This window comes from Paenisporosarcina sp. NPDC076907, assembly GCF_050269735.1.
Taxonomy (GTDB): Bacteria; Bacillota; Bacilli; order Bacillales_A; family Planococcaceae; genus Paenisporosarcina.
This window is the reverse complement of sequence record NZ_JBNNIX010000001.1, coordinates 1139794-1197464: the sequence shown is the minus strand read 5'-3', so window position 1 is coordinate 1197464 and position 57671 is coordinate 1139794. Positions and strand designations below refer to the sequence as shown.

Genomic DNA, 57671 nt, shown 5'->3' with positions numbered 1-57671 from the left:
CACAATCGCAGTAATAAAAAGACTAAAACTTAATGCGGTTTGCGTAACTCGAAATAAATGTTCGCTTATCAATCTTCTATGGACTTTTTTTACAAAGGCTAGTAATTGATCCCGGCTATTCATGGTGTGCATCTCCTCATTTTTGTTTCTTCATATTGACACGTAATTTCTTGATTGAAACGGTAATTGCCGATGCAGCTAGTAATACATAAAAAATGGTATATCCTGCCCATACTGGGAAATCGATTTTCGTTGCTTCATTGACAAAGTCCTCAGTCATTGGATTTAACAATGAGAAAATTAATATACCTGGATTGATACTCGCCCAGAAATGAGCAAAAGGTGATGGACTTTGAGTTACGCCAGACCCCAACATATTTACTTGTATCGTAATCATGAAGAAAAAGGCTGTAACACCCGCCAGGAAAATCATCGTTCCATAAGTGGCTATCATGGAAACAATCGTTTTTCTGGTGATGGTTGAAAACATAACACCAATGCTACCTACAGTAAGCATGGTCAAAAAGAAGAATAGGAAAATCAAGCCTAATTGACCTGGTGATATTCCACCGAATAAGAACACCAAACTGTAAATTGGCAATCCTGCAATTAGCATCAATACTAAAAATGCAATTGATGAAGACAATTTTCCAAGTATGATTTGCATCGAACTTTGTGAAGTCGTCAGTAAAATATTCAGTGTTTGTTTTTCACGTTCCGTACTAATTGTCCCTGCTGTCAAACCAGGAGTAATAAACAAGATTAACCCTAACTGGATGAACGTCAGTAAGCCAAACAGGAAGAAACTCTCTTCTGGTCTAAAGAATCCGGTACCAGTAAAAGCCGTTGTGAGAAAAATAAATCCAAATACGAAAATGCTCATAGCAATTAAGTAGAACAAAATACCAGTAAAACTTTTTAGAGACCGGAAGCGGAGCTTCACTTCTTTAACGAGAACAGGATTATTTATATTCATACTCATACCGTCTCCACTCCTTTCGTTATTTCCATAAAGACATCCTCCAAATTAGTTTCCTGCTCAGCAAATGACAAGATGGCCAAATTCTGTTCTATTGCGTGCTTTAATAATCGCATTTGATCATCTTCTGATCCTCGATATTTAAAGGTAATCGTGTGTTCCTCAGGCTGTTGATCAATTCCTGTAACAAAGGGATCTTCTTCAAAAAACCTTGCTGCACGATCTGGTAAACCTTTAAGTTTTACCGTAATGAGACGTTCTCCTTTTAATTGAGCTTGAATATCGGAAACTGACCCATGAGCAATGAGCTTGCCCCCGTCGATTACACCGATTTCATCACACATTTCTGCAAGCTCAGGTAAGATATGGGATGAGATAAGAATAGTCTTACCCATGCCTTTGAGTTGTCTTAAAATATCACGCATTTCTACACGAGCCCTTGGATCCAAACCCGAAGCAGGTTCATCCAGAATTAATACTTTAGGATCATGAATCAATGCCCTTGCCAGACATAAACGTTGTTTCATACCACGTGATAGTAAATCGACATATTCATAGCGTTTATGTGACAAATTCACAAGTTCCAATAACTGTGGAATAAGTTGAGCTCTCTCGACTTCAGGTATGCCGTAACTTGCACCATAAAAATCAAGATACTCATCTGCTTTTAATTGATCATATACACCGAAAAAGTCCGGCATATAACCGATTTGTTTACGTACTTCATGTGGCTCCGTTTTAACACTTTTCCCATTTATAAAAGCATCTCCAGCGGTTGGTTGCAGAAGAGTGGCTAATATAGAAAAGGTTGTGGATTTCCCTGCACCGTTGGCTCCTACAAAACCAAATACTGTACCCTCATTTAGAGTTAAATGTAAGTCATTCAATGCGTAGAATGAGCCGTATTTCTTGGTTAGCCCTTTAATTTCAATCATTTTTGGACCTCCCCTTTTAAACGTAATTCTGGCAAACGTGTATAGTCGTCACCATTTGTGGCTTGTTTATTCACTTTAAATTGGACTTTCCCATCTGCTGAAATATATTGATCAATATTTTCTTTGATTGAAAAACGCCCACTTGTTACTTCCTCAAAAGTCTTCGATGTGACATTATAAATTTCCACTGAAATAGATGAAGTATCCGTATTTGCCAATTGAAGTTCTGTCCACTTGACTTGTTGGATCGGAATGTTTTTTGGAATCGTCCAATCATACGTATAAGAACCATTCGCCATAAACCATTCAAATTTACTTTCATTCATTTGATTATAATATCCGGACGTTTCTTCCGTGTTCACTGCAATATCAAAAGCAGAAGATGGTAAAGTAAACTCACCTGAAAAGATGGTTTCTGGCGTAAAAGTCTGATAAATCATATTGATTGCTGACATTTCTGCACGTGTATCCATCAACGAAATAGGGACAATTGCATCTTCAGTATGCGCAACAATGGCTGGTTGTGTCTTTTGAACACCTGTCATTTGCGACATACGAATTAAGCTATTCTTGCGTTCTTTTGGTAGGTCAGTTGCTTTCATTGCTGTACCGAAACCCATATATTGTGATCCGTTGCTCATTGCAATTGGGACCAAAAGCGCTGATCCTACCGGTTCATTTACTTCGACCGACTCATTTGAGTCTAAATTTCCAAGTTTTATCATTTTTGTTCCTGACCAGATTGCAACATCTTTAAGAGCAAACGGAAATTCATTTTTGACGGTTCCTCTGACAATTCCAGCCTCAACTTTTAAATTGATGGCAAATTGACCAACTTCTTTTATATTGGATTCTCCAATTACAGAAGACACAGACCAGTAACCAACATCACGGACCGTCAGTTGATCGTTATCTGCCTGTTCATTTAAAATCGATGATGCTTGAACATTCCCAGAGTTATTTGAGAATGCACTCATTCTTTTAGAAGCAACCATGGTCGTTCCATTCTCAGATTCAAATGTGAAATTTCCACTGCGATTTGTAAGCAGGGACTCTACATAATAACCGGAAAGACTTCCATCTGGCTGTACTTCATAAAAACTGGATTGTTGAATTTGCGGACGTACAAGGCGATCTTTTGCGCCATAAGCGAAAATAGCTAATGAAGCTAAAATGGATATGGCCGGAATTATCCACCAAGCGTGCTCCCGCTTATCTTTTCTTTTGAGTAAGAAATACAGTAATGGACCGACCAAAATAATGTAAATAATAACAATGGTAATCATTAATGGTGTTGAAACTTGGAATGATGGAAACAGCTCATTCATCTGAGCTACTTCGTACGTCATTTGTTCTTTTATGTTTTGACCACCATAATTATTGACCTGTTGATTGACATTAGCTTTTTTGATTATGTCTGTTAAAAGAAATGAATAATTGGCTTGTTTAGAGAGTGGTTCATCTCCTAATGAAAAAGCTGTTTGAATAATTGCACCTTTGCCAATTGGATTGCTCGCTGCGATTGGTTGATTATCAGATTGCAAAAGTACCCGAGAACCTTCATTGACTTTTGCCCCAAAGAATGCGATGTCTTCGGTAAATTCCTTGTTGCTAGAAAGAATCGTTAATTTTTCAGCTTGAAGTGTTTTTCTCTCATCAGATAAATTTAACGGCAATTTCCCAGCTAATAAACCGAGTTCAGCATTAGTATTATCTGAAGCACCTACCAGAACAACACCACCAGTTTGAACCCAGTCAAGAATCGCTTGCTGTTGTTCCTCATTTAAATCACTTAGCACATATTCATCAATCACTAAATAATTGGCGAGATCATAAGCTGCATGATCTTCAGGAAACTGGAAGTCTTTAATTTGACCCAAGTGAATGATTTGTGAACCACCCATCCCCCCCATTTTCACTGTTGATAGTGCACGCAGACGATCAGCACTCTCAGTTAAAGTAAGGAAAAAGGTTGTATCTTGCCCAAAAGAGTTAGGCCGAATGCTTTTATTACCTTTATACGAAATTTCTTTTCCGTCTTCCCAATTGCCTTCATAAAAATAAAACATTTGATAGTCTGTGTTATAGGACATTTCTTCTGATAATCCTGGTAAAGCCAGGTTTATAGTTTTAGTTTCACCTTTGCCAATCGTAAATGGAATGGCTTTAGCCGATCCGATTGCATAGGTCTCAGAGTAGTCGATTACCAAATCACCCGAAAATTCATCACCAGAATTTACGACGGTCACTGTCATCGGTAACCCTTCTCCATATTTAATTTTATTTTGAAAACCCGCTGTAGCTTTCACTTCCAAATTTGGTGCTGCCGATACTTCAGATATCGTCACAAAGCTAAGCAAAAATAATATGCTTAATGCAAAACACCACCGAATAAATTGCTTCATTGCCTTTCCCCCTTATCTCTATATCAATTAGTACGAATTGTCTATCTATAAGTTCCTTAAAAAAATGAAAAATACAACTTTTTACGACAATTGTTCCAAAAGATTCCTTTTAATATATTTCTGTTTCTCTCATAAGAAAAACCGGCCAAAGTGCGCCCGGTCCTTAAGAAATGTAACCATAGAAATCTATTGATTTCCGCTACGGTGGACGCTTTTCGCGGGCATGGCTTCAGTCTCCTCGTCACTGCGTTCCTGCGGCGACTCCAGCGGGATTAGCGGGACAGGTGAGACCCCGCAGATTGCGAAGCGACCGAGGAGGCTCACCGCCCGCCCCGCGGAAAGCGTCCGCTTGAAACGGAAATCAACAATATTAATGAATCCATCTTTTGGTGGAAAATACCTGAACCACTGGATTTAGGGAATTGAAAATTATATACTTTCTTATCTTTCCAAAAAAAATCATGATAACTAAGCGTTATCATGATTCTATAGCGAACGTATATAAGAATCTATAAATGGAACGAGGTAATCAAGCACTTTTTCATGCGGATTCAGTTTCGCATTATGCAATCCATAGGAAGAATCCACTCCTGCCCAAAATAAAAAGCCTGGTATTTCTTGCAGAAAATATCCAAAGTCTTCTCCGGTCATAGCCGCATCGCAATATATGGCATTCGTCGTTTCATCCAGATCGGCAAATGATAGAAAGTTCTGGGTAATTTCTTCTGAATTATAAACTTGATAATAGGAAGAACCATAATCGATTTTCACCTGACATTCAAAAGCAATTTCAGTGGACTTACATAGTGCTTCAATCCGGTTCTTTACCGTCTGCATTGTTGTAGCATCCATCGTTCGGATTGTTCCTTCTAAGCGAGCATGTCCTGAAATGATATTCTGCACCGTTCCGGATGTCATTTTCCCTACGGTCACCACAGCTGATTCGAGCGGGTTAATCGCACGGCTAACGATGGTCTGTAGCTGCATCAATAAACTGGCTGCAGCTATCGTCATATCTTTCGTACGGTGGGGATAGGCTGCATGTCCTTCCAAACCAACTAAATCTATGAACAATTCTGAAGTATTCGCAAAAAGTAATCCTGGACGGGTTGCAATCGTACCAACCGGATATTCTGGCGCAATGTGAAATGCCATTATTACATCGGGTAGCAGTTCCGGATGTTGATTTTTTAGCCATTCCCGCATTGGCAGTGCTCCACCTGGACCTTCTTCTGCAGGTTGAAATAAAAATACCATGTGGTCATTAATAGGCGTTTGATTCACCAATCTTAAGAGGCCCAATGCAACCGTCATATGAATATCATGACCACAAGCATGCATAAATCCTGAATGGATGGATTCATATGAGAAGCCCGTCTGTTCATTAATTGGAAGACCATCAATATCAGATCTCCACCCGATGGTTTTTTGGGGATTGTTACCTTTCACATGAACAACAATTCCCGTTTCCCATTTCACGACAGTTAACCGTTCTTGATCCATCGAATAAATTTCATTCAATAAATAGGCTTGTGTCTTAAATTCATGAAAACCAATTTCGGGAATTTGATGTAAGTCACGTCGTATTTGTTGAAGAGTTTTCATCTTTGCTTCCTACAATTGACGAAGTTCGTGCATGATTTCAGTTTTTGATTTTGTTTTATCATCAATTTCTTTAATTACTTTTGCTGGCGTTCCTGCCACCACTGTATAAGGAGGAACATCTTTAGTGACAATTGCTCCAGCTGCAACAACAGCACCTTTTCCGATTTTAACGCCTTCTAAAACAACCGCATTTGCTCCGACAAGTACATCGTCTTCCACAATTACAGGCATAGCTGAAGGTGGTTCAATTACACCTGCTAAAACTGCACCAGCACCAATATGACAATTCTTTCCGACAGTCGCACGTCCTCCAAGGATTGCGCCCATATCAATCATCGAGCCATCGCCAATTACTGCGCCAATATTGATGACAGCACCCATCATAATGATACAGTTATTGCCGATTTCCACTTGATCGCGTATAAAAGCACCTGGTTCAATGCGGGAATTGATTCCTTTTAGATCCACTAAAGGGATTGCAGAATTTCGGCGGTCATTTTCTACGACCACATCTGAAATCTGTTCTTTATGTAGTGTTAAAGCAGCTTCAATTTCAGACCACTCACCAAAAAGCACAAGTGAATTACCTTCACCAAAAATTTTAGTATTTTCACCGAAAGAAAGTTTTTGTAAGTTCTCACCATTTACATAAACCTTTACGGGTGTTGATTTTTTAGCGTGTTGAATATAAGAAATGATTTCGTATGCATCCATTTGTTTCATTGTCATTGAACTCCTTTCAAACTTGCAAAATATGGACTAATTGTACAGGAAATCTTTAAAGATTACATCAATTTAGTTTGAATAATCATGCAATCTCTTTGCATGTTCTTCCACAACATTCACAAAAGCTTCAACTTGTCTTAGTTCAAAAGCTGACTCATATCCAATTAACCAAGTATCACGAGTCAATTCAAATTCTTCCGCTTGATTGGTTAATGGGATTTTATTTACTTTCTCCAGCCCACTTAATGTAATAGAGGGAAGGATGGCATAGCCAATACCGTTTAGTGCCATTTGTTTACAAGTTTCTATTTGATCTACCGTAATCTGGCGCCTTGGACTTGAAGAGAAGTGACGCTGCCACCACGCTTGAATTTCTTGATAGTAATTGGAATCACTTTTGAACTGTATAAACGGTCGGTCGGTAGACAATACATCCTCTACTTCTTTCAGTTCCTGATCAACCAAATACAACGTGTCTCGGAAAAGATGAATTTTCGTTCCTTTCCATTCCGTTTGTCCCCTAACAATACCTATGTGTGCTTCTCCATCGTAAAGGGATTTAACTATTTCTGAGCTCCATCCCGTAATCAGTGAAATTTTTGCTTCTGGATATTTCGTGACAAAATCCTTTAATACCATAGGAAGCCAGTTCTGTCCGACTATCGACGCGCAAGCAATTTTCAACGTGCCGTGTACTTTGGAAGTCATCGATTGTAAGATTTCAAAAATTTCTTCTTGTTTGGCAATCGTATCAATCGCGAATTGAATCACGATTTCGCCTGCTGGGGTAGCCGTAAGTCCTTTTTGGGAACGAAGAAACAGTTGAGCTCCCCATTCCTTTTCAATGGATTGAAGGCGTTGAGATAATGCTGGTTGAGATAGAAAGAGGCGTTCAGCAGCTTTTCTCATATTGCGTTCTTCCGATAGAATTTTTATAATTTGCGATTCATTGGTCGTCACGCACTTCACTCCTTTATATCCATCAATTAACTAAGTTAAGACGAAAAAAGAAGACCTCCAATGGAGATCTTCTTTTATTTTTGCATATTACTGATTATTTTGATAGATATGTTTTTTTAATTGCTTCAAGACAACTCGTCGCGTTAAAATCCCAATAAATGTTTCTTCGTCATCTACTACACATAAGAATGGATGATTGATTAAAAGGTCTAGGCCTTTTTTGAATTTTTCATTAATATGAATGGTTGGAACAGGTGCTTGCATAACATCATCCACTTTTATATCCGGTAGACGTTCGTATTCAATATGGTCAAGGCCCAAAATGGCATCCGTGATCATTTGCGTACTCACTAATCCTTTTAATCGATATTTGAAATCTAAAACCGGAACGGATGAATACCCTGTTTTTGTCAATACTAATAAGGCATGTTCTGCACTATTCCCCACTTGCACATGTGCTACTTTTTCTGATGAGATGATGAATTCTTCGATTTGCATATCTAAAAAATCTTTGCTTGTAACCGAAATCATACACTTCTACTCCTTTATCTGTTCTAATTGCGAACAGCATACTGCTCCTTTATCATATCATATTCTGAAGATGAACATAGATGTAAACGTTTCGGTCAAAATAAAACTTCTTCCTCTAATTAGAGGAAGAAGCATACTGTAGTCAAACAAAAAAATGAGTGATTATAACTGCTTACTATTGGAAAAGAGCCGATTTAATCCTAATCTTTGCGACGAGTAATCGCAGGAGCAGCATATTTTTGCCGTCTCCAATCCAATCAGAAAGCGGTTCTGTCAGCGTTTCACTTCATAATATTTAAGAAGGAAAGGGGTCGGCTATTTCTGAAGACTCCTGCGGAAAAACGGAACAAGCGAGACCCCACAGTCAACGAATTGTGCACAATTCGTTTGCGACGAGTAACCGCAGGAGCATCGGGTTTTAAGAGACGAGGAGGCTTGCGTTTCGTCCGCGGAAAGCGAAAGAAATCGCCGACCACCTTCTTTTTTTATCAAAAGAAAAAAACGTTTTTCAAAAGTCTAACTTCTTCCTCTAATAAGAGGAAGAAGTCATGACGTAATACATAATAATACTGAAGACTAATATACCTGCAGCGACATAAACCAAGACAATTGGATTAATAGAAGTTGGATGATCTTTAACAGTTTGAGCGATCGGGGTGTCATTCACTTGCTGTCGTCTATTCTCAAGTTTCATGACTTTCCAAGTTCCATACAATCCAATCATTGCGATGATAACGATAACGAAAATTAAAGGCAAAGTCCAAATATCCATACGTATCCTACCCTTTCAATGAAGTAGCATTAGTATGGTTTAAATTAAGAATTTTAAGCTTAAAATGGAAATTTATTTAACCATTGTCCACCATCAAGCGTAATGATCTCACCATTCATATAGGCCGCTTTATCAGATAGCATAAATGATGCAAGATCTGCGATTTCTTCCGGACGTCCAAGTCGACCAAGTGGGACAGATTTAAGCGTCCGTGCAGCAGCTTCTTCGGATTCCCATAGTTTTTCAGCTCCGCCTGTGCGTTCAATTGGACCCGGTGCAATGCCGTTGACTCTTATTCCATATTGAGTTCCCCATTCAACAGCAAGAGTACGAGTTAATGACATCACACCTGCTTTCGCAGCTGCATTGTGTGCCACACCAGCTCCAGCATTCCATGCATACGTAGCCAACATATTAAGAATCGAACCTTTTCGCTCTTTTTCAATCCAGTAGTTGCCAACGGCTTGTGAACAATAAAATGTCCCGTTCAAAACGATATCGATGACCGACTTCCATCCGTTTGGTGATAGCTTTTCCGCATGAACGATAAAATTACCAGCTGCATTGTTAACCAGACCATCGATTCGACCAAACGTCTCATCTGCATATTGAACCATAGCCTTCACATGTTCTGGTTCACGTACGTCCATCTGAAAAATTCCAACGCGGCTGAAATCATGTGAAATTGCCTTCTGAGCTGTTTCAAGTCGCTCCATATTACGTCCTGTAATTACAACATTGGCACCTTCTTCAACAAAACGTTTTGCCATATAGAATCCCATTCCACTAGAACCACCTGTAATAATAATGGTCTGATCTTTTAACAACATAACCGACACCCCTTTTTATTCTGAATATTCTTTCTTCCAATTCATTATGCCATTACTATTGTAAAAAAGTATATAGCTTATATAAAAAACCTTATTCTCCATCAATTGATACGCGGTAAGCCAATTTTAATAGTTCTTCCTGACTGTTCCATACGGACTCCTTATTAAATGGCAAACGATGATGGTATTCTCCATACTGATCTTGTTCCCTTGCTTTAGCTGTATCTTCCATTTGAAATAAGATTAGATTCATGATTCGTTTTTTTATCGACTTTTCAAAAATCGGAAAAAGTATTTCCACTCGTTTGATCATGTTTCTTGTCATCATATCCGCAGATGATAGATAAACACGATTTTCGCCATTGTGGTGGAACCAGTAAATTCTCGAATGCTCCAAAAACCTTCCCACTATACTGATAACGCGAATGTTTTCGCTGATTCCTTTAATCTGTGGTCGTAAACAACAAATCCCTCGAACAATCAAGTCAATTTTTACACCTGCTATTGAAGCCTCGTACATTTTCATAATCAGTTCTTTATCTGTCAATGAATTCATTTTTGCTCGGATATAGCCAGTTCCATTCTTTTTTTGAAACTCAATTTCTTGTTCAATTAGCTTGATAAACTCGTTTCGAATATCATATGGAGCGACTACCAAATGATGAAATTTCGGTTTTTCTGTATAACCACTTAAGAAATTAAAAAAATTAGTTGCATCAATCCCAAATTTCTTTTCTGTCGTAATAATGCCCATATCAGTATAAATTTTAGCCGTTTGATCATTGTAGTTGCCTGTCCCAAGATGGACAAAGCGTTCGATCCGTCCGTTCCGACTCCGTACTATTAATGTGATTTTGGAATGGGTCTTTAAATTATGCATGCCATAAATGACGAGACAACCTGCCTGCTCAAGCTCTTTTGCCCAATGTACGTTGTTTTCTTCATCGAATCTGGCTTTCAATTCAACTAGAACCGTCACTTGTTTGCCATTCTCTGCAGCTCTTTTCAGTGCATGTATCATAGGGGAATTACCACTTACTCGATAAAGAGTCTGTTTTATGGCAAGAACATTTGGATCCTCTGCAGCTTCAGAAACAAAGTCCAAAATTGGCGCAAAAGATTCATAAGGATGATGGAAAAATAAATCCTGTTGAAACGCTTTTTCAAATAAATCCTCATCAGATTCTAAATCGTACGGTGGTTGGGGAATAAAATTCTCAAATTCCAGATGCTCACGACCCACCCTAATTTCTTTAATGAATGAAAATAAAAACGTCAAATCGATTGGACAATCAATTTCATAGACGTCATCTTTATGTATTTCAAGCTCATTCAACAAATAGGATAATACATCTGTGTTAATTTCTTTTGCCCGGACCTCAAGACGGCTTGCGGCCCCCCATTTCCGTTTCTTTAATTCCTTTTCAATTTCGACTAAAAGATCCCTGGCACCTTCTTCATGAATGGTTAAATCGGCGTTTCGTGTCATGCGAAATGTGTTAACAGCTTTCACTTTATAACCATAAAACAAGGTATTGATTTGATTGATAATCAAATCTTCCAAGTAAATATATGCATCAATATTTTCTTTAGATGGAACCTTAATCATCCGGGCAAGAACAGAAGGAACCTGAACGATTGCCACTTTTTCCTGGAGTTCTTCCTCGTTTTCCTGTTCCAACATAACAATGATATTCATGGTTTTACTCAATAAGGTCGGAAAGGGACGATAGGCATCTACTGCAACAGGAGTAAGTACAGGGAAAACATGTTCTTCAAAAAAATGTTGAGCGAAAACACTTTGGGTTTTAGATAACTCTGCCATCGATAATACAACCACATCTTCTTTCTTTATGTGGTTATTCATTAGTTGCTGGTACAATTCAGATTGTCTTTTTACGAGGGCATGCGTTTTCTTAGCTATTTTTTTTAATTGCTCTTTAGGCGTCAGACCCGCTTTGTTTTCAGGTTTTTGAAATCCCGCCCGAACCTGGTCTTGAAGACCTGCGATTCGCACCATAAAAAATTCATCCAAATTCGAACTAAAAATCGCTAAAAATTTCAGACGTTCTGCTAAAGGATTCCGGTCGTCCTCCGCTTCTTCCAAAACCCGTTCATTGAAAGCGAGCCAGCTAAGTTCGCGGTTGTTGTAGTAATCCGGTTGATCAATGTCTATCATCGGGTGTTGTTCAGCCATGAGCTAGTCCATCCTTTTCTATAAATTCTAGATTCACTTCGCACTTACATAACCGTTCAAGATGTTTCTTTTGTTTTCCTGCTTGATATTCTTCTGCCATCGCATTTCCTTTAACATAGATGTTCATTTTCAATCCTGCTCCATAAGACTCCATCACTATTTTGTTGACAACCGATCGTTTGGAGCCATTTAAACCATATGAAAATTTTAATATGGCACCAAGATCCCTTAAATGTTTCAGATCATCTTTTGAAAGCCATTTTTCAAATGGTGCTGCATAACGCTTTAACGTATCTTTATTTTTGTAGGAGGCAACGAGAGCCAATTTAATTCGATCCATATGTTCCAGGCCATCAATTGAGCGATTGGAAAGTATATAGAATGTATGCTGACTTGCGGAGTCTGCGTCAATGTATTCTCCTAAATAAAATAAGGTCGCCGCTCTTCTAAGCAACTTCAAACTGTCCTCCGATAAATGAATTTTGTGGTGACTTACACAAGCTTCATAAACCTGCTCTGCCAAAAATTGCAAGTGCTCAGCCTCATGTTCGTTCATTTCAAATTCTGCAGCTAGTGCCTTGCTGCTATGTGTAAAGACATCATGCTTATTTAAAGCGTTTGGATGAATTTGCAGGACCCGGTTCAACATGATTCCTTCCCGCAACCCTTTGCGACTGAAAATGAATTCCTGAGATTGGACAACTTTCATTAAGGCCCTGAACACTTCCAGTGCAGGTAAAATAATATCGGCCCTATCACTCGATAAGCCATCAATTTTTGTTAATTCATTAATGGATAAGTCGCCCAAAGTATCACTTAGCGTGTATAAATCAATTACGTTCATATTATATTGATGAACATTGGAAATCGGATATTCCTTCCGTTGTTGATCGATTTGTGCAATGTTGCGTGCACTCCCTCCGATTCCAATTACGGGTAATCTCACACCATTAAGCCAAGGAAGTGAACGGAATTGAGCTTCAGCAAATAAAGATAAATGATCTCTCTCAACGCTGGTCATTTTTTCACCTTTCATGAATTGTTGTTGCAGTGAAACAACACCAAAAGGAAAACTATGTGTCTTTTGCAGTTTCTTATTAACAAAATACGTAATCTCCGTGCTACCACCACCGATATCGATTGTTACAGCTGACTCAGTCGATACAGAATGAGCAACAGCTAAAAAACCAAAATAAGCTTCTTCTTCTTCACTTAAAATATCTAGTTCAAACCCGGTTTCTTTCTTCATACGATCAACAATTTGTTGTTGATTGGTTGCCTGTCGAATTGCCGCGGTAGCAGTAGCAAGAACGTCATCGACATCATAGTCTTTAAGCATTCGTTGAAAGGATTGCAATATTTCCTGAAGAAGCTCAATGCCCTCTTCAGACATTGATCCGTCCTGTTGAATAAATGTGCGCAATCGCGCCACAGTTTTTATATTTTCAAATTCCCGAAGTCCCCGAATTTGATCATAGGAATATATGACTAAGCGGATTGTATTTGACCCAATATCCAAAATCGCGGTTTTCTTTGTTTTCATATTTTTATCACCTTTTCCATAATTTTTTGTTTTCAACTATACAGATTGGTAATGAATTGGTATGATAGTAGTTAATTGAATGCTCTGAATTTTTCTTGATTCTGGCTAATATTCTCAATTTTTCAAGATGCGAAGGGTGGGGTTTCATGAAACAAGATAGGACAGATGAACAACTGGCTTCTGCTATTTATTCAGTTAATCGTCATGCAAAAACAGCTACTGATAATAAATACCTGTATGAATTAAAAAGATTGACCATTGAAAAGATGATTGAAACCGGTCGTGCTAAAAAATTGGGACTGCATTTTGTGAAAAACCCTCGTTTTAGTCAACAACAATCTTCTGTCTTAGTTCAGTGTGCTGATTACTACTTTCATTTATTACCCAAAAAAGAAGATTTTCAAAGCCTTCCACATTTGGGACATTTAGATGAAAATTACCGTAATCCACAAAGACGAATGAGTTTGAATCTAGCCAAACAACTTTTAAGTGAGTACACAGGCTTGCATCAAACGATAATAAATAAAAAACCCACACATGCATCCACCCCACAGTCTAGAAAACAACCAGTAAAGAAACGCACTTATACTTTTGGGAGCTCCTATTTAGATTAAATTTAATTAAGATAAGCTAAAGCGTGTCGATGACGTTATAGTTGCTTATCTTGTCAAAAAGCCGGAACCACTCACATGGTTACCGGCTTTTTTATTTAATAGAGTGTTTAATTTACTTGAATAGTTGAGTCATGCTTTAGTTTTAGATGAATAATCAATCCAATAATGGTCATGACAATTAATGTGGATAAGGCAATTCGACTTGCTAGAGTTCCGTAATCCTGTAATTGATACGTAATCGTCCCGTACAGTGCCGGACCAATAATGGAAGACACTTTTCCGGAGAATGCAAACAATCCAAAGAATTGCCCTCTTTTTTCTTCAGGTGTCAATTCAATGATTAGGGTACGTGAAGTTACCCACATCGATCCAAGAGAAACGCCAAACATACTACCAGCAATCCAAAACATCCATTGCTCAACTGCAAATACGGCTACAATCAGTGAAACAATCATGAGAACGGCTACAATCGTTACTGCATGTTTTGCACCGATTCTTTTTGTTATATATCCAAAAACAAAAGATCCGATTACGGTCGAAATAGTGGACACAAGATAAAGAATGATAAATTGTCCCGATGAAAAACCGACGATTACAGTTGCATAAATGGCCATCATGGCGATTGTTGTTGCGATCGCATCGTTTATGAAGAAATATGCAATCATAAATGTGAAAACAGATTTATGGGATTTCATATCTCTAAACGTATTGATAATTTCTTTGTATCCATCAAAGAAAGAACCTCTGACTCTCTGATTCTTAGGAATAGGTACGTCTTTATTGATAAAAAATAATGGCAGGCTGAATAGTAAATATAAAATAGCAGTAGGAATAAATGCTTTGTGAAACTCACCGTCACTTACGAGCAGATAAACGAGTAATCCGACAATTGTCCCAATGTAGCCGACAGCTACCCCAAATCCAGAAATCAATGGCATTTCTTGTTTTGTTCCGAGATCACTCATCATCGAATCATAAAAGACAAGACTGGAATTAAAAAAGAATTTGGCAATGACGAAACTTATGACTACCAAGGCATAGGACATGGGGACTCCCCATATGAAAGAATTCGTTTCCAATCCGCCAAAAACACCCATCATAAAAGTTGCGAGGATGGAAATGGAAGCGAACCAAACGATAAAACGTTTCTTGTATCCTGTCCGGTCAATCCATACGCCAAATAACGGCGCAAACATAACCAAGAAAAAACTGGCGACTGCATTTGCGTACGAAACAAACGTACTGGCCACTTGTTGCCTGGCAACACTTGTGCCAATTACATCATCTGTGTAAAACGGAAAAAATACCGTATTAATATTAGATGAGAAAATGGTATTGGCAAAATCGTAAAAAGCCCAGGATAAGATCGGTAATGATAAATAAAGAGCTATCGGACTCCTTGGAGTCGTCGTCTGTTGTTGATTCACTCTCAGCACCCCGCTATATTCTATTCTATTTTTTATAAGCCTTGATTAAACTCTGGGTTCCTTCATTTTCAAATCCTTGATTGGCCAATGATTGATACATTTCATACGCCATTTCCAAACCAGGCAATGTCAGATTCATTTTTTTTGATTCATCCAATGCAATTCCCATATCTTTAATAAAGTGTTTCATATAAAAGCCTGCTTCAAAATCATCTTTCAACATCCGTGGTGCGAGGTTAGTCAATGACCATGAACCTGCTGCCCCCTTTGTGATGGACTTCAAAACCATTTCCGGATTTAGCTTTGCTTCCTTCGCATAAGTGATTGCTTCACAAGCTGCTATCATCGTAGAGGCAATCGCGATCTGGTTGGCCATTTTAGTATGCTGACCTGCACCAGCATCCCCTTGATAGATGATATGCTCGCCAAACAGTTCAAATATCGGATATAGTTTATCAAAAACTTCTTTATCGCCTCCGACCATAATTGATAATTTCCCTGATTTTGCCCCTACATCCCCACCCGATACCGGAGCATCCAGTGAATTCATGCTTAGTGTCTGCGATTTTTTATAAAGATCAATGGCCAGCGTCGGTGTTGAAGTTGTCAAATCGACCACAATTAATCCTTCTTTTCCATTTTCAAATATTCCGTTTGCGCTATTATAAACTTCCGCTACGTCGGATGGATATCCGACCATTGTGAAAATAACCTCTACTTGAGAAGCTACTTCACCAGGAGTCTCGGCCCACTTTGCACCCAGTTCCAGTAAGTCTTGCGCTTTTTCTTTTGTGCGTGTAAATATGGAAACTTCGTGCCCGCCGTTCAATAGATGTTTGACGATGCTTTTCCCCATTACTCCTGTTCCTACAAAACCGATATGTGCTTTATTACTCATTATGTAACCTCCAAGTTGGAAAATTTCTGTAATTGATTATTAGTTTAACAAAGTTCCTAGATTTAAGCATCGAAACATTCCGAAAATAGTGAACTATTTTTTGATTATTAAACGGATGACGAGAATTCATATTTGAGGAACCGAAATTTAAAAGAATGTAACGCTGAAGTATACGCCTACCGGATATATTGCATAAGAAAACGAAATGTGAGGACAAAAAAAGTAGGACACATTCCTTTCGGAAATGTGTCCTATAAAAAGGGGGAAATGAGAATGTTGCTGTGTTCAAATATACTTTCCCCCATATTCACATGAATTAAACCTCTTTAATCAAATATTTTTTTGAAAGTTTTTGCATTTCATCAATAAACCATTTACCATCTTGTTCATTCATTAACCCTTCACTATATCGGACGACATCGTAAACGTCATAGAAGTGTTCTGAGACGTTCCATCCTTCTCGTAAAAACCATTCTCTTACCGTTTCGTTTTGGTGCCTCGTAAAACCTTTAGAGCTTGCATCCTTTTCAAAATCTCGGTACGCTTCTCTCACTACATTGGTCTCCATCGAATAGTTCCATGCCACATCTTTCTGTTCGTTCACGTGCTTTGACTTGCTTTGAGTTCTTTCGTATTCCATATGATTTTCGTCAAATTCTACAACTTGAGCTTTATTTTTTGCTAATCTCCATACAAAAATAATCACTATGATTAATAAAATACTACTTAATATAGCCACCCAAGGAATATCCAAAACAAAATCATGTCCCTTAAATTTGTCTGCTTCATTTTGTTGAAATTGTCCTGTTGGCTTGTACACTGATTCACGAGCGGCCGGAGGACTTATAAATTTACTGAAAAGACCACGTATCCCTTCCATGAATAAACCAACTGGATATAAGATTAATACAAACAAATCACCTAGTAATAAGACAATGGATTCTCGTGCTTTCCCTGCAAGACCAGCAATCATCCCAAATGCAAATGCTGCAATGCCTATGATTCCTAAATAAAATAAAACTAGTTTATAAAACGGCACTCGATTTTCCTCTTTTGAGCGCTTCCATTGAACTATCATTCGATCCAACATAAATAAGAGCAAACCGACAATCGCTAATAGTATGGTCTCTCTTATCGCGTCAGGTCTTCTTAATATGGTTGCTAAAAAATATGATAAGGAGAAAATCACAAGAAGAAGAGTCATAAAATAACCATCATGTGTGGCATCCTCTTGAATTTTAGAATATCGTTCCTGTATTCTCCACAATGAAAATGCAAGTATAGCAACAAAAAACCACAATGGAGCCCCGAATACGAAAGCTAAAAAACAGAAGACTACTGAAGCAAGCAATGATATGGCTATTTGATAGCCCGTCTTATAGAAAAATAAATTGATCACGATTGCTATCAACAATAAAATACCAATCCATAAGAATGGAAAAGAAATTGTCGTATCCACTCTAATAAATATGAAAAGAAAAGACATTAACCATACATCTTGCAGAAACTTTCCAAATGATTCGAATTGTACTAACGGTTTTGAAGAGACTGCTGGTGCCATTTCACTTCACCTCCAAGACTCGATAGTCGAATATCCACTTGAGTTTGTTTGACCCACTTCTTCACATATTTAACCAACTCTTGCGAGTCATGTGTAAATATAATGACTGTCATTGGTAGGTTTCCATGCATATCCAGATGCATCAGCATTCGGTTAAATGGGATAGTCAGTTCATTATTAGACAGAACTGATAACAATTCCATTGCATATTGACGGTGCTTTTGACCAGCTCCTACAGGAAGATACAAATATGGAGTGGTTCCAAATGATCTGACGTTGACAGTCAAAGAAAATGGGATTCCTTCTCTATAGAAATAATCCACAAAGGAGGCTACTTCCTCAATTCTTTCTTCAAGATTAGAAATAATGGAGTAGTGATGGACGACATTTAACACCAACAATACAGATTCGTTTGCAACTTGAGTAAAAACTTTTGTTTGAAGTTGTTGCAATCTTGCACTGGCTTTCCAGTGGATATGATGAAACTGATCGCCCGCCTGGTAATCTCTAGTACCTAACGGTGAAAACAAATCTTGATACAATGAATGTTTAAACTCATAATCCCCCGGTTTAAGTGGAGAGGGTTTTCTTCTGTCTTTTAATGCATATATATTGGGGTAAACCATTTGCTCCATTCGTAAAAGGGGTTTATGTAGTAAAAAGACAGAGCCTTCACCGAAAACATGCGGGATCGTCAATTCCAAATTTGTTAGTTTGGACAATCCTCTCTTCTGCCCTTCGATTGGAACTTTCACAGTAACTATTTCTTTATAACCAATCGTCAAAGGAACGACAATTTCGATTACCTTACTATGACTTATATCTTTATTATTTAGTGGCTGAACTGCATCATGAAAATGTAATCTGAGTTGTCCATTCCAAATGGGAAGCCCCTTATTTTCAAATGTCAGTTCCCATTCAGATTTTTCTCCTTTAAACATGCGACTTCTTTTTTTATCATTTAGTAACGTCAATTTTTTCCCAACATTTTTCAAATAATAAAGTTGCATGGCTGTTACTACACCAAAGAAACCAAAAACGCCTGCTGCCACGTATTGCGCAACAATGACTGACATTGTAAAACAAAGAGCAATAATGGTCAGAACCCAATTGGTCTTCATTGCACCGAAATATTCCCGTTGCCAGATCATCTTGCCATGGCCTCTACAGGAGTTTGTACGGAATCAATAATATCGTGGAGAATTTGTGCGGGTTCACGTACTAATAACCCTTCAGCAGATAACATGAGTCGATGGGTTGCAAGCGGCGCAACCATTTTTTTCACATCATCCGGGGTTACGTAAGTTCGTCCATTTATGAATGCATAGCCTTGTGCTGCATGCAGAAGTGCCAAGGAAGCTCGAGAACTTAAACCTAATTCAACGTGCGGATGTTGCCTTGTCGCTTGAATGATTTGTAAAATATATGTTTCTATATCTTCATGGACCGTCACGTTTCGGACCTCTTTACGCCATTGTTGTACATCTTCAATGCCAATAATCGATGAAGTTTTTACTTCCCCCGGATTTTGACTAAACTCTTTTAAGATTCTTCTTTCTTCCTCAAAACTTGGGTAACTTATCTCAATTCGGAATAAGAAACGATCCAGTTGGGCTGCTGGCAATGAAAAAGTGCCTTGTTGAGATTCCACAGGATTTTGAGTAGCAATCACCATAAACGGATTTGGAAGAACGATTGTCTCACCATCAATTGTCACTTGCTTTTCCTCCATCGCTTCTAGCAAGCTCGATTGAGTTCGAGGAGTAGCACGGTTAATTTCATCTGCTAGCAAAATGTTGGTAGCTACTGGACCAGGACGCAAAACAAATTCCTGTGTTTTCGGATCAAAATAACTAATACCTGTTACATCAGACGGCAATACATCAGGTGTAAACTGTAAGCGTTTGAAATTCCCTTTAAATGTATGTGCAAAAGATTTGGCCATCATCGTCTTCCCTGAACCCGGGACACTTTCAAGTAGCACGTGACCACCTTGAATTAAAGCAATTAACATAAAATCTATTTCTTTCTCACGCCCCACGATTGACTCATTTAAATTTTCTCTCAGTAAATTCAATTTTGACATTCATAATCCCCCTTATTAACTATATGAGTATATCAAATATACCTATTATTCTGATAAAATATGATAATAAAAAAACTAAGCAGAAATGCTTAGTTTTTAATTAATTCATTATCGATGATAGACGCTTTATTTGGGAAGTCTTTCAATTGATATATGTTTAATAAACGATCTAACTTTTTACTAAGTCGGATAGTATTAACGTCTCCAAAACCATTTTCAAGCGCTGACTTAATCATTTTTTCTCTTGTAAGTTCCACTTGCTCAAGAATTGATTCCGGCACGTGATACCTCCTTTACCAAACCCATATTATCCATTATTATACACGAAAAACTTCTCGCAAACACAAGTTTATTCCGACAAAATACGACATTCTTGTTAACTTCGTGCATCCAAATCATATGTATAGATGACAATTCCGCCTTGTTTAGCTGTACCTCTTATATGTTTAAAATCTTCTCTTACAACCAGCACTTCACGAAATGACAAAAAGTCATCTTTTTCGATGGTAATAGATGATAGCTTTCCAGCTTTTAAATCATCTAATTGTTGTTCAAATATATTCATGGGTAGTCTCCCTTTATAGAAAAATTTCAAATGATTTAAATATGTTTTCAGAAAATACTTTACGGCAGAAAAATTATCATGCACACTATTGAGTATGACCGCATTAAGGAGCTGAATGTCTGTGGAAATAGCAACTGTAGGATCAATAATTGAATTTAAAGATGGCTTGCAGGGAATAGTAGAAAAAGTCAACGAAAACTCCGTCATTGTGAATCTTTCCATAATGGAAAATTTCGATGAACTCGAAATTGAAGAAAAAACAGTCGTCAATCATAAACGGTATAAAATAGTATACCTCAAAGAGTCAGAGTCTACACCCATTGCTGAAGTTGAAGAAGAGTGATCCCTAAATAATTTAAAGGACTAAAAAGTATTGGAGGTGTGTAAGTTGAATATTATGACTTCTCATCTAAGATGGACTGTCTTGTTGGTTATTGTCTATTTATTACTTTTTTTCACTTTTTCATTCGAAGAAATCTTTTGGTATATGTATACATTCACTATGCTATTATTTATGGCCTTATCATTTGTTCTAGGTAAAATGGAAGATGATGTTCGGACTTGGGAGTACTTAATTTTCGGAATTGGTTATGGTACACTCACTTATGGGCTTATTGCAATTGCTTATCGTTTCTTTTCCATATTTACGGATCAGGCAGCAGTTTCAGTCGAACGATTTTTGAGTGACTATGGGCCAACAACGGTTTGGCACTACTTGTTATTGATGCTAATTATAGCCCCAGGAGAAGAGTTATTTTGGCGCGGCTTTATTCAGCAAAAATTAAAAATGTATATGAGCCCTTTCTATGCTGTATTGGTGGCTTCTATCCTATTCGGATTATCTATGGCTTTCAGCGGATTTTGGCTAGGAGTTCTTGCAGCAATCACATCAGGCTTACTGTGGGGACTTTTATATGAGTGGAAAAAAAGTATGCCACTCATTATCATTGCTCACATTACAATGACCATTCTCCTGTATCTGGTTTTACCGCTTAACTCTTGAAACATATGACAATCACATCACGTCTACTACATAAGGAGGAATATTTATATGAAAAAATCTTGGCTATTATTTGCATCCTTGTCTCTAGCAATTTCTATGCTTTCTGCATGTAACTCCACTGATGAAACAAATGGCTCTGAAAGTGATAAAACCACTGTTGATGAAACAGCTGATGAAAATAAATCAAAAGAGGAAACAGAAACTGCAATTGATCCTGAAACAAGAGGACCTGAAAAAGCACTTTCCTATTCAATCGAGGACGAAAAGAAAGAGGAAACAGCTAAGTTGACGGATAGTGACCAACAGAACTATTCGCTTTACAAATTGGATGGCTATTCATTAACGGGAGAAGAGCCGAATAGAGATTCACTTTACTATGACGAAAATTCTGCCGTGTTCATGCGCGTTGAAACGATTTCCAAAGATGAAGCTGACTACGAAATCATTAGAGATACGATGATTGAAAGTATTGCAGCTGTAAGTATTGGCAAAGAGCCTGTAAAAATTGATAAACAAGAAAAATTACCACAAGGCGAAGGCATTTCGAATCAAATTGGATACGAATCGACATTTGAATTAGGAACTGTTTCCGGTATGGTATTTGAACAGGGTAATTTGATCGTGCGATTGACTATCTTCGATCAGAACAGTGTGAACTTAACGGATGCATTCTTGAAAATGGGCGAAACAATCGCTGCAAAACAATAAAAAATTCTGGCTCATCAATTGAGCCAGAATTTTTTTAATAAGACAAATCTTTAATTGATAGTCCTAATTTCTTTAATAAAGCAATTGCTTGTTCTTTTTCTTCAATATCCAAGGCACCCATCATTTCATGTAGCTGTTTCTCATGTTCTGGGAACAATTGTGCCATAAAAGCCTCACCCTCGGGAGTGATTTCAGCGAAAGTCACTCTTCGGTCAGATGGGCACGATATGCGGTGAATATAACCTCTTTTTTCCAATTTATCAATTACATATGTAATCGATCCACTAGCAAGTAAAATCTTATTACCTATTTTTTGTAATGGTTGTCGACCTTTATGGAACAACAGCTCCAATACTGCAAATTCAGTAGGGTTTAATCCATTCGCTTGAAAAAATTGATTTGTACACTCATGCAACGATTTATATGCCCTTGAAAGCACTATGAATAATTTTAACGACTGTGTCAGTTCTTCGGATTTCATCTCAATCACCTGTATTCCCAATATCTCTAATTAAAACTAGTATATAGGGAATAGAAGAACTTTGTCAAAATGCTTTGGAATCGATATGTTGCAGTTCAAGATCAATCAGTATTTTTTTATAAGGTGTAAGAGAGCCTGCATACCCTTTCAATGAGTGATCTTTACCGATGACACGATGACATGGAACAACTATGGGTAATGGATTTTTTCTATTAGCTTGTCCGACTGCCCGACAAGCTTTTGCATTTCCGATTCGATTTGCCAGTTCTTGATAACTGATGGTTTGTCCATATTCAATACCTTTCAACTCATTCCAAACACTCTGCTGAAAAGCAGTTCCGCTTACATTCAGTGGCAAATCAAACTGTATTCTCTGTCCGCTGAAATATTCGATTAATTGCTGCTTGGCATTTTCAAACACCCATTCATTCTGATTGGTGCTTGCCTCATCGGCAACGTTTGGATCATGAAAGTGAATAGCTGTTAATTTTGCGTCATCAATTTGAAGATATAACTTCCCTAAAGGGCTTTGTATGTCTTTGATCATGTGTTGTTTTCTCCTTACTTGATTCCAATTGATAAATTGGAAGGATAATATGAAAAGTAGTACCCTTGCTTATCTCACTTTCCACTTCTATACTTCCTCCGTGATTTTCGATTGTTTGCATTGCATGTGCTAGCCCTAATCCAGTACCGTGTTCCTTTGATGTATAAAATGGTAAAAAAATATGTTGAAGCTGCTCAGGTGTCATGCCCACCCCCTGATCTTTTACTGAAATCCATAATTGGTTATCTTCACGCAGAGTTTGCGTTATTATCACTTTCCCCCCATGAGGCATTACTTCCATAGAATTCTTCAAGATGTTCATAAAAACTTTTTTCAGTTCGTCAGCATCACCCAAAACAATATCGGAATCTTTTTCCCACGTAATGAATTCCAGTTCAATATTTTGTGAAATCCCCTGTGGTTGCATAAGATAGACAATTTGCTTAATGATAGAGGATACTGAAATCATTTTGAGAGACCGTGTAGTCGGTTTAGATAACGTTAAAAATTCATTGAGAATGGATTCCATACGAGTGAGTTCACTATCAACGATGTCAAGATATTGATGACCTTGTTCTGTAACTTGATTTGTGAGTAATTGGATAAATCCTTCTAAGGATGTCAGTGGATTTCTAACTTCATGAGCGATACTTGCTGCCATCTGACCGAGAGTGGATAAGGATTGAGAATGTTCAATTTGTCTTTTTAATGCATAGTTTTCAGTGTCATCATGAATTAGTGTGATATACATTTCCAAAATTTCATCGAACACAGATGTAACATGATAATATCTTGGTTCACCATTCGCATCGATTTTTGATAAAACCATTTTCGCATTTCCTCTTAAAAAAAGTGTTTCTAAAAACTTATTGAATTCAATATTTGAATGAGGAATTCGATCAAAGATAATCGTCGAATTTCTACCTATTAAGTTATCTAGCGATACATCAAACAGCTTCTCTACTTTCAGATTGGCATCGATAATAATTCCCTCATAATTTGTCAAAATTATTCCATCTGGAGCGTTTTCAAAAAGAGACTTGTAATTGACAGATCCAGCCCAATAATTTTGGTTTACGAATTTCTCAGGGGTTTGCTTGAAATGAATAATATATTGGTCAGCTGATTGATTGTAACATCCTTCAAGTTCGAAATACATTTCCCGATTTTCTAAATCAGATAAACAAATTCGACTTTTTGCGTGATTAGAGATGGTTGCATTCTTTAAAAAGTGCCTCCATGTTTCGAAAGAGGCCTTGTCCATTTGCTTAGCAAACACTTCAGTATGATGATTGGAAAAGAATTCTCGCGCTTTGTAATTCATCTTGATAATCCCTTTTTCATTTTCAAAAAGGATTACGGGATTTTTCTCATCTTTAAATAAAAAATCGAACATCTCTGTAATTTTACTCCAAAACAAATTCTTTCACCGACCTCTCTCACTCTTTTCAAACATAATATGCCTTGAAGTTCCAAGATATTCTGTAAAGGTCGAAAACCAAAAATACTTTTAATTCAGTTTGTTCCATACTAAAAGATCAAATCGGATGGGTATGAATGCTTTTATTGTTTGAAACTCTTTTCCTTGGTAAAATAGGATGGTGTAAAAAAGGAGAATGCTTAATGAACGTCGTCTTAGCTACGCTAAACGCTAAATATATTCATACTAACTTGGCTCTACGGTGCCTGAAAGCAAGTGCCCAACCTGAGTTTAATCCGACAATTGCTGAATATACAATCAAAGATCCATCTTTTAATATTGTTTCAGACATTTATTTAAAGAAACCAAAAGTGGTTGGTTTCAGCTGTTACATCTGGAATATCGAAGAGACATTAAAAGTAGTGCGTCTTTTAAAAAGAGTGAGCCCAGAAACTATTATTGTACTCGGTGGACCAGAAGTATCTTACGACTCAAATTATTGGTTGAGACGTATGGAAGAAATCGATTTTATTGTTATGGGTGAGGGTGAAGTATCATTCAAACAACTGCTTCATTATGTCGAAGGGACTGTCTCTTTGCAGGAGGTACCCGGAATTTGTTACATGCAGGATGGCAAGTTTATGATTCATCCACAGGGTCCTAAAATTGATTTGCGAGAGATGCCATCACCTTTTCGTTTTGAAGAAGACATCCCACACTTATCTAAACGAATTACTTACATCGAAACAAGTAGAGGCTGTCCTTTCTCATGTCAATTCTGCTTATCTTCCATAGAAGTCGGTGTGCGCTATTTTAATCGGGAAAAAGTAAAAGAAGATATTCGATATTTAATGGATCATAATGCGAAAATTATTAAATTTGTTGACCGGACCTTTAACATCAGCCGAAGCTATGCAATGGAAATGTTTCAATTTTTAATTGACGAACATCGACCGGGTGTTGTTTTTCAATTCGAAATTACAGCTGATATCATGAGACCTGAAGTCATTCAGTTCTTAAATGATAATGCACCTGCTGGATTATTCCGATTTGAAATTGGTGTTCAATCAACAAATGAATTGACGAATGAATTGGTAAAGAGAAAACAAAACTTTGCCAAATTAACTCGAACAGTAACAATGGTAAAAGAAGGCGGTAAAATTGCACAGCATTTAGATTTAATTGCTGGATTACCCGAAGAAGACTACGCGTCCTTCAAACAGACATTCAATGATGTCTTTGCAATGGGACCTGAAGAATTACAATTAGGTTTCTTGAAGCTGTTACGAGGCACTGGGTTACGTGTGCAAGCAGAAGAATATGGCTATGTGTATGTCGATCAAGCTCCATACGAAATCTTCGCAAATAATGTACTGACTTTCGACGATATGTTGAGAATCAAACAAGCTGAAGATGTACTTGAGAAGTATTGGAATGCTCATCGACTAGACCGGACGGTAGGTTACCTCGTAACTGAAACTTTTGATACACCATTTGATTTCTTCCAGGATTTCGGGAGTTATTGGGAGGAAAAAGGCTGGTCAAGAATTGGTCACCAGCTTGAAGATTTATTTAAACGTCTTGAAGAATTTTTAATGCAAGACGGACGTGCCAATATGGATGTTGTCAGAAGTTTGATGAAAATTGACTACTTAGCCCATCACCAATTCCAACCACGTAAACCTTGGTGGGAAAAAGAAATGCAAAAAGAAGCTCAGTCAGCTATTTATCGAAAAATCATAGAAAATCCACAGCTTGCAGGATCCACTTTCGCCGGTCTTAACTTACATGAACGTGAAGTGTATAAACAAACACTGCTAGTTCCTTTCACTCTAGATTTACATCAACTTGAACAAGAACAAGTGGTGTCAAAGGATGGATACTTACTGACATTCTTCAAATCTGGACAAGCACCACAATTTTCATTTATAGCAAAAGAGCAGGTATCCTGATTTTCAGGACCTGCTCTTTTTTTATCATCCTATAATTACGCGTTCTTTTGGATAATGGAATTTTGTTTTTGTTGTACGGCCACCGATCGTAAATAGGAAAGAAATTAATCCGACTCGTCCTACAAACATCAGAACCATAATCAATATTTTACCAAACGTCGATAATTCATCTGTGATGCCTAAAGACATTCCGCAAGTTCCGAATGCAGAGGTAATTTCAAAAACAATGGCTGTAATCGGTAATGTTGGTTCAGATATGGATAACGCAATCGTAGCAAACAGTACCATGAAAAGCGCTAAAATAATTACTGCATATGAACGGAACACATCAATTAGCTGAATCTCTCGATTAAAAATTTGAATTTCGTTTTTTCCACGTGCAAAGTTAATGAGAAATAGAATGGCAATGGCAAACGTTGTCGTGCGAATTCCTCCACCAACTGAACTTGGAGAAGCCCCTATAAACATCAATGCACTAATGAATATATTGGTCCCCTGCGCAAACTCAGTAATATCCATCGTAACAAGGCCACCAGAACGAGAGGAAACCGAATGGAACATTGCAGCAAATAAGGCTTCGTGCCAAGACATGTCGCGAAATGATTTGAACATTTCAAGTACAAGTATCACGACAGTGCCAACCAACAGCAAAAGACCAAATGTAGCGGTGGTTATTTTAGTGAAAAGTGAAAAACGGAAATTTTTATTTTTGCCCGACAAAAACGCTTTAATTTCGATTAAAACTGGGAATCCAATTGCGCCTAATATAATTAAAATCATGTTGATAATCTGTACAAAATAATCATTATGGTAGGGAATCATGGATTGACCAGTTATATCAAAGCCACCGTTTGTTGTCGCTGAAACAGAGGCAAACAAGCCGTGTATGAACGCTTGTGAAAATGTTTCATAAAATTGAGTGAAATAGAATGTAAGGATAAGAGCTCCTAATAACTCGATTAGCAATAAAATCTTGATAATTTCAATAATAAGATTTACTACTCCTGATAATGAATGCTGGTTATGATCCATCATAATTAATTGACGCTCACGTAAGCCAATTTTCTTCCCTACAAGTAACCACACGAAAGTGCCAAGGGACATAATTCCAATGCCGCCGAGTTGAAGTATCACCATTAACATGAATATTCCAAAAGTGGTGTAGGTTTCTGAAATATTGAATACACTAAGACCAGTTACGCTGACAGCACTAACGGCTGTAAACATACTATCAATAAATTCTACTTTTACTCCTTCTTGATGTACACCAGGTAAGTTTAGTAACCCTACTGATATACCGATCGCTAGGAAATAGTAGGAAACAATCGCCTGGGCGGGAGTTAAATTCCGTATGCGACTAATAATTGGATTCATAAAACGGTCAAGTCCTTTCAAATGACACGAATAGGTCATCTTCCTATTCTAAAAAACATTTCGGGAAAAAGAAAGCGCTAGTCTTTTTCCTGAATAAAAAAGTGCTTCTCATTTGAGAAGCACAACTTGTTAATCATCTTTATTATTATGTTTATTGTTATTGTCGTGCTTATCTTCATTTTTGGTATTCACTTTCGTTTCACTCTTTTTGTCATCTTTTTCATCACTTTCTCTTTCATTTCTTTCTTCTCTGTCATCTCTGTCAGTTGCGTTATCTCTGTTGTCTCTGTCATTTCGATCATCTCGGACATTTTCTTTGGAGTTATTTTTGTCCCTGCCAGCTTTATATTCATCTTTGTTCCTTTGACCAGAGTTATTCTCATGATTTTGATTTGGTTTGTGTTTATGAGAGTTTTGATTTTGATTGGGTTGTTGTTTCACTTCATTCTTTTTTTTATTGGATTGTTGTTTCACTTCGTTCTTCATTTGATTGGATTGTTGTTTCACTTCATTCTTTAAAGGAATTTCGATTTTATTTTTTGGCTTTTCATCTTTTTGTGAATTTCCTGTTGGAGGAGTTTGTTGTTTGGCTTTATCATTTTTTGGCAGTTCGACAGGATTACGTTTTATCTTTTCACTTTTTTGTTGTAAAGGAATGGGCTTCTCTTTTTTCTGGCGCTTTTCCTCTTGTTGCTCTTCAATTTCGGTATTGTATTCTTGAACAGAAATCCCTTGTTTATTAGCAGCATCACGAGCTGACACTGTCGCTTCACTTATGTTTATATTTTGTTTTTGAGAAAGTACTTCGCTGGTAGAAGAACTTACTGCTGCGATAATTACTCTTTCCAGTTGGTCATGGTCATGATCATCATCATTTTCATAAATCGCAGTTATTTCAATTTCATCAGTTTTTTTGATAATAGTTTCTGTGCGATCCACAATTTGATCCAAGACCCAGGATAATGGCTTACCTTTCCAAAATGCAATATCTCGTTTTATGGCTACTCCATCTTCATTAAGTCCTTTAAATGAATACACAGTTCCTTCATTATCTATACCAAGTTCTACACTTGGGTTGATATCAATCTGTACGTATGCTGACACTGTTGTTTGTCCAGGCAACAATACTGAAAAAAGCAAGACAAGCGTAGCTACAATCGATAGTACCGGTGCTGTCCATGCCGAATTAAATATTGCTTTATGTCTTCTATTGTTTAAAAAAGGTTTATAAAATGCTTCATCACCTACTTCAACAGAAGCCGGGAGTGGAATGCCTTTTTCAAATAATCCATCTTTCGTGAAGAAAATGGTATATGAAGATGTTGTCTCAAACACGATCCGTCTTCGCGTGTTCATCATGACATCCGTCCTTTTAAATAATCTTTTATGTAGTGCAGATCACTTTTTAGAAGAATAGCAATTGCTATTATAAACTTTCGTTGTCTCTCCAAGGTTTTACGTGAGACTTCAACTAATTCTTCCAATTCTTTTATTGGTAATTTCTTTTTTGTTTGAAGGACTTCGTAAAACTCGTCCGTTTCCACAATTAGTTGCGCTATTTGGATAGCGGTTTTTCTTGAATCTTCATGAGAAGGTGAAATTTTTACAAGTTCCTGAAAGTTTAATCCAAATGGTTTTAGCAAAGATTCGTATACAGCAATTTGATGTTTTCTTTCATCTGCCTGCTGCGTCGCTGTAAATTGTTCAAATGAATGAGAAGATTCCAGGATTGAAAAAGAACTTGATTCAATCTCGGAATCAGAAGTCATTTGACCTAGACTAATTTCTTTTCTTCTAGCTTCTTTTCGAATATAGTCAATCAGTTTACGCCGAATCAGCAAATGAGCAAATGTTAGGAATGATGCATTTTTATCCTGATCAAAATGAACGATGGCATCATGGAACGCGGACATTGCTATACTGTATTCATCATCTTGTTCCCCAATATAACGTTTACATATAAATGAAGCAGTTTTTTTCATAAAAGGAGTGTAGGACGAAAGAAGTTCATTAAGAACTTCTTCATTCCCCTTTTTAGCTTGGATTACTAGCAGTTCTAGTTCGCTTTTTGTCTGTTTCTTAGAAAATATCCCTTGAATCGTTGCTAGTATCACAAGCTCACCCCATTTCCGCACAATTGTTAAGTCTTATCGATTGTAACGGGTTATGGATAAAATGAAAAGACGTTTTGCATGTCAATTTCTTAACAATTCATCTACTTGTCACTTGTGGTTACGATCATTATTCTATTTTCTATCTCCATGACCGTGATCTTTTTTATGACCGTCTTTTTTATCATGGTGTCTATCTTTTCGATTTTCTTTTTGGTCATGATGTCCATCTTTGCGCTCTTGTTTTTTAGCATGATGCTCATCTTTACGTTGTTGTTTTGTTGCTTTACGTTCTTCTTTTTTGGCCTCTTTTTCAGCTTTTTCAGCTTCACTTGCTGCTTTTTTAGCTTCTTCGGCCGCTTTTTGTTCTGCTAACTTAGCTTCATATGCCGCTTTTTCGGCTGCAATTTTAGCTTCATGTTCTGCCTCTTTTTTTGCTTTTGCAGCGTCAATTGCTGCTTGTTCTTCAGCTTTTTGCGCTTCTTCTTTTGCTGCTTTCTCGGCTTTTTCTAATGCTTCTTTTTCTTCAGCAGTCGGTTCTTCGGTAGTTGGATTCTCTTCTTTGTTTTTCTCTTCCCATTTAGCAATCGCTTTTTCAATATTTCTCTGGATAGCCGCTTTTGCAGTAGGGTTATTGATTTTTTCAATGTTTAAGGATAAAGCGAAAATATTATTTGCAAGATAACCTAAAGGAATATTTGTTGAAATGGTTTGTAAATCTTCAACTGATGTCGATTGATCTTTCAGATTGTTCAAGGCGTCTTGTAAATTTACCGTTTCAAAATTAGAAGAATCTACTTTTTCAGTATCATTTGCAAAAGCATGCAAAGAAGTTGATGCGACTAAGCCTGTTGCTAAAACAGCTGCAGTAATTTTTTGGATTTTTTTCAATGCTTTCCACCCCTTAGAATTTTTACAATTTCATGTCATCAAACTATTCGACATAGCAAATCATTTTTAAGGGGGTACAAAAAAAGCTGTGTAAAATCTTTTCGATTTTACACAGCTTTTCTTAAATTCTTCATGTCTTATTTTTGGTGATTTTTTTCTTTCATTTCTCTTGCATCATCAACTTCATCAGCCAAGACGATTAGCTTACGATTTTTGTATCGACCTGCCAATACTACCCCAACTGTCACTAATGCAATCATAATCCAACCTACATACGGATAGGCATCAAAGAAATCATGTAAAAATGGTTCATGTGTAATCATTCGTGCTGCAGTGAATGCCAAAACCGCAGAACCGATGTAAATAATAATTGGGTATTTATCAATCAGCTTCACGAAGAGTGTACTTCCCCATACCATAATTGGAATACTAATAATTAATCCAATGACAACCAATAAAAAACTGTGGTCTGAAGAAGCGTTCGCTGCACCAGCAACGGCTAATACATTGTCTAGACCCATAATGGTATCTGCAATAATGATGGTAGTAATCGCTGACATCATCGTAGTCGAGGCTTTGTGATCCCCCGCGTCTCCGTCTTCAATTAATAATTTATAAGCAATCCAAATTAGAATTAGTCCTCCAACAAGTTGTAGACCAGGAATTTTTAAAATCCATACAATCGCAAGAGTCGCAAGAACCCGAACCACTACAGCTCCAGCTGTACCCCAAATGATTGCCTTTTTTCTATGTTGTTCAGGTAAGTTTTTTGCTGACATTCCAATAACAATGGCATTGTCTCCTGCTAATACTAAATCAATCATAATAATTGAAAGTAGAGCAACTAAAAATTCAACAGTAAAGATATCCATAATGATCTCCTTTAAATAAGTTTTTGAAAACAAAAAGACCTCTGCCTTTTTAAAGGCAAAGGTCTTGCTAAGCACATTATGTAATGGCTATCATAACCGATGGCAAAAGCCATGTAATGACGACTATGAAATAGGTTTCCCTATAGCTACTCCCCTTTGACAACTGTCAAAAGTCTATTATGTTTTCATGTACAATAATTATACCATATTGAACGGAGTTGTAAACAAACACTACTTGATCAGAATATGATATGACCGATCTTTTTTATGAAGCTCGTAAAAAGCAATCATACTTGGCAATGATTCGATAAAATCCGCACATTGGATTCCACTACCGTCTAATACTTCTTCCGCTACAGTCGTATCGAACTGTGCCGTCCAAGTTAAATAGTCGAGTGTCTCTTTTTCCACACCTAATCTTTTTCTTATTAATTTGAATTGTAATCCCGTTTTCGCTAGTGCAAGAGGTATTCGCCCTTTTGGCCATTTTCCCGTTACATTCCAGACCATATGTCGATAGACTTCCTCCACTGGATGTGGATTTGGATCGGTCAAATGAATTGTTTTACCAATAGCTTTATCATTCTCACTGCAATACACTACTGCTTGTATAATAAAATCAATTGGTACAACATTGATCAATGATTGCGATTTACCGATATACGGTATGAAGGGAAGTTTTCGCAGGTTATCAATCATATTGATGAAGAAATAGGGACCATCGAATTTTATCGTTTCCCCCGTAACAGAATGTCCTCGCACAATTCCTGGTCGAATAATCGTCGTTGGTACTTTAGCTTTCAATTTTTCAACGAGGACTTCCGCTTCATATTTCGTTTCTTCATAATAATTTTTAAAGGCTTTAGGACGGATTAATTCACTTTCACTTAATAGACCTTCTCTAGTTCCTGCTACGTAAGCCGTACTAAAATACATATATCTTTTTAGGTTAGGAAAATTTTTCACAAAATCATTTACATGGTAAGTTCCGTGAACATTTACTTTCCATGCCGCATCCCTGGCCACAGCTAAATCATATATAGCGGCCAAATGCCATACTGTATCGACTTCTCGATGGAGAGTTTCAAGTTCAGTGGTTTCAATATCCAATCCTGGATATGTGATATCACCTTCCACTAACTGTATTGTTACTTGAGGAGATTCCTTCATGATTTCCTGGGAAATCTCTTTTGCGAGTTTCATTTGAGATGATAAGACAACTGCATAAATCTTCTCTACTTTATTTTGATTGATCAACTCTTGCATAATCTGCCGTGCAATGAATCCAGGAAATCCAGTGAATAAGGGAATTTGCATTTATACTCCTCCGAAACTCTTAATAATTGAATAGTACGAAAATTAACACTAAAAAACAACGTCTATTTTTGAATAGACGTTGTTTTGGATTCACGATGTAGGTGCTTTTGCGCTTTTACGTGTTTGACGATCAAATAGACTATAAATAACCGGGATGACATATAGCGTCAGCAAAGTCGAACTGATAAGACCACCGATTACGACAATCCCCATAGGTTGATTTATTTCAGTTCCCTCACCAATTCCTATAGCGAGAGGTAACAAACCAAGTATCGTTGTTAATGCAGTCATTAATATCGGTCTCACTCGATCACGTGTTGAAGAAACGATTGAATCGTAGGAATTGTACCCTTCTTCTTTTCGTTGATTAATAAAATCAACCAGCATAATCCCGTTATTAACCACTATCCCCACGAGCACCAATAAGCCTATTACTGCTGTAATACTGATAGGTGTTTGGGTGATAAACAACCCAAGTGCTACACCAATAATCATGAGTGGCACTGAAAACATGATAACAAAAGGATATTTGAACGATTCAAACTGCGCTGCCATCACAATATAAACAAGCACAATTGCAAGAACGACTGCCAGCAGCATATCATTAATGGCACTTTCAAATAATTCCCGGTCTCCACCGAACTTAATTTCAACTTCTTCCGGTAACTTTAATTTTTCAATTGCCTCATCCACTTGATCAGACATTTCCCCTAACGAATACGAAGAATCATATTTCAATGAAAAGCTGACTGAATTTGCTTGGTCTACTCGACGAATGGAAACCGGACCCTCGGCAATTTCAATTTCAGCAACTTCCTGCAATTCAATAAATTGACCTGAAGGTGTTCTTAATTTCAGTTTCTTCAGCTGTTCAATGCTGCTACGGTATTTTTCGTCATATTTTACATATACACCATAAACATCATCATCTTCAGAAATAATTTGGGTAGCAAAGGCCCCCCTTGTCACACTGTTTACTGTTTGGGCAATTTGTGCAGGAGCCAGTCCAAATTCTGTTGCTGCATCTTTTTTCACGGACACTTGCACTTCATCTATTCTCTCTTCTAAGTCATTCGTAATTTCTGTAATCGAATCAAATTTACTTAAAGAGCCTTGAATATCAGAAACTGCTTTTTCCAAACGTTTGTCATCCGTATCTGTTACTGAAAATGATAATGAATTTGGCGTGGAACCAGCAGCCGTTTGCAAATTAAAACTTACTTCTGCCTCTTCCCCAACGTTTTTCAATACTTTTGGTTGTACTTCATCCACAAATTCAAAAACAGAACGATCACGTTTATCTAATGGCATGAGCTTGATATATATTTCTGCTCTATTCGATTCTGATGTTCCTCGTGATTGGCCTTGTTGTGTTCCGCCAACTAGACTCACATATACATCCACATCTTTTTCTTTGTTTAACTGATCTTCTATTTTTTTCACTACTGCTTTTGTTGCTTTTACAGAAGATCCATTATCTAACTCGACATTGACACTAACGAATCCTTCATCAGTAGCTGGTAAAAACTCGGTTCCCACTTGGAACATCCCATACGTTGCAATTATTAGCATGATTGAAGTGAAAATCAATACCATTAATCGATTTCCTAGTGCCCATTTAACCGAACGTTCAAAATTATTATATGATTTTGAACGTCGACGTTTTGCTTCGAAGTCGCCTCTAGGCTTTTTCATTATTCTACTTGCAAGCATTGGAATGACGGTCAGTGCCACTACCAAAGATGCAATTAAACTAAAGGAAATGGTTAAGGCAAACTCAGTGAAAATTTGACCAATCAAACCAGTGATAAAAATAACAGGAACGAATACAGCTACAGTTGTTAAAGTCGATGCTATAATTGCCCCGGCTACTTCCTTTGTTCCTTCTGAAGCTGCCGTTTTAGAATCTTTCCCCATACCGAGATGACGTTCGATGTTTTCGATGACCACTATTGCATTATCTACCAACATCCCAATACCGAGTGCCAATGCACCCAGCGTCATGATATTTAAAGCAAAATCAGCAAAATACATTAACACGAAAGTCACGATGACCGAATACGGGATAGCAATTCCAATAATTATTGGACTCTTTATTCCACGCAAAAAAACAAAAAGTACGAGCATCGCGAAGAGTCCACCAAAAATAAGTGAGGATCCAATGTTTCCGATGGCTAACTTCACATAATCACCTTGGTCAAACAAAATATCCGCTTCTACCCCTTTATACTCATCCTTCTTTAAAAGTTCATCTAATGATTCTTTTAACGAAGTTGAAACATCAGCTGTATTGGCTCCCGATTCTTGAAGTACTGACATCAAAACCGCGGGTTCTTCATTCGCACTCGTTTCAGTTGATGTTTCATGTTCTGCCAACGCAACCGTTGCTACGTCTGCAACGGTTATATTTTCACCGTCCATTGGATTGATGGTCACTACTAAATTTTTAATATCTTCGACATTCGTCAGTGTACTGACAATACGGGTTGTCAGTTGCTTGCCATCTTGTGTTTCGATTGGATCACCAGGAAACGAAACATTGTTCGCTTGAATCAACTGCACGATGTCTGATTGTGCTAATCCTTTAGCTTCAAGCTTTTGTTGATCCAGTAAAATTTGTACTTCTTCCACTAACGCCCCTGAAATATTGACACTCGCCACGCCGTCTGTACGTCGCAGTTCTTTTTCCAATTGTTCCGCAATGATTCGGACGTCTCCCTCGTTTTCAGGAGCACGAAGTGATAACTGAATGATGGGGAACTGCGCTGGGTCAAATTTCAAAAACCGTGGTTTTTGAGAATCGTCAGGTACTGGTGTTTGATCGATACGCTGCATAATATCGCTTTGTATATCATCAATATTGGTAGACCAATCAAATTGCAATAAAATAAAATTGACGCCTTCTTGCGAAGTAGATTGCAAAGTTTTTATCCCCGGCAATGTTGATAAACTTGATTCAAGTGGTTTTGTCACTTTTTCGCTGACTTCAGTCGGGCTCGCCCCTGGATAACTTGTCACAACCACTCCAACAGGAGGATTCAGTTCCGGAATTAGCGTAACCGGTATCTTCAAGAACGATACAATACCTAATATAATGACTAAAAACATAATAACTGTTGTAAAAACGGGACGCTTTATTGAAAAATCGCTTATTTTCATCTAGTGAATTCCTTTCCTGCCAAAACTTCTCTCTCTATCATATTCGTTACGCTCACTTACTTCAAACGTGAATAGAGTGAAACTTTATCCCGACACAGGATTGACAATATTTCTATGTTAATTCATTAATTAACTCACTTTTGAAGCAGGAAAATACACTTTCGCCTTAGTGAAGAAGAGTTAATTTTAATCTGAGTACGGTTCTTACGTTGTAGATCGAGGCTGAGAGAAGAAACCAAACTCTTGGTTGTAAAAATCGGCTTTGACGTAGGAAATATTGGCGTTGACGTAGGAAAAATTTGAGGTCACGTAGGAAAAATCGACGTTCACGTTGTAAAAACACCTTTTGGCACCTGTACGAAGGTTGTGCGAAGGTTTCCTTTTCTTCTTTTTTATCTTATATTTGCTCCCCATTGAGCAAACAAAAAAACCTGTCGAATGACAGGTTTTTCACTTATAACAAACTATATAGCTCGATATTTTCATTTTTATCTTGGAACCAGCGCATTGCAAAATCGTTTTCGAATAAGAACACATATCGATCGTAGCGGTCACGAACGAGCATGCTTCTTGGACTCGACATAGATTCCTTAACATCACTTTCGTTTTCAATCCAACGTGCAATTTTATTGCCAATCGATTCCATACGAACTTCCACGTTGTATTCATTTTTCATACGGTGTTCAAACACTTCAAATTGAAGCTGACCAACTGCTCCAAGAATGACATCTTCCGTGTGAAGTGTTTTGTAATACTGGATTGCACCTTCTTGTACCAACTGCATGATTCCTTTATGGAAATGCTTAGATTTCATTACGTTTTTGGCTGTAACGCGAACAAATAACTCTGGTGTGAACTGTGGAAGTTTTTCATAATTAAAGGTTTTTTTCCCTCCAACAATGGTATCGCCAATTTGATAACTACCTGTATCATGTAAACCGATAATATCTCCTGCTACAGCTACATCTACTGTTTCACGATCGTCAGCTAAAAACTGAGTCGATTGCGTCAGTTTAAACGTTTTACCCGTACGTGATAAAGTTACGGTCATACCTCGCTCGAATTTACCGGAAACGATACGCACAAAGGCAATACGGTCACGGTGCGCAGGATTCATGTTGGCTTGAATTTTGAAAATGAAACCAGAGAACTCTTCTGATACTGGATTAATCACTTCTTCTGCATCCGTTTTTCGAGGCTGCGGAGTTGGAGCGAATTGTAAGTAGGTTTCAAGGAATGTCTGCACACCGAAATTCGTCAGGGCACTACCAAAGAAAACCGGTGTCATTTTACCATTTTTCAATTTTTCCAGATTAAAGTCATTACCCGCTTCATTTAATAACATGATATCTTCTAAAGCTTGTTTGTAATACGAAGTTTGTTTCATCGAATGATCGACAGCCAATCCACCTTCTTCATCCAAAGGCAAAAAGCGTTCCTTCTCATCTGTACGGAATTGTTCAACACGATTGTTAAAACGGTCATAAATCCCTAAGAATTCTTTCCCCATACCAATCGGCCAGTTCATCGCATACGATTCAATTCCCAATACTTCTTCAAGTTCTTCCATTAACTCTAATGGTTCTTTACCTTGACGATCCAATTTGTTAATGAACGTGAAAATTGGAATCCCGCGTAAGCGACACACTTTAAATAACTTAATTGTCTGAGCTTCGATACCTTTTGCAGCATCGACAATCATAACTGCACTATCCACTGCCATCAATGTACGGTATGTGTCTTCACTGAAATCTTGGTGACCAGGTGTATCCAAAATATTGATGCGGCAATCGTCGTAATCGAATTGCATAACGGAAGAAGTAACAGAAATTCCGCGTTGTTTTTCGATTTCCATCCAGTCAGATGTAGCAAATTTTCCGGTTTTCTTCGCTTTTACTGTACCTGCATCACGAATAGCTCCACCAAAAAATAACAGTTTTTCTGTCATTGTAGTTTTACCGGCATCGGGATGGGAAATAATCGCGAATGTTCTTCTTGCTTGTATTTGGTCTTGAATTTGTTTAGTCATTATTAAGTATTCTCCTTCTTTTTTTCCTCTATCATCATATGGAGTTTTTCAAAAAATTACAAGTGAACAAAAAGTCGAAAGAACCGATCGTCAAATGTGATCGGTTCTTTGTTACGGTTCCCAGAATTAATCTCTAACGTTCTTCATGCTTCTTCAGAAACTTCATCTGCTAATCAAGAACGAGAAGGAGAATCCTGGAATTTTAATTTACCAGCCGCCAATGCGATTTCTCCATCGCTATGTGGAAACTTAGTTCGGCCAATAATTTGATAATCTTCATGTCCCTTGCCTGCAAAGATGATGATATCACCTGGTTCAGCAATTTCTATCGCATGCTTAACAGCCAATTCACGGTCACCAATACAAGCATAATTTTTGTGTAACATTCCTTTTTCTAAATCAGCAAGAATTGACTCATATGGTTCATCGCGTGGATCGTCTGTTGTTAATATCACATAATCTGCTACCGAAGCCTTCTCTGCCATTGCTGGACGTTTTGAACGATCTCGATTGCCACCCGTTCCAACTAAAAAGATTACACGGTTTGTCTGATAAGGGAGTACTGAGGAAATCGCTTTTTCAATCGCGTCAGGTGTATGTGCATAATCAATAAATATGGATATAGGCAACTCACTGTCTAGCTTTTCCATTCTACCTTTAACTGGCGGGATTTTTTCAAGCTGTTCAATAATTTGAGATATCGTATACCCTTGTGTATATAAAGCAGCTGTTGCAGCTAAAGCATTATATACATTGAATTCACCCAACAGATTCATTCGAACCGGGAAAACTCCTTCAGGTGTCTTCATCTCAAAAGTTGTACAATTCGACTGCAACTGAATATTTTGTCCTTGGAAATGTGCATCCGCCTTAATGGCATAAGACCAAACGGGAAAACCGGTCATTTCTTTCAGTCGATTTGACCATTCGTCATCCGCATTGACTATGGCATGTTTTGAACGTTGTAAGTCCTGCCCTAATTGGGAGAATAAAAGACCTTTCGCTTGTCCGTACTGTTCCATCGTTCCATGGAAATCTAAGTGATCATGCGTTAAATTTGTAAAAATGGCGATATCGAAGTCTACGCCCGTTAATCGTCCTAAAACCAATCCATGAGATGAGACTTCCATAATCATCGTCTTACAACCTTCACTTTTTGCACGATTAATCATTAACTGTGTGCTTAACGCATCACTTGTCGTATTGGCAGAATCATACAATACTCCATTTAAGTTAAAACCAATTGTTCCTGTCAAAGCAGATTTCACGGCGAGACCTTGAAGCATATTTTGGATAATGCCACTGACACTCGTTTTACCATTTGTGCCGGTTACACCAATCATCGTCAAATCCTTGGAAGGATAGCCATAAAACTTGGAAGCTAATAACCCTACTGCTCGTGTTGTGTCGTCAACGACAACACATGCGACGCGAGAGTAGTCCAATTCCAATTGTTTTTCAGTTACAATTATTTTTGCCCCGCTTTCAATTGCTTGCATGGCGTAATCATGTCCATCTACGGTATATCCCTTGATGCAGATAAAAACACTTTCTGGTTGAACGCTTCGTGAATCAACCGCTATGTCAAACACTTCAGTGGGAAGTGAACCGTGAATTTCTTTAACCGGCAAGCAACTGATTAAGTCAATTGACTGCATTTGCTTTCCTCCTATTCTGTCTCCATTGGAGAGAGCACATATGCTTCTAGCAGTGCTGCAGTATGTTTCAAAGAATCAATATGTGTTCGTTCATATGCATGGGATGCTTCAATCCCTGGTCCGAATAATGCATGCTTCACGTCGAATCCTGCGCGGATTGCAGCTGATGCATCTGAACCGTAATACGGGTAAATATCCAGCTTATACTCAATGCCTTGCTGTTTAGCTAATTCAACTAAATGACGTGTGAGGTCGTAATGGTAAGGACCGGATGAATCCTTCGCACAAATAGAGACCGTATACTCATCGGATGTTTGTCCATCACCAATTGCGCCCATATCGACAGCAATGTATTCCACAACTTCTGCTGGAATATTCGAATTACCACCATAGCCAATCTCTTCATTGTTCGAAATGTAGAAATGAGTGGTATAAGGAAGGTTCAAATCATTTTCTTTTATAGAAGCAATCAATTGTAATAACAAAGCTGTACTAGCTTTATCGTCCAAGTGACGTGATTTGATAAAGCCTGAATCTGTTTGCTCAAATCTAGGATCAAACGATACAAAGTCACCCACTTCAACACCCAGTGCTCTTGTTTCATCCGCATTTGTAACTTTTTCATCTATACGAACTTCGATATTTTCAACGCTGCGTTCTGCAGAACCTGCATTTTTATATACATGAACTGTCGTTTGATGCATCAAAATCGTTCCACGGACTTTTTTGCCAGAGGCTGTATGTATATGACAGTATTCGCCTTCTACAGCATTCCAATTAAACCCACCAATCATTGATAGTTTAAGTCGTCCACTTCCTTTGATTTCTTTAACCATCGCACCAAGCGTATCTGTATGTGCTGTTAACAATCTATGTTTAGAAGTATCTTTCCCCTCAATCGTAGCAATTAAAGCCCCTTTGTTTGATTGTGTGTAAGTTACTTGCATGTCATCTAAAATGGAAGCCATGAATTTCATGATTTCTTTCGTATATCCAGAAGGACTTGGAATCTCTACGAGTTTTTGAAGCAATTGAATTGTTTCTTTCTCTCTAAATACGCTAGACATGATTAACCCCCTATATGATAAATATCATATCAAAATTCAGCATGTTCGCACACCGCTAAATCATGTATGATATAGGAATAACTACTGATTATCGAGGTGAAGAATGAACAAATCACTGCTCTTGTCAAAACGCAATCGATTGTTTATAAATTTATTTGCAATCGGATTACTTTTTCATACATTATCAAGTCTGTTTATCCCTTACCAATTTACAGTTTCCATCCCTTTTTTCGCGATTATCTATTGCATTCTTTTATTTATACTAAAAAGAATGAACATAAATAATACAGTCATGCAGTTCCTGATATTGGGCGGTATGAATGGATATATTCTTCATCTAAATTTAGATACACCTTATTACATACATGTTTTACTTTTTGTATATCCACTATTCATTGCTTCATTATACCACTCAATCATTTCAAGTTTAATTCTTTTACCGATTACTGTATTAGAAGTAATTTATATTTTCCAAAGTAATTTTCAAGATTTTACAAGTACCATTGAATTCGGTGATTTATATGTGGTCCTGTTATTGTTGATTTTAATGAGTTTGACCGCAGTTGTCCATTCCCTCTTTATGCGCACCACTTGGGAACGCGTAGAGGAACAGCAAGCGACGCTGGAACGAGCCCTTGATTCTAGGGAAGGCTATTTACATATGTTTTTTGAGAATGCCAAAGATGGTATTGCCGTTTTCGATTTAGATGCGCGGATCATTGCACTAAATCCAGCATTTGAATTACTTTATGGATGGAGTCGGGAGGAATGCATCGGGAATCGAATTCCGCTTGTCCCCCCTGAGAATGTTGCCGCAGCGAACGAACGAATTGAAAAAGTCTTAAAAGGAGAAAGTTATTACTCTTTTGAAACGAGAGATATGAGAAAAGATGGAACCTTTTTTGATGCGCAATTGACGTTGAGTCCCATTTACGACAAGAGTGGCGATATGGTAGCCATGTCCGTTATCACGCGTGATATATCTTATCGCAAAGAAGCCGAGAAGCTCATTGTCCAAACTGAAAAGTTAAAACTGGCAGGAGAAATAGCCGCAGGTGTTGCCCACGAAATCCGAAATCCCATGACCGTGATTTCAGGTTTCATTCAAATGATGAATACGGATGATCAACACCCTTATCAGACGTACACAAAATTAATTGAGTCTGAACTTGAACGAATCAACTTAATTATTAGCGAGTTTTTGATTTTAGCAAAACCTCATGTAACGAAGGCAAAAGAATTTCATATAGAAAAGATCCTTCAAGACGTCGTTCTCCTCTTTAGTCCAGAGCTTAATTTAAGAAGCATATTGCTCAAAGAGTCTTGGAAAGCGCGTCATGCAATTGTTGTTGGTGAGCAAAATCAAATTAAACAAGTAATTATCAACATCGTAAAAAATGCAATAGAAGCACTGACCAATGGTGGTTCGCTTGAAATTTCTACTGACTTAGAAACTCAAGGATTCGTAACGATTCAAATACGTGATAATGGTGAAGGTATGACGCAGGAAGTTGTTAATCAAATATTTGAACCTTTCTTTACGACGAAAACCACAGGAACTGGTCTTGGGATGATGATCTCTCAAAAAATCATTCAGGAACACGGTGGGAAGATTTTGATCAATAGCCAACTTAATAAAGGTACAGTTGTCTCTATTTTGTTGCCTTACACACAATCAGAAAAATCAGCGTCTTCCAGTTAACTGGATGGCGCTGATTTTTTTTAGTTGTATGTTTTTATTATAACTAGACAGTTGTTTATCGTATAACTGCACTTGTCTCACATTCCTCGTGAGCCACACGAAGTGGATCATGAATGACGTGGAAATTAATAATTTATTTAAGAAGTGTCTTCACAAGTTTCACTTTGTTTTTATAAGGTGGAAATACAATATTTACAGGAAATTTCGTGCTTTTTTTCAAAATCGATTTGGCATGAGTAAATGCTTCAAAACTATATTTTCCATGATACGCATTCAAACCCGATGAGCCGACTCCACCAAATGGCAAATGAGCACTTCCTACATGCGTTACAGTATCATTGATGCACCCTCCACCAAAAGGAAGTTCTTCTAAAAAGTACTGAATGGCTCTTTTATTTTCGGAAAATAAGTAAGCTGACAATGGCTTAGGATATTTTCTAATTTGGCTAATTGCACTTTCCAATCGATCGTAAGTCATAATAGGCAAGAGTGGGCCAAAAATCTCGTCCTCCATGGAAGGGCTTTTCCACGAAACACCATCGAGGATTGTCGGCTCAATATATAAATCACTTTCATCCATATTTCCACCGAGAGCAATGTGAGCACCTTCATGTCTAATCAACTGTCTTAAACGCTCGAATTGTTTTGAATTGATAATGCGTCCATAATCCGGACTCTTTTGAACGTCTTTTCCATAAAACTCTTTGATTGTTTTTTTCAGTAGCTCCATAAATTGGTCTTTCACTTTGTGATGCACCATTAAATAATCCGGTGCAACACAAGTTTGTCCAGCATTGACGAATTTACCCCAGACAATACGCTTCGCAGCAACTTCTAAATTCGCGGTATGATCGACGATTGCCGGACTTTTCCCGCCAAGTTCCAACGTCACAGGAGTCAATCTTTCAGCAGCGGCTTTCATGACGATTTTTCCGACTTGAACACTTCCGGTAAAGAAAATTTTATCGAACGGTGCATGAATTAGAATGGAAGTCTCTTCACGTTCACCTTCCACCACTCGTATATATTCTGGTGGAAAAGTCGATTCTATAATTTTTTTGATAATGACAGCCGTATTAATAGCAGATTCAGAAGGTTTGACAATGGCACAATTCCCACCAATTATCGCACCAATGAGTGGTTCCATGACTAATTGAAATGGATAATTAAATGGCCCGATAATTAAAGCAGAGCCATACGGTTCACGAATAATGAAACTTTTTGCAGGTTGTAAATGGAGAGCCGTTTTAACAGATTCCGGTTTCATCCATTCCTCTAAATGCTTCGTCATATATCCTATACTATCTAAAACAAACCCAACTTCTGTCGCATATGCTTCAAATTCGCTTTTGTGTAAATCTTTATAAAGTGCTTGTACGATTTCTTGTTCGTGGAGTTGTATTGCTTGTTTTAACTTACTTAATTGCTGTTTGCGAAATGCAGCTGATTTAGTGGCACCTGTAAAGTAGAATTCATGCTGCGCCTGAATCATATGGTCAACGTCTTGTGCTGTGAAATTCATTCTATCACTCCCGTCATCTATAACATTATTGTAACGAGTAGTATCTTTCTAAGCAAAAAAGACACCTTAAAATGGCGCCTTCATTTGGATTTCATTTTTTATGCCAATTAAATCAATAATTCATCAATCCAACGCTGTACAATTAAACCTTCTTCGAATGATACCAGTGAAGTTTCTTTTCCCAATCGTGCTTCATGACAAGCGTCCCACAACGTTGTTGGAGTGAAAGTGGTCTCGATTTTCATTTCAGGTTCATCCTTTTTACTTTCCCATAATTCTGACCAATTTTTTATGGTCATTACTTTTTCTGTTCCGAACACTTTAAATTCCAAGCATTCTTCTTGTCCCGCTCCACTTAGGCCATTGAGCAGAATTGGTATACCGCTGTCCGTTTTACCAATTGCAAATGAACCGGTCTCGGACAAATTTTGATCTTCGGGATAATTTGTCTGATGAGCTGAAAACGAAAAATTTCCAAAAAGTCGATACATGATTTGTAGATAATGTGGAAATACTTCTCTTATAAATCCACCTTGCGCACGTGAACCAATCCATGGATTCTGTTGCCATTTTCTTGGCCAATGCGGGAAAAATGTATGAAGTTCCACGCGAAGTATTTCCCCAAGAGAATGGTCTGCAACTTCATACATTAAGGTTTGAATTGCCGGACTATACATGAGAGGAAAATGCATCGCCGTTAAAACATTAGCTTGTTTAGCACTTTCAACCATTAATTTCCCACTTTCAACGTCGTGAGCAAGTGGCTTTTCTGATAAAATTAAGCAGCCTTTTTCAGCTGCTTGTAAAGCAATTGAGGCATGGCTATTAGGAGGTGTTCCAATATACACCCAGTTTGGTTTAGTCTCAAATAATTCTTCAATGGAATTTGCTATTGGTAACTGGTATTTATCTTTCATCTCTTGTAAACGTTGTGTATTCTCATCGTACGCACTGACAATGGTGCAATTAGGGTTTGCTAATAGCTGATTAATAATACGTTCTCCGACAATTCCGGTACCAATAATCGCAAATGTTGTTTGGTTCATATCGCACACTCCTTCTTCTAGTTTTGCAACGTTTTAAGGTCTTAAGAAGTATTTATCAAAAAAGTTGTTTAGATGTGTAACTTTTTAGGGTAAAGAACAACAAATCATTTAAGACAATAAAAGGAGGAAATAACATGTTAAAAACAGAAACTTGGTGGGAACCTATCTTCTCAGGAAACTTAAGCTTAGGGATCAATAAGGAACGCTTGGCTGAACTAGAGGAAGAATCCTTCATCTATTTCAACGATAAAGAAGAAATTGAAACTCCGGAGCAATAAATTTGCAGAAAAAAATTCGAATTCACCCTACATAAGACCGCTTCCCTCTTAAGATGATGGAGAAGCTGTCTTTATTTGTTCGAACAAATAAAACATCCAGTAGTAAACAATAGCACTTATTACGGCCAAGATCGCTATGATCGTAAATGTCCAAAAGAATCCGAACCAAACAGTTAATGGGATGGATAGTGGAGCAATCATTCGGCCAATTGTGTAGCGCAAACTTGCCGCCGCAAAATATTGGCCACGCATATCTTCAGGTGCCAATTTGGAAATAAAGCTTTGCTGTAAACCGACAATCATTAACTCACCAAAAGTAAAAATGGCCATTGCTAATAGGAAGACCCAAAACAAGTTAAATAGCGAAAAAACAACCATGGCAATAGCATACAAAATGGATGAGATAAAGAAAATATTCTTTTCTTTATATGAAGCGACAAACCGTGTAACCGCAACGGTTAACAAGGCGACAAGCAATCCATTCTCCGAGATAAGTACACTAAAAGCTAGTTCACCAGTAAGCTTTACATCCGATCCAAACCAATTTCCTAATGATTGTTGACCAATCACTTCTTTAACATATACCGGCAGCAACAAATCCAATTGCATAAACGTTTGTGCACTTAGAATTCCTGCAATGATGAAAAGAAGAAACAATTTGTCATTTATAATGACACCATAATCTTTCACTTGCGTTTGTATGTCATGCATAAAACCCTTTGGCGCAACTTTCCCTCCAAAATCTGTGCGAACTGGATTTGTCTCTTCTGTATACTTAATTAGAATCCATGCCAGCAAAATACATACTAGACCAGCCGTAACCATCAACCCAAATCTGTAGCTAAAGAAGAAAATCCCGCCAAGTATTGGACCAATGACAACAGCAATATTTATGGAAGTATAAAAAACGGCAAACACATCACTGCGATGTTGCTCTGGTACAACATCCGCTACCATCGCTTGACTTGCTGGCCAGTATAGAGAACCGAATATACTGGCAATCGTGAATGCGATAAATCCTAAGCTAGGAGAGTCCAAAAATGGTGAATTTGCAATTGCAAACAGGAAAAACGATCCCCCCTGACCAAATGAAGACAATACCATCATCGTGCGTCGACCAAACTGGTCAGCACAGTATCCCCCTACTAAATTGGCACCTACTGAAAATACTTGAGACAGAACCAACAATAAACCGGCGGTAGTTTTTCCAAACTCCTCTGCAAAATAAATCGCAAGGAACGGGAAAAACATCCAAAACGTAATGTTCATAAACGCTTCCCCGATTAACCTCGCTTTCAAACTACGATCCCAATCTCTAATTCTCATGTTGTCTACTCCCCAAGATCATTATCTGTTTAATCTAAAATTATTGTATCATTGTGAACATTAAATGAAACATACCTTTTTCGACTAAATCTTATTCAATGCTTCTCCACAAATAAAGTGATGCGTAGCTTAAATAAGGAGACCATTCTGGGAAATGGGAAGAAATTTCAGCCGCCTTTGGTTTATCTGCGACTCCCCAAAGTTTTTTCAACGCATTCTGCAACCCAATATCAGCTAGTGGGAATAAATTGGGTCTGCCCAATCCGAAAAGCAAAAAACTTCCCGCGGTCCATGGGCCAATACCGCGGTATTTTACCAGCGTTTCAATGATTGTTTCATCATCCAGCAATGCAAGCGATTCAAGATCCAGTTCTCCACTTGCAATGGCTTTGGATACACCGATTATATATTCAGCTTTTCTCGTACTGAATTGTAATTCTCGCAAGTCTTCTACTTGAAGTTTACTTACTACTGCAGGTTCTGGATATATCCATACCCCTTCTACTTGTTCACCAAATGTATGAACGAAACGCGTCGTTAAAGTATGGGCAAACGATAGATTCAATTGTTGATGAATAATACTCTTCATCAACGTTGCATACAAAGAAAATTCCCGAATGATTGGAGTTCCCCGGTGTTCCTCAAACAATGAACCCAGGTTAGTTTTAGCAAAGTGTTCATGAACGGGCTCGAGTGAACGATCAAAATGAAAGATTTCTTTGACTTTTTGAATTTGATTTTTGTCTTCCGGGCCTATTATTTTGAAAATAGGCTCATCTGTCGTACCGATGGCATTGACTTTATAAATTTTGCAGTCATCAGTCGGTACCATTACATAACGTTCTTCTTTATTCAACGAGATTAATGGGTCCATTGACAATCGATCGAGCACACGCTCGAAATCATATGGGAAATCTAAATAAATAGTTTCTGTCATGGTCGTTTCCTTCCTGTTCGGTTATATTTAATACATACATATTGACATTAAGAATCGAGGCTATACGAATGAAATTATGGATATGGCTCTTCCTAGTTCTAGTAGTCTTAGCGGGCTGTGATGAGACTTCAAATACTAATCTATCATCAACTAGCTCAGACGGAATGATTCCTGTTGAATTGATAAATGTCATTGATGGAGACACCATTAAAGTAAAGTATAACGGAAAGACGGAAACTGTCAGGTATTTATTGATTGATACACCTGAGGTACGGCACCAAACGCTCGGAAATCAACCTTATGGAGATGAGGCGAGTGACCGCAACAGCCAGTTGCTGACGAACTCTGCTATTTCCCTGGAGTTTGATGCTGGAGACCGCTACGATGACTATAATCGGTTATTGGCTTATGTCTATGCAGATGGACAATCTGTCCAAGAAACGCTATTAAATGAAGGGTTGGCTAGAGTTGCCTATGTATTCCCACCAAATGACAGACATATAGAAGCTTTTAATAATGCTGAAGCAAAGGCTCGGAACGATGGTTTAGGGATATGGCAGCATGAAAATTATGTAACGAATAGAGGATTCGATGAATCAAAAGTTGAATTGGGCATAACGGGTTTAACAAAAGAAAACTCCAATGACTGCTTAATTAAAGGTAATATAAACCGTGAACACAAGAAAATATATCACTTGCCCCAAGGGAAATATTATGAGCAGACAAAAGCGGAAAAATGGTTTTGTACAGAGGAACAAGCGATGGATGCAGGATTCAAAGAATCTGGGGAATAGGTAAAGGAGAAATGAATATGCAAGTATTAGTTTTGAGATTTGACTATAAACTTTCAACTAAATTGGAACATGACAGTAAAGACTTACATTTGGCCTCAAGTCGCGGCAATGAAACTCCGCTACCACCACATCTCAGCCTATTTTCTTTTGAGCAAATTAATCCTGTCACTTTAAGTGAACAAGTTAAAAGCTGGGTTGAACAACAAAAGTGTCTGGACATTTCATTTTCATCATTAGGCTTTTTTAAACAAAATGGAACATTTTTTGCGGCACCAGTCGTGACTAAAGAATTGGTAACGTTTCATCGAGAATTGTATTCGTTAATTTCACATTTACATACGAATGAAATATCGCCCTACCTTCCTGGTAAATGGGTTCCTCACTCCACTTTGATTAATAGAGTGCCTCTTACAGCTTGGGGTCCCCTTTTCCAGAGAGCCAGTCTTGCCTTTGAACCACAAACGGGCAAAGCCGTTGCGCTAGAATGCTGGTCTTTGGTAAACGGACGAGCACAGACGGAATGGACATATTTTTTAAAGTAAAATTTTCACATTTTTCTTAGCTAGGTCATTGACTATTACACTGTGAACGATATAATAGAATTTGTCCTAGTAAAAACGATCTTGTAGCTCAGCTGGGAGAGCGCCACCTTGACAGGGTGGAGGTCGCTGGTTCGAGCCCAGTCGGGATCATAAACGGTAGAAACCCCGCTATGCATGCGTTCACTCAACGTTTGCGTAAGCGGGGTTTTTCGTATGGGTGCGATTAAGCGCTACCCTGAATTACCCTCCGCCGAACCAATCGGAAAAGAGGTCGATAATATGCGAAAGCGACGGAACTTTGTCGCCAATCACGCGAAGCTGCCCGACTTAGAATCGGATGACATTCGCACGCTTTTCAAAGCATTCGTTAAAATCAAGGTTTCGGAAGGAATCGCTATACGAACTATTAAGCAGTACGAGACGAACTTCACTCAATTCTGCGACTACATCGAAATTCGCGGAGGTAACTACCATGTTAAGACGATTACCACCGATTTTGTTCGCGAATGGCTGACGTATATGCAACAAGAACACGTTCAATTCCGTAAGATTACACATCGTAAAACGAAGTCGGTCGGATTAAAGCCCGCGACGATAAATACCCGTTTGAAGACGTTGAAGGTAATGTTCAATACGTTGCACACGAATTTACTCGTCAAGACTAATCCGCTGACAAAAGTGCCTAACGTACAACAACCGGAGGAACTTATCGAAGTATTATCGGATACTGAAATTACGCGTATTCTTAGCGTAATGGACAAGACTTATTACACGTCATTTCGAGATTACGTTCTAACCGTACTCCTATTAGACGCTATGCTGCGTATAACCGAAGCGACACACTTGCAACGGTCAGATATCGACAGCGAGAGAGGCTTCGTTATTATCCGTGCAAGTATCGCAAAGAACCGTATTGCTCGTATGGTTCCGATAACTAAACGGACACTTCGGTTGCTTAACGAGTTAATGAAAGAGAACGATTTCACAACGTCATCACATTACGTATTCGCTACGGAAAAAGGAACGCCATACGATCGCAACCGTTATAACCAACGGCTTAAGACTTACGCTGAACTTGCTTATATCACTAAGCCCGTCCATGCGCACATATTCCGCCATACTGCTGCTACCGCTTGGTTAGAGAACGGTGGTAATATGGAAGACTTACGCAATATCCTCGGACACTCGAAATACGACATGGTGAAGCGTTATGCTCACGTATCGAATACTTCGATTAAGAAATCTGCGGAACAGTATTCGGTTGTCGCGAGGATGGAAGATATGTAAATATATAAAAAAACGCACTATCTTGATACATAGATAGCGCGTTTTTTTATTTAACTTTCAAACAAATACTATTACAAGGTATTATGCTAAAACCATGTATTCAGCTTCTATAACACTGACAACATTGGCAACTTTAATTAAGTCATTTGAAATATCTATTGAGGATTCCAGTGTAATAATATTTGTAAGTTTTGCTACATGAGTCAAAGAACCTAAATTAGTTATTTCTTCCAAATTGGATTTGTCTTTAACTTTTATTAGATAACGATTTGTCATGTGCACATACCTCCAAAAAATTTTTTAAATCCAAGACACCAGACCCTTGATGATAATCGGCTACGCTTTTTAATTTCCTTGCTGAACTAAACAGATTGGAAATAATTGTTCTTCTATCATACGATAGATGAAACATGGATGCAAGCACACCAGCTACTACGGGTGTAGAGAAGGAAGTACCGCTATTATATGTGTATGTTTTGTCAATTACCACGGTAATTTCCCCAGGAGCAATAATATTAGGTTTCAGTAGGTCCGGCATCCCTTTTCCACTATGACTTGATACATTTTTTCCTGTCTTATCCACTTGACCAACTGTGATCGACTTTTCAGCTCTTCCTGGACAACATACGCTTCCTGTACCTGCAACTCCTTCATTACCTGATGCAGTGATGACAGTATACCCTAGTTCGGACACTTTATTAACATAGTCACAAATAACACAATTCCCAATACATAATTGTTTTCTAAGTATACCGAAAGATAGATTGATTATATCTGCTTCTTGATCCATCGCTTCATCTAAAGCAGGGATTACATAATCTTCCGAGAACTCAAAGTCATGCGAAACTTTTAAATTAATAAAACATGCACGTGGAGCAAAATACTGAATTATTTTGGCAACTTGAGTACCATGATTATTTGCAATCGTATGTGAATTGCCAGTATAGTCTTTTGAATAGATAATGTTAAGTCCATTTTCGGTTTTTAGACCACTGTCAATTACTGCTACTTTAACCTTCCATCCTACATAATCTTCCTTTTTTAAGGGTTTATTGGATATTTGTGGAAACAACGAAACATCAGCCAATTTTAATTTTGCGGGAACACTTACAGAATCAAAAATGTTCAAATCGGATATATGTGATGCAGACAAAGCTTCAACTATATAATAAAATCCCAGTTTAGCCGTGTACTCAATACGACATGAATTAGACTCCATCAACTCTATTTGTCGTAAATTTAATGTTGAATTACTTTTACATATGAACCTCATCACTTTATCCACCTTTTTCAAAAAAAATCCATAAAATACGTCTAAATCTATTAAAACACAAAATTAGTAAAGATAGAATCATTAACTATTTCACCCACCTTATTCCTTTTTCTCTGTTTAATAAGAAGGGTACCAGCTAAGGTGGACATCATCGTCTATCTGTATTAATCCTCGATAATACCCCCAGTTTTAATCGAAGTAGAAATTCACGAAATACATTTCAGCTGCGTATTTATCACGGATCATCTGTTTGCCGCCGTGTGAAAACGGTAGCCCCTGGACTTGCACGCGAACGATAGCTTTCTCGTTACGCACCGCCAATAGCATGAGGAATGTCGCTAATCCTTCGTCGATTGCGTCGTATAACGGCTTATTTTTAACTGACGTTAGTTTTTCGTGGCTTGTATCGGATTCTGCGAAGACATTATACGTAAAACCGGGCGTCTGCGGTACTCCTAAACGCATCGGTGCGATTTCGTTTCGGTTGACCGTGATTCGATATTCTTTAAACGGGTGCATTTGTCCGCCTCTTTTCGTTTTTTGTGTAAATAAAAAAGACCACCCCGCGTAGAGTGGTCGATTGCTATAGTATTATAGCGATGCTTCGTAGTCAGCTTTTAACGTATCATATTCATCGCCAATTACTGCCGGCAATGCTTCCGCCTCTGCCAATCGCGCTCCGTGAAGATTCGGGATGTTTTTACATTCGTTGATTACGCCTTGTAATGTCGCTTTTGACGCTGCTTTATCGAGCAATAAATCGTAAATCCCCGGCACATGCTTTCCGAATGCTACTTTTTCGGGGTCAGTCAGTAGTGCGAGAACGCCTTCTAATTCGTTTAAGACTGTGTTCTGCGTTTCTACGTCTGCCGCCGCAATTAAGTCTAAACTTACTGTAGTAGCTAACGCTTTCGAATGTGAATGATCCGCTGTCGTTAACACATGAGTATTTAATGCTGACGCCTTTTTAGCGCTATTGATTTCATTAGTACGGAATTCTGCGTATTCTGCGCGAGTATCTGCGACTTTTCGGTCGAGTTCCGCCCATTCACTTGCAATTATTGCGTTCTTTATACTTTCATTACTACCTGATCGGTCGCTTTGGAATAAATTAACCTTTAGATTTTTTACATCGCCGTTAATACGGTCTTGTAGTAATTGTAATTTTGCATTCATTGGATATTTTCCCCTTTGTGTTTTGTATTTTTTGTATTGCTAATCGGATGGAGTCAGCGTTCCACCGACGTACTGCCACGGATTTAAACCTCGTGATGTTGGGTAAGGGTTGCGAAGCCTTCCGAGCGCATCACGATTATTATTTCTTCGGTTGAAGTATTAGCGTATCGAGTAGCGCTTGTTGTCGCTCCATTTCGGCTTTAAGTTCCTTGACGTCGCGTTTCGGTTTATTTTGCTCGGACCGCTTAAATAAGTCCGCGTGCTTTAACTTCTTCGCGTGATACGCTTGACGAACCATCATTGTTTGAAAAGCCATGCGGTCGAATTCGTCGTATTGACGTTCCTGGTACGCACGCATAAGTATTTGGAATTCGCGAGGCGTTAACGAATAAACTTCCCACGGTTTCAACGCAAGATAGCGATAACCCTCAGCTACCGCTCTCTCAACGTCATTTAAGTCTTTTAAATACGCCTCTACCGGCTCTACTATTTCAGTAGGCTGGCGAGTGCCGTCTTCGCTTCCTTGTTGTCGGCCATCATCTTGTCGATCAGCGGTTTGTAGAAAAAACTCTCCGAGATAACCTCATTAGAGATACGCATGATTGAAAGAAAGTCCAGGCGTTGTTCTTCGAATGCAATTTCGAGCGCTTGTTGTACGTCTTCTAGCGAATGGTCTAGCCCCGTATGCTTTAAGCCAGCTAAGAGAATGTGCGGGAATAAATCGGAATCGCCTTGCATCGCTTTACCGACGATTGTCATAGACCCGCCTTCTTCAAGTTTGTTTAGGTATTGCACCGCTGCATACGTCAATTTTAAGTCGTGCTCTTTGCCGTTAATTTTGAAAGTAGCCATGTGTTAGTCTCCTACGTTTTTGTGCCGCGCGCACATAATTTTATCCGCGTAAAAAGGGCATACAAAAAGGCATCTATTTTCCCGATAGACGCCGACCCCGTTTGTTTTTATATAGTTGCGTTAGGATCCTTTAGGTATTCTTCGACTTCTTCGTCGGTCAACCAACGTTTAGGAATTCTGTATCCCATATGGTTCACTTCTGTAAACGCGTATGCACGTTCATAGAACTCAACGTTAATCATTTTCGTATGTCCAAAGCGCTGGTTAATCGTATATTGCGGATTTGCTTCAAGGTATTTTTGAATGTCCTCTTCTGTATGAAACGCCTTTTGTAATGTTGATTTAGTCATATACTTTACGCCTGCCCATTTTAATTTTGTCATTTTAATTCCCCCTGTAGGTAAGTTTTTATTTGCTTGTTCCATTTGTTCTAATATCTCTGCTTGTCGTCTGTTCATTGTTCTATTACCTCCGTTATATTTTTAATTTTGTCTACGTCTACCGTGGTTACTTTTCTTTGCTTCCTGCTCAACGAACTGCTCTCGGAATTTCCGGTATTCTTCCGCCTGGCGTTCTTTACTTCTGCGATTTCTCTCGTTCTTCTTTTTCGATGTTGCCATCGTTGTCACCGTCCTTTAACGCTTCCAGTTTCGATAGGACATGATGGCCCCATTTGTTGCCGTCGTTACGCCCCGATTTCAACTTTCTTTTACGTTCTCGGTTTTGTTCTCGTTGAGATAACGCGTCAAACCGTGCCTTCTTCGTTGACTTCCGTGCCATTCGCTTCAATCCCCTCTAATTTCGCTGCTTTTTCTTCTTTGATTGCGGCTAATTCCAGTTTGCGGTGTGCCTTGCGCGCTCGTTTGTCGCGCTCAGTTTCTATCATCATCGGCAAAATAAGCCGTATACTTTTTTCTGTGATCCGAGGACTTAGCGAGTCAAATTTGAACGGCTTTTCTCCGGGTATGCCCGTCTTAGCGATAATAACCGTTTCAACTTCCGTCCTTTTTATGCTGACTTTTATCATCTGACCACCTCCGATTTAGTAGTAAAAAATACGATAGTGGGCAAATACACGACTACCCTCGTTTTTTACCATTTCGACACGCTAGAAACGTAGTCATATCAAGGCTTCGTAAATCTCTAACGTTGGACATCTAGCCGAGCGTTTGCCTTGCTTTCTCGCCACTGCCTACGAGCAACCGAATCAGCGCAAGATTTACAGTATTTCTGACGATTGCTATTCGGTATGAATGCGTGATGACACCGCGAGCAATCCTTCGTTACTGCTTCGCTCTCGCCCTTTACCGACTTTAACGGATGCTCTTTCGATAGAGCCTCGATATAGTCGTTGTACAGGATTTCATCGGAAGGTAACACGCTCGTTACGAAGTAAGGACACGTATTAGATTCGATTCTATCCGTTTGAATATCGACGATACATTTAGCGAACGGGCATGTATCGCAGCCATAGTTCACGCAATCGGCTCTCGCTTTCCTGCCTAGCTTACTGCGTAATGAATACCGTTCACGTTTGTTCATCGTCGTCTACCTCCGCAACTTCCGCGTAGAACTCTTTGGCGACTTCTTCCGGTGTACGCCCGCTGAACCTCGCTACATATATGAAAATGAAGTCGAGCATAGCGCCAGTAAACGGCTTGTGCATCAGGTAGAATTCGATTAACGGTCGCTTATTCTTCTTCGCGTTACAAGAAGCACAAGATATCGCAAGGTTTGATACGTGGTGCCTTGATCCTTCGCGCGACATCGGGATAATATGTTCCAGGTGAAACGTACCGGTTTCTTCCGATTCCTCGATATTACAGTAGGCGCAACGCCCCTCAAATAGTTCGAATATCTGCGCGACTTCTTCTTTCGTCGTTTCGATTTCGATGTCATAGAGTTTCTGTTTCGCTTTCAGACGATGAAACGCTTTGTGCGGAATAGGTTCGCTGCTCTTATTGCAACCCTTACAACGTGATCCGACCCCGTTAGGCTTCCTAGAATCTCTTTTAAACAACGCAAAAGGCTTTATCTCACCGCAGATAATACATTCGCGTTCTGTTTCCCCTACGAATACCTTCGGCGGCTTTCGATTCCTAGTGATTGACGAGTTTCTGCACGATTTACATAGCCTCGCGTAACCATTTTTACTTCGTTTATGTTTCACGAAATCCTCGATAGGCTTATTCTCTTCACATTTACGGCAAGTTCTACGCATATACAGTCGCCTCTATCCGGTCGATTGTCTGCGATGTTTTTTCGTTCATTTCTCTTATTTCTGCTAACATTATTTGAACCTTTTCGTTAAACTGCTCTGTTGTCATATTCGTAGTCATTATCATTATCATTTTTCCCCTTTCGACTCTATACCGCTTTAATTGTGATGTTCTTTTCGTCCAGTAACTCGACGAGCATTTTTGCTAACGTGCCTTTTGATTCGCGTATTACGTTGATTTCCGTTTTGAGGTAATCATCTGCCGTCTTAAATAAGACATCGACGTTCTCGTAATTTCGGAGTGTGCTGATGAGACCCTTAAAGGCAGGGTAAGTGCGATTTGTTTTGAAGTACGTAAATTCGCGTGATGTCACTAGATGGTCGTCTGTTACGGTGACAATCAGACTAAAGTGACCTGGTGCGTGCCGATGTAATTCCTGCTCGACCTCGATTGTTCTTCGCGTCATGCTCTATTCCTCCTCGTTTATCTTTTTTGGCGGGCTTTAATTTAAGCCCATATGAAAAGCCCCGCGGTAGTTAAACCGCGAAGCATCATGTTATCTCCACTCCATTGCCAGTTGTTGCATGCTCTGTTTTTGTTTTCTAGCAATTTCAGCAGGTGTATAGTTTTGAGTCGTAAATGTGTTTGTTTGATTTACTACGACACCACCGTTTGCTTTATTGCCTCCGCCATCGCTAACTTTTATGCTTTGACTAAGCCCCCCGGCACCTTTAGGCGTGCTATAAGCCATTACCGGCACTTGTGGCGTCATGAGGTTACCCATTTCCGCAGCCGTGCTGACGATTTTTCCTTTCATCGCATCGATACCGTTGACCCAACCTTTAATCATGTTGACTCCGATCATGTCTCGCATGTATCTTGACGGCGAATTGATATCAAAGAGATTCGTGAAGACGTCTTTAACCGAATTTGCAATTTCTTTTGCCTTGTCGACTAGCCCGCCAGCCATTGAACCAATACCGCGAATCAAGCCTTCTATAATGTTCTTACCGGTTTCTACGAGGTCAATCGCTTTTAAGAATGCCAGTATCGCGTCCCATTTCTCTTTAAACGTGCCTTTGACGTTCTCTAAGTTAGTAGCGATGTAATCCTTTATCGAGCCGAGAATCGAGGAAAATAAGCCTTTCAGCGCATTTAAGCTACCGTCTGCAAACGATTTGATTGCGTCAAAGGTCTTCGCGAAGATTCCTTTAATCGCGTCCCAGGCGCCTTGCCAATCGCCACGGAATACCGCAAGCCACGCTTCGACTAGTCCGAGTACGACGTTCATTACCGTTTTGAAAACGAGTTTTATCGCTTCCCAAAAGATTTGTACGACCGCCTTGATTGCCGCGAATGCAATTTCGAACGCGAGTTTCAAGTTGTTTAACTGCGTTTTTACGAGTAAGCTGATGGCGTCCCATGCGACCTTAACGTAGGTCATGATTTGCTTGCCGTTTTCATCCCAAAACTTCGCAAATTGTTGCATCATGT

59 protein-coding genes, 1 tRNA gene and 1 riboswitch (2 of these 61 only partly in view) are annotated in these 57671 nt (G+C 38.4%); of the genes, 11 read left to right on the top strand and 49 right to left on the bottom strand.

Going from position 1 to position 57671, the window contains the following annotated elements:
* The 12 genes from ACQKEV_RS05805 to ACQKEV_RS05750 all read right to left on the bottom strand — a co-directional run.
* Positions 1-123, bottom strand: partial view of a hypothetical protein gene (locus ACQKEV_RS05805; protein WP_427444216.1) — the 5' portion only. The gene continues 1365 nt to the left of window position 1, outside the view; only the first 123 of its 1488 coding nucleotides appear in the window; the start codon lies at positions 121-123; the stop codon falls past the left edge of the window.
* A 13-nt stretch (positions 124-136) separates the two neighbouring features.
* Complete coding sequence (locus ACQKEV_RS05800) at positions 137-982, bottom strand: ABC transporter permease (protein ID WP_427444214.1); 846 nt, start codon at positions 980-982, stop codon at positions 137-139.
* On the bottom strand, positions 979-1914 hold the full coding sequence (locus ACQKEV_RS05795; protein WP_427444211.1) for an ATP-binding cassette domain-containing protein: 936 nt from the start codon (positions 1912-1914) through the stop codon (positions 979-981). The genes ACQKEV_RS05800 and ACQKEV_RS05795 overlap by 4 nt, the downstream gene beginning before the upstream one ends.
* Positions 1911-4319 (bottom strand): hypothetical protein, encoded by a 2409-nt coding sequence (locus ACQKEV_RS05790; protein WP_427444209.1) that lies wholly within the window; start codon positions 4317-4319, stop codon positions 1911-1913. The genes ACQKEV_RS05795 and ACQKEV_RS05790 overlap by 4 nt, the downstream gene beginning before the upstream one ends.
* A gap of 486 nt (positions 4320-4805) precedes the next feature.
* Positions 4806-5924: an N-acetyldiaminopimelate deacetylase gene (locus ACQKEV_RS05785; RefSeq protein WP_427444207.1), complete on the bottom strand. Its 1119-nt coding sequence runs from the start codon at positions 5922-5924 to the stop codon at positions 4806-4808.
* Positions 5925-5933: 9 nt separating this feature from the next.
* On the bottom strand, positions 5934-6647 hold the full coding sequence (gene dapD / locus ACQKEV_RS05780; RefSeq protein ID WP_427444205.1) for a 2,3,4,5-tetrahydropyridine-2,6-dicarboxylate N-acetyltransferase: 714 nt from the start codon (positions 6645-6647) through the stop codon (positions 5934-5936).
* 72 nt (positions 6648-6719) lie between these two features.
* The gene (locus ACQKEV_RS05775; protein WP_427444203.1) at positions 6720-7610 is read right to left on the bottom strand and encodes a LysR family transcriptional regulator; all 891 of its coding nucleotides are present in this window, start codon (positions 7608-7610) and stop codon (positions 6720-6722) included.
* A gap of 87 nt (positions 7611-7697) precedes the next feature.
* Positions 7698-8141, bottom strand: a complete 444-nt coding sequence (cbpB, locus tag ACQKEV_RS05770; protein ID WP_427444200.1) for a cyclic-di-AMP-binding protein CbpB — start codon at positions 8139-8141, stop codon at positions 7698-7700.
* A 529-nt stretch (positions 8142-8670) separates the two neighbouring features.
* Positions 8671-8913: a hypothetical protein gene (locus ACQKEV_RS05765; protein WP_427444197.1), complete on the bottom strand. Its 243-nt coding sequence runs from the start codon at positions 8911-8913 to the stop codon at positions 8671-8673.
* Between the two features lie 59 nt (positions 8914-8972).
* Complete coding sequence (gene fadH / locus ACQKEV_RS05760) at positions 8973-9743, bottom strand: 2,4-dienoyl-CoA reductase (protein WP_427444196.1); 771 nt, start codon at positions 9741-9743, stop codon at positions 8973-8975.
* Between the two features lie 91 nt (positions 9744-9834).
* Positions 9835-11940 (bottom strand): RNA degradosome polyphosphate kinase, encoded by a 2106-nt coding sequence (locus ACQKEV_RS05755; RefSeq protein ID WP_427444194.1) that lies wholly within the window; start codon positions 11938-11940, stop codon positions 9835-9837.
* A complete protein-coding gene (locus ACQKEV_RS05750; protein ID WP_427444192.1) occupies positions 11933-13483 on the bottom strand; it encodes a Ppx/GppA family phosphatase in 1551 nt (516 codons plus the stop codon). The genes ACQKEV_RS05755 and ACQKEV_RS05750 overlap by 8 nt, the downstream gene beginning before the upstream one ends.
* 146 nt (positions 13484-13629) lie before the next feature.
* On the opposite strand from ACQKEV_RS05750, the gene ACQKEV_RS05745 reads away from it, so the two are divergent.
* The gene (locus ACQKEV_RS05745; protein ID WP_427444189.1) at positions 13630-14097 is read left to right on the top strand and encodes a YkyB family protein; all 468 of its coding nucleotides are present in this window, start codon (positions 13630-13632) and stop codon (positions 14095-14097) included.
* Between the two features lie 107 nt (positions 14098-14204).
* On the opposite strand, the gene ACQKEV_RS05740 is transcribed toward ACQKEV_RS05745, so the two are convergent.
* From ACQKEV_RS05740 to ACQKEV_RS05710, 7 genes are all read right to left on the bottom strand, one after another.
* On the bottom strand, positions 14205-15533 hold the full coding sequence (locus tag ACQKEV_RS05740) for an MFS transporter (protein ID WP_427444187.1): 1329 nt from the start codon (positions 15531-15533) through the stop codon (positions 14205-14207).
* Positions 15534-15549: 16 nt separating this feature from the next.
* Positions 15550-16422 carry an NAD(P)-dependent oxidoreductase gene (locus ACQKEV_RS05735; protein ID WP_427444185.1) on the bottom strand — a complete coding sequence of 291 codons (873 nt, stop codon included), beginning with the start codon at positions 16420-16422 and terminating at the stop codon, positions 15550-15552.
* A gap of 316 nt (positions 16423-16738) precedes the next feature.
* Positions 16739-17983, bottom strand: a complete 1245-nt coding sequence (locus tag ACQKEV_RS05730) for a hypothetical protein (RefSeq protein ID WP_427444183.1) — start codon at positions 17981-17983, stop codon at positions 16739-16741.
* The gene (locus tag ACQKEV_RS05725; RefSeq protein WP_427444180.1) at positions 17953-19134 is read right to left on the bottom strand and encodes a DUF58 domain-containing protein; all 1182 of its coding nucleotides are present in this window, start codon (positions 19132-19134) and stop codon (positions 17953-17955) included. Before ACQKEV_RS05725 ends, ACQKEV_RS05730 begins: the two co-directional genes overlap by 31 nt.
* On the bottom strand, positions 19131-20069 hold the full coding sequence (locus ACQKEV_RS05720; protein WP_427444178.1) for an AAA family ATPase: 939 nt from the start codon (positions 20067-20069) through the stop codon (positions 19131-19133). Before ACQKEV_RS05720 ends, ACQKEV_RS05725 begins: the two co-directional genes overlap by 4 nt.
* 89 nt (positions 20070-20158) lie before the next feature.
* Positions 20159-20350: a Spo0E family sporulation regulatory protein-aspartic acid phosphatase gene (locus tag ACQKEV_RS05715; protein WP_427444175.1), complete on the bottom strand. Its 192-nt coding sequence runs from the start codon at positions 20348-20350 to the stop codon at positions 20159-20161.
* A 95-nt stretch (positions 20351-20445) separates the two neighbouring features.
* The gene (locus ACQKEV_RS05710; RefSeq protein ID WP_427444174.1) at positions 20446-20634 is read right to left on the bottom strand and encodes a hypothetical protein; all 189 of its coding nucleotides are present in this window, start codon (positions 20632-20634) and stop codon (positions 20446-20448) included.
* Between the two features lie 121 nt (positions 20635-20755).
* Between ACQKEV_RS05710 and ACQKEV_RS05705 the strand changes: the two genes are divergently transcribed.
* Genes ACQKEV_RS05705 through ACQKEV_RS05695 form a run of 3 tightly spaced genes read left to right on the top strand, consistent with a single transcriptional unit; the run spans position 20756 to position 22345 of the window.
* Entirely contained in the window at positions 20756-20977 is a 222-nt protein-coding gene (locus ACQKEV_RS05705; protein WP_427444172.1) for a YkvS family protein, read from the top strand.
* 54 nt (positions 20978-21031) lie between these two features.
* Positions 21032-21637, top strand: coding sequence for a CPBP family intramembrane glutamic endopeptidase (locus tag ACQKEV_RS05700; protein WP_427444841.1), 606 nt, complete (start codon positions 21032-21034; stop codon positions 21635-21637).
* A gap of 48 nt (positions 21638-21685) precedes the next feature.
* The gene (locus ACQKEV_RS05695) at positions 21686-22345 is read left to right on the top strand and encodes a hypothetical protein (RefSeq protein ID WP_427444170.1); all 660 of its coding nucleotides are present in this window, start codon (positions 21686-21688) and stop codon (positions 22343-22345) included.
* A gap of 34 nt (positions 22346-22379) precedes the next feature.
* On the opposite strand, the gene ACQKEV_RS05690 is transcribed toward ACQKEV_RS05695, so the two are convergent.
* The 3 genes from ACQKEV_RS05690 to ACQKEV_RS05680 form a co-directional block, all read right to left on the bottom strand.
* On the bottom strand, positions 22380-22826 hold the full coding sequence (locus tag ACQKEV_RS05690) for a MarR family winged helix-turn-helix transcriptional regulator (RefSeq protein WP_427444168.1): 447 nt from the start codon (positions 22824-22826) through the stop codon (positions 22380-22382).
* A gap of 64 nt (positions 22827-22890) precedes the next feature.
* Complete coding sequence (locus ACQKEV_RS05685) at positions 22891-23373, bottom strand: methylated-DNA--[protein]-cysteine S-methyltransferase (RefSeq protein ID WP_427444166.1); 483 nt, start codon at positions 23371-23373, stop codon at positions 22891-22893.
* Positions 23324-24652: an ATP-binding protein gene (locus tag ACQKEV_RS05680; protein WP_427444164.1), complete on the bottom strand. Its 1329-nt coding sequence runs from the start codon at positions 24650-24652 to the stop codon at positions 23324-23326. Before ACQKEV_RS05680 ends, ACQKEV_RS05685 begins: the two co-directional genes overlap by 50 nt.
* A 344-nt stretch (positions 24653-24996) precedes the next feature.
* Between ACQKEV_RS05680 and ACQKEV_RS05675 the strand changes: the two genes are divergently transcribed.
* Positions 24997-26745, top strand: a complete 1749-nt coding sequence (locus tag ACQKEV_RS05675) for a B12-binding domain-containing radical SAM protein (protein ID WP_427444162.1) — start codon at positions 24997-24999, stop codon at positions 26743-26745.
* A 24-nt stretch (positions 26746-26769) separates the two neighbouring features.
* Here ACQKEV_RS05675 and ACQKEV_RS05670 read toward each other — a convergent pair whose 3' ends face one another.
* From ACQKEV_RS05670 to ACQKEV_RS05625, 10 genes are all read right to left on the bottom strand, one after another.
* On the bottom strand, positions 26770-28119 hold the full coding sequence (locus tag ACQKEV_RS05670) for a TrkH family potassium uptake protein (protein ID WP_427444160.1): 1350 nt from the start codon (positions 28117-28119) through the stop codon (positions 26770-26772).
* Between the two features lie 129 nt (positions 28120-28248).
* Positions 28249-29454 (bottom strand): anti-sigma-I factor RsgI family protein, encoded by a 1206-nt coding sequence (locus tag ACQKEV_RS05665; protein WP_427444159.1) that lies wholly within the window; start codon positions 29452-29454, stop codon positions 28249-28251.
* Between the two features lie 20 nt (positions 29455-29474).
* Positions 29475-30233 carry an RNA polymerase sigma-I factor gene (gene sigI, locus ACQKEV_RS05660; protein ID WP_427444157.1) on the bottom strand — a complete coding sequence of 253 codons (759 nt, stop codon included), beginning with the start codon at positions 30231-30233 and terminating at the stop codon, positions 29475-29477.
* A gap of 132 nt (positions 30234-30365) precedes the next feature.
* Positions 30366-31121: a hypothetical protein gene (locus tag ACQKEV_RS05655; RefSeq protein ID WP_427444155.1), complete on the bottom strand. Its 756-nt coding sequence runs from the start codon at positions 31119-31121 to the stop codon at positions 30366-30368.
* Between the two features lie 137 nt (positions 31122-31258).
* Positions 31259-31993: a TerC family protein gene (locus ACQKEV_RS05650; RefSeq protein ID WP_427444153.1), complete on the bottom strand. Its 735-nt coding sequence runs from the start codon at positions 31991-31993 to the stop codon at positions 31259-31261.
* A 14-nt stretch (positions 31994-32007) separates the two neighbouring features.
* A riboswitch (yybP-ykoY riboswitch) is annotated at positions 32008-32160 on the bottom strand.
* A 64-nt stretch (positions 32161-32224) separates the two neighbouring features.
* Positions 32225-33310: an SDR family oxidoreductase gene (locus ACQKEV_RS05645; protein WP_427444151.1), complete on the bottom strand. Its 1086-nt coding sequence runs from the start codon at positions 33308-33310 to the stop codon at positions 32225-32227.
* 90 nt (positions 33311-33400) lie between these two features.
* Complete coding sequence (locus tag ACQKEV_RS05640; protein WP_427444149.1) at positions 33401-36469, bottom strand: efflux RND transporter permease subunit; 3069 nt, start codon at positions 36467-36469, stop codon at positions 33401-33403.
* Between the two features lie 454 nt (positions 36470-36923).
* On the bottom strand, positions 36924-38498 hold the full coding sequence (locus ACQKEV_RS05635; RefSeq protein WP_427444147.1) for a peptide chain release factor 3: 1575 nt from the start codon (positions 38496-38498) through the stop codon (positions 36924-36926).
* Positions 38499-38671: 173 nt separating this feature from the next.
* The gene (locus ACQKEV_RS05630; protein WP_427444145.1) at positions 38672-40156 is read right to left on the bottom strand and encodes a UDP-N-acetylmuramoyl-L-alanyl-D-glutamate--2,6-diaminopimelate ligase; all 1485 of its coding nucleotides are present in this window, start codon (positions 40154-40156) and stop codon (positions 38672-38674) included.
* A gap of 11 nt (positions 40157-40167) precedes the next feature.
* Positions 40168-41223 (bottom strand): M42 family metallopeptidase, encoded by a 1056-nt coding sequence (locus ACQKEV_RS05625; RefSeq protein WP_427444143.1) that lies wholly within the window; start codon positions 41221-41223, stop codon positions 40168-40170.
* Positions 41224-41326: 103 nt separating this feature from the next.
* Between ACQKEV_RS05625 and ACQKEV_RS05620 the strand changes: the two genes are divergently transcribed.
* Positions 41327-42925, top strand: coding sequence for an ATP-binding protein (locus ACQKEV_RS05620; protein ID WP_427457758.1), 1599 nt, complete (start codon positions 41327-41329; stop codon positions 42923-42925).
* A 133-nt stretch (positions 42926-43058) separates the two neighbouring features.
* Here ACQKEV_RS05620 and ACQKEV_RS05615 read toward each other — a convergent pair whose 3' ends face one another.
* Together ACQKEV_RS05615 and ACQKEV_RS05610 are read right to left on the bottom strand one after the other, a co-directional pair.
* A complete protein-coding gene (locus tag ACQKEV_RS05615; protein WP_427444140.1) occupies positions 43059-44447 on the bottom strand; it encodes an aldehyde dehydrogenase in 1389 nt (462 codons plus the stop codon).
* A gap of 107 nt (positions 44448-44554) precedes the next feature.
* Positions 44555-45493 (bottom strand): Gfo/Idh/MocA family protein, encoded by a 939-nt coding sequence (locus ACQKEV_RS05610; protein ID WP_427444138.1) that lies wholly within the window; start codon positions 45491-45493, stop codon positions 44555-44557.
* A 134-nt stretch (positions 45494-45627) separates the two neighbouring features.
* Between ACQKEV_RS05610 and ACQKEV_RS05605 the strand changes: the two genes are divergently transcribed.
* Positions 45628-45771 carry a hypothetical protein gene (locus tag ACQKEV_RS05605; RefSeq protein ID WP_269925622.1) on the top strand — a complete coding sequence of 48 codons (144 nt, stop codon included), beginning with the start codon at positions 45628-45630 and terminating at the stop codon, positions 45769-45771.
* A 48-nt stretch (positions 45772-45819) separates the two neighbouring features.
* Here the strand turns inward: ACQKEV_RS05605 and ACQKEV_RS05600 are convergent, their stop codons facing one another.
* Both ACQKEV_RS05600 and ACQKEV_RS05595 read right to left on the bottom strand, forming a co-directional pair.
* Entirely contained in the window at positions 45820-47097 is a 1278-nt protein-coding gene (locus ACQKEV_RS05600) for an MDR family MFS transporter (RefSeq protein WP_427444136.1), read from the bottom strand.
* 91 nt (positions 47098-47188) lie between these two features.
* Complete coding sequence (locus tag ACQKEV_RS05595; protein WP_427444134.1) at positions 47189-48034, bottom strand: DNA-3-methyladenine glycosylase family protein; 846 nt, start codon at positions 48032-48034, stop codon at positions 47189-47191.
* Positions 48035-48102: 68 nt separating this feature from the next.
* Between ACQKEV_RS05595 and ACQKEV_RS05590 the strand changes: the two genes are divergently transcribed.
* The 4 genes from ACQKEV_RS05590 to ACQKEV_RS05575 all read left to right on the top strand — a co-directional run bounded on the left by ACQKEV_RS05590 (position 48103) and on the right by ACQKEV_RS05575 (position 50657).
* A complete protein-coding gene (locus ACQKEV_RS05590) occupies positions 48103-48828 on the top strand; it encodes a thermonuclease family protein (protein ID WP_427444132.1) in 726 nt (241 codons plus the stop codon).
* A gap of 17 nt (positions 48829-48845) precedes the next feature.
* Positions 48846-49370: a 2'-5' RNA ligase family protein gene (locus ACQKEV_RS05585; RefSeq protein ID WP_427444130.1), complete on the top strand. Its 525-nt coding sequence runs from the start codon at positions 48846-48848 to the stop codon at positions 49368-49370.
* 77 nt (positions 49371-49447) lie between these two features.
* Positions 49448-49520, top strand: a tRNA-Val gene (locus ACQKEV_RS05580).
* Positions 49521-49583: 63 nt separating this feature from the next.
* Positions 49584-50657 carry a tyrosine-type recombinase/integrase gene (locus ACQKEV_RS05575; protein ID WP_427444128.1) on the top strand — a complete coding sequence of 358 codons (1074 nt, stop codon included), beginning with the start codon at positions 49584-49586 and terminating at the stop codon, positions 50655-50657.
* Positions 50658-50738: 81 nt separating this feature from the next.
* On the opposite strand, the gene ACQKEV_RS05570 is transcribed toward ACQKEV_RS05575, so the two are convergent.
* From ACQKEV_RS05570 to ACQKEV_RS05510, 13 genes are all read right to left on the bottom strand, one after another.
* Positions 50739-50933 (bottom strand): hypothetical protein, encoded by a 195-nt coding sequence (locus ACQKEV_RS05570; protein WP_427444126.1) that lies wholly within the window; start codon positions 50931-50933, stop codon positions 50739-50741.
* Positions 50905-51930 (bottom strand): S8 family peptidase, encoded by a 1026-nt coding sequence (locus tag ACQKEV_RS05565; RefSeq protein ID WP_427457755.1) that lies wholly within the window; start codon positions 51928-51930, stop codon positions 50905-50907. The genes ACQKEV_RS05570 and ACQKEV_RS05565 overlap by 29 nt, the downstream gene beginning before the upstream one ends.
* Positions 51931-52119: 189 nt before the next feature.
* On the bottom strand, positions 52120-52449 hold the full coding sequence (locus ACQKEV_RS05560; RefSeq protein WP_427444122.1) for a hypothetical protein: 330 nt from the start codon (positions 52447-52449) through the stop codon (positions 52120-52122).
* 72 nt (positions 52450-52521) lie between these two features.
* A complete protein-coding gene (locus ACQKEV_RS05555) occupies positions 52522-53106 on the bottom strand; it encodes a hypothetical protein (RefSeq protein ID WP_427444120.1) in 585 nt (194 codons plus the stop codon).
* Between the two features lie 139 nt (positions 53107-53245).
* Positions 53246-53596 carry a phage tail assembly chaperone gene (locus ACQKEV_RS05550; protein ID WP_427444838.1) on the bottom strand — a complete coding sequence of 117 codons (351 nt, stop codon included), beginning with the start codon at positions 53594-53596 and terminating at the stop codon, positions 53246-53248.
* Positions 53593-53958 (bottom strand): tail assembly chaperone, encoded by a 366-nt coding sequence (locus ACQKEV_RS05545; protein ID WP_427444118.1) that lies wholly within the window; start codon positions 53956-53958, stop codon positions 53593-53595. Before ACQKEV_RS05545 ends, ACQKEV_RS05550 begins: the two co-directional genes overlap by 4 nt.
* Positions 53959-54065: 107 nt before the next feature.
* On the bottom strand, positions 54066-54416 hold the full coding sequence (locus tag ACQKEV_RS05540; protein ID WP_427444116.1) for a hypothetical protein: 351 nt from the start codon (positions 54414-54416) through the stop codon (positions 54066-54068).
* 118 nt (positions 54417-54534) lie between these two features.
* Positions 54535-54738, bottom strand: coding sequence for a hypothetical protein (locus ACQKEV_RS05535; RefSeq protein ID WP_427444114.1), 204 nt, complete (start codon positions 54736-54738; stop codon positions 54535-54537).
* The gene (locus tag ACQKEV_RS05530) at positions 54704-54985 is read right to left on the bottom strand and encodes a hypothetical protein (protein WP_427444112.1); all 282 of its coding nucleotides are present in this window, start codon (positions 54983-54985) and stop codon (positions 54704-54706) included. Before ACQKEV_RS05530 ends, ACQKEV_RS05535 begins: the two co-directional genes overlap by 35 nt.
* Positions 54986-55486: 501 nt before the next feature.
* Entirely contained in the window at positions 55487-56179 is a 693-nt protein-coding gene (locus ACQKEV_RS05525; protein ID WP_427457752.1) for an HNH endonuclease, read from the bottom strand.
* A complete protein-coding gene (locus ACQKEV_RS05520; protein WP_427444108.1) occupies positions 56172-56303 on the bottom strand; it encodes a hypothetical protein in 132 nt (43 codons plus the stop codon). Before ACQKEV_RS05520 ends, ACQKEV_RS05525 begins: the two co-directional genes overlap by 8 nt.
* A gap of 22 nt (positions 56304-56325) precedes the next feature.
* Positions 56326-56643, bottom strand: a complete 318-nt coding sequence (locus tag ACQKEV_RS05515) for a hypothetical protein (protein WP_427444106.1) — start codon at positions 56641-56643, stop codon at positions 56326-56328.
* A 90-nt stretch (positions 56644-56733) separates the two neighbouring features.
* Positions 56734-57671, bottom strand: the 3' portion of a protein-coding gene (locus ACQKEV_RS05510) for a phage tail protein (RefSeq protein ID WP_427444104.1). 646 nt of this gene lie beyond the right edge of the window; only the last 938 of its 1584 coding nucleotides appear in the window; the start codon falls outside the window, past its right edge; its stop codon occupies positions 56734-56736.

What these genes read in the sequence shown, in the direction of transcription:
- ACQKEV_RS05800 (WP_427444214.1), bottom strand. Translation starts at nt 982, where the DNA reads ATGAGTATGAATATAAATAATCCTGTTCTCGTTAAAGAAGTGAAGCTC.
- ACQKEV_RS05795 (WP_427444211.1), bottom strand. Translation starts at nt 1,914, where the DNA reads ATGATTGAAATTAAAGGGCTAACCAAGAAATACGGCTCATTCTACGCA.
- ACQKEV_RS05790 (WP_427444209.1), bottom strand. Translation starts at nt 4,319, where the DNA reads ATGAAGCAATTTATTCGGTGGTGTTTTGCATTAAGCATATTATTTTTG.
- ACQKEV_RS05785 (WP_427444207.1), bottom strand. Translation starts at nt 5,924, where the DNA reads ATGAAAACTCTTCAACAAATACGACGTGACTTACATCAAATTCCCGAA.
- dapD (WP_427444205.1), bottom strand. Translation starts at nt 6,647, where the DNA reads ATGAAACAAATGGATGCATACGAAATCATTTCTTATATTCAACACGCT.
- cbpB (WP_427444200.1), bottom strand. Translation starts at nt 8,141, where the DNA reads ATGATTTCGGTTACAAGCAAAGATTTTTTAGATATGCAAATCGAAGAA.
- ACQKEV_RS05765 (WP_427444197.1), bottom strand. Translation starts at nt 8,913, where the DNA reads ATGGATATTTGGACTTTGCCTTTAATTTTCGTTATCGTTATCATCGCA.
- fadH (WP_427444196.1), bottom strand. Translation starts at nt 9,743, where the DNA reads ATGTTGTTAAAAGATCAGACCATTATTATTACAGGTGGTTCTAGTGGA.
- ACQKEV_RS05755 (WP_427444194.1), bottom strand. Translation starts at nt 11,940, where the DNA reads ATGGCTGAACAACACCCGATGATAGACATTGATCAACCGGATTACTAC.
- ACQKEV_RS05750 (WP_427444192.1), bottom strand. Translation starts at nt 13,483, where the DNA reads ATGAAAACAAAGAAAACCGCGATTTTGGATATTGGGTCAAATACAATC.
- ACQKEV_RS05745 (WP_427444189.1), top strand. Translation starts at nt 13,630, where the DNA reads ATGAAACAAGATAGGACAGATGAACAACTGGCTTCTGCTATTTATTCA.
- ACQKEV_RS05735 (WP_427444185.1), bottom strand. Translation starts at nt 16,422, where the DNA reads ATGAGTAATAAAGCACATATCGGTTTTGTAGGAACAGGAGTAATGGGG.
- ACQKEV_RS05730 (WP_427444183.1), bottom strand. Translation starts at nt 17,983, where the DNA reads ATGGCACCAGCAGTCTCTTCAAAACCGTTAGTACAATTCGAATCATTT.
- ACQKEV_RS05725 (WP_427444180.1), bottom strand. Translation starts at nt 19,134, where the DNA reads ATGATCTGGCAACGGGAATATTTCGGTGCAATGAAGACCAATTGGGTT.
- ACQKEV_RS05720 (WP_427444178.1), bottom strand. Translation starts at nt 20,069, where the DNA reads ATGTCAAAATTGAATTTACTGAGAGAAAATTTAAATGAGTCAATCGTG.
- ACQKEV_RS05710 (WP_427444174.1), bottom strand. Translation starts at nt 20,634, where the DNA reads ATGAATATATTTGAACAACAATTAGATGATTTAAAAGCTGGAAAGCTA.
- ACQKEV_RS05700 (WP_427444841.1), top strand. Translation starts at nt 21,032, where the DNA reads ATGACTTCTCATCTAAGATGGACTGTCTTGTTGGTTATTGTCTATTTA.
- ACQKEV_RS05695 (WP_427444170.1), top strand. Translation starts at nt 21,686, where the DNA reads ATGAAAAAATCTTGGCTATTATTTGCATCCTTGTCTCTAGCAATTTCT.
- ACQKEV_RS05690 (WP_427444168.1), bottom strand. Translation starts at nt 22,826, where the DNA reads ATGAAATCCGAAGAACTGACACAGTCGTTAAAATTATTCATAGTGCTT.
- ACQKEV_RS05685 (WP_427444166.1), bottom strand. Translation starts at nt 23,373, where the DNA reads ATGATCAAAGACATACAAAGCCCTTTAGGGAAGTTATATCTTCAAATT.
- ACQKEV_RS05675 (WP_427444162.1), top strand. Translation starts at nt 24,997, where the DNA reads ATGAACGTCGTCTTAGCTACGCTAAACGCTAAATATATTCATACTAAC.
- ACQKEV_RS05670 (WP_427444160.1), bottom strand. Translation starts at nt 28,119, where the DNA reads ATGAATCCAATTATTAGTCGCATACGGAATTTAACTCCCGCCCAGGCG.
- ACQKEV_RS05650 (WP_427444153.1), bottom strand. Translation starts at nt 31,993, where the DNA reads ATGGATATCTTTACTGTTGAATTTTTAGTTGCTCTACTTTCAATTATT.
- ACQKEV_RS05645 (WP_427444151.1), bottom strand. Translation starts at nt 33,310, where the DNA reads ATGCAAATTCCCTTATTCACTGGATTTCCTGGATTCATTGCACGGCAG.
- ACQKEV_RS05640 (WP_427444149.1), bottom strand. Translation starts at nt 36,469, where the DNA reads ATGAAAATAAGCGATTTTTCAATAAAGCGTCCCGTTTTTACAACAGTT.
- ACQKEV_RS05635 (WP_427444147.1), bottom strand. Translation starts at nt 38,498, where the DNA reads ATGACTAAACAAATTCAAGACCAAATACAAGCAAGAAGAACATTCGCG.
- ACQKEV_RS05630 (WP_427444145.1), bottom strand. Translation starts at nt 40,156, where the DNA reads ATGCAGTCAATTGACTTAATCAGTTGCTTGCCGGTTAAAGAAATTCAC.
- ACQKEV_RS05625 (WP_427444143.1), bottom strand. Translation starts at nt 41,223, where the DNA reads ATGTCTAGCGTATTTAGAGAGAAAGAAACAATTCAATTGCTTCAAAAA.
- ACQKEV_RS05620 (WP_427457758.1), top strand. Translation starts at nt 41,327, where the DNA reads ATGAACAAATCACTGCTCTTGTCAAAACGCAATCGATTGTTTATAAAT.
- ACQKEV_RS05615 (WP_427444140.1), bottom strand. Translation starts at nt 44,447, where the DNA reads ATGAATTTCACAGCACAAGACGTTGACCATATGATTCAGGCGCAGCAT.
- ACQKEV_RS05610 (WP_427444138.1), bottom strand. Translation starts at nt 45,493, where the DNA reads ATGAACCAAACAACATTTGCGATTATTGGTACCGGAATTGTCGGAGAA.
- ACQKEV_RS05605 (WP_269925622.1), top strand. Translation starts at nt 45,628, where the DNA reads ATGTTAAAAACAGAAACTTGGTGGGAACCTATCTTCTCAGGAAACTTA.
- ACQKEV_RS05600 (WP_427444136.1), bottom strand. Translation starts at nt 47,097, where the DNA reads ATGAGAATTAGAGATTGGGATCGTAGTTTGAAAGCGAGGTTAATCGGG.
- ACQKEV_RS05595 (WP_427444134.1), bottom strand. Translation starts at nt 48,034, where the DNA reads ATGACAGAAACTATTTATTTAGATTTCCCATATGATTTCGAGCGTGTG.
- ACQKEV_RS05590 (WP_427444132.1), top strand. Translation starts at nt 48,103, where the DNA reads ATGAAATTATGGATATGGCTCTTCCTAGTTCTAGTAGTCTTAGCGGGC.
- ACQKEV_RS05585 (WP_427444130.1), top strand. Translation starts at nt 48,846, where the DNA reads ATGCAAGTATTAGTTTTGAGATTTGACTATAAACTTTCAACTAAATTG.
- ACQKEV_RS05575 (WP_427444128.1), top strand. Translation starts at nt 49,584, where the DNA reads ATGGGTGCGATTAAGCGCTACCCTGAATTACCCTCCGCCGAACCAATC.
- ACQKEV_RS05570 (WP_427444126.1), bottom strand. Translation starts at nt 50,933, where the DNA reads ATGACAAATCGTTATCTAATAAAAGTTAAAGACAAATCCAATTTGGAA.
- ACQKEV_RS05565 (WP_427457755.1), bottom strand. Translation starts at nt 51,930, where the DNA reads ATGAGGTTCATATGTAAAAGTAATTCAACATTAAATTTACGACAAATA.
- ACQKEV_RS05560 (WP_427444122.1), bottom strand. Translation starts at nt 52,449, where the DNA reads ATGCACCCGTTTAAAGAATATCGAATCACGGTCAACCGAAACGAAATC.
- ACQKEV_RS05555 (WP_427444120.1), bottom strand. Translation starts at nt 53,106, where the DNA reads ATGAATGCAAAATTACAATTACTACAAGACCGTATTAACGGCGATGTA.
- ACQKEV_RS05545 (WP_427444118.1), bottom strand. Translation starts at nt 53,958, where the DNA reads ATGGCTACTTTCAAAATTAACGGCAAAGAGCACGACTTAAAATTGACG.
- ACQKEV_RS05540 (WP_427444116.1), bottom strand. Translation starts at nt 54,416, where the DNA reads ATGAACAGACGACAAGCAGAGATATTAGAACAAATGGAACAAGCAAAT.
- ACQKEV_RS05535 (WP_427444114.1), bottom strand. Translation starts at nt 54,738, where the DNA reads ATGGCACGGAAGTCAACGAAGAAGGCACGGTTTGACGCGTTATCTCAA.
- ACQKEV_RS05530 (WP_427444112.1), bottom strand. Translation starts at nt 54,985, where the DNA reads ATGATAAAAGTCAGCATAAAAAGGACGGAAGTTGAAACGGTTATTATC.
- ACQKEV_RS05525 (WP_427457752.1), bottom strand. Translation starts at nt 56,179, where the DNA reads ATGCGTAGAACTTGCCGTAAATGTGAAGAGAATAAGCCTATCGAGGAT.
- ACQKEV_RS05520 (WP_427444108.1), bottom strand. Translation starts at nt 56,303, where the DNA reads ATGATAATGACTACGAATATGACAACAGAGCAGTTTAACGAAAAGGTT.
- ACQKEV_RS05515 (WP_427444106.1), bottom strand. Translation starts at nt 56,643, where the DNA reads ATGACGCGAAGAACAATCGAGGTCGAGCAGGAATTACATCGGCACGCA.